Origin of the sequence: Paragemmobacter ruber, assembly GCF_009908315.1 — a bacterium.
Taxonomy (GTDB): domain Bacteria; phylum Pseudomonadota; class Alphaproteobacteria; order Rhodobacterales; family Rhodobacteraceae; genus Paragemmobacter; species Paragemmobacter ruber.
Genome location: NZ_JAAATW010000002.1, coordinates 505,208 through 562,261, shown reverse-complemented (window position 1 = coordinate 562,261; position 57,054 = coordinate 505,208). Strand labels below are relative to the sequence as shown.

The 57,054-nt window shown below is 67.2% G+C and carries 53 protein-coding genes and 1 tRNA gene (2 of these 54 only partly in view); 23 read left to right on the top strand and 31 right to left on the bottom strand.

Features of this window, described 5'->3' with window-relative positions; translation table 11 throughout:
• Positions 1–1,001: the 5' portion of an exodeoxyribonuclease VII large subunit gene (gene xseA, locus GU920_RS11105; RefSeq protein WP_161767073.1), read on the bottom strand. 559 nt of this gene lie to the left of the window's left edge; the window shows 1,001 of its 1,560 coding nt (coding positions 1–1,001); the start codon lies at positions 999–1,001; its stop codon lies beyond the left edge, outside the window.
• A gap of 253 nt (positions 1,002–1,254) precedes the next feature.
• Between xseA and purD the strand changes: the two genes are divergently transcribed.
• Positions 1,255–2,517, top strand: a complete 1,263-nt coding sequence (gene purD, locus GU920_RS11100) for a phosphoribosylamine--glycine ligase (protein ID WP_161767072.1) — start codon at positions 1,255–1,257, stop codon at positions 2,515–2,517.
• Here purD and GU920_RS11095 read toward each other — a convergent pair.
• Positions 2,514–3,596 (bottom strand): PA0069 family radical SAM protein, encoded by a 1,083-nt coding sequence (locus GU920_RS11095; RefSeq protein ID WP_161767071.1) that lies wholly within the window; start codon positions 3,594–3,596, stop codon positions 2,514–2,516. The genes purD and GU920_RS11095 overlap by 4 nt on opposite strands.
• Before the next feature lie 159 nt (positions 3,597–3,755).
• On the opposite strand from GU920_RS11095, the gene GU920_RS11090 reads away from it, so the two are divergent.
• The 4 genes from GU920_RS11090 (at position 3,756) to GU920_RS11075 (ending at position 5,839) form a co-directional block, all read left to right on the top strand.
• Positions 3,756–4,454, top strand: coding sequence for a corrinoid protein (locus GU920_RS11090; protein ID WP_161767070.1), 699 nt, complete (start codon positions 3,756–3,758; stop codon positions 4,452–4,454).
• Between the two features lie 140 nt (positions 4,455–4,594).
• The gene (locus GU920_RS11085; protein ID WP_161767069.1) at positions 4,595–4,753 is read left to right on the top strand and encodes a hypothetical protein; all 159 of its coding nucleotides are present in this window, start codon (positions 4,595–4,597) and stop codon (positions 4,751–4,753) included.
• Positions 4,744–5,412: a DUF1638 domain-containing protein gene (locus GU920_RS11080; RefSeq protein ID WP_161767068.1), complete on the top strand. Its 669-nt coding sequence runs from the start codon at positions 4,744–4,746 to the stop codon at positions 5,410–5,412. The genes GU920_RS11085 and GU920_RS11080 overlap by 10 nt, the downstream gene beginning before the upstream one ends.
• Positions 5,413–5,455: 43 nt before the next feature.
• Entirely contained in the window at positions 5,456–5,839 is a 384-nt protein-coding gene (locus tag GU920_RS11075; RefSeq protein WP_161767067.1) for an SgcJ/EcaC family oxidoreductase, read from the top strand.
• Here the strand turns inward: GU920_RS11075 and GU920_RS11070 are convergent.
• The 13 genes from GU920_RS11070 to GU920_RS11010 all read right to left on the bottom strand — a co-directional run bounded on the left by GU920_RS11070 (position 5,836) and on the right by GU920_RS11010 (position 20,138).
• Positions 5,836–5,991, bottom strand: a complete 156-nt coding sequence (locus GU920_RS11070) for a DUF3563 domain-containing protein (protein ID WP_161767066.1) — start codon at positions 5,989–5,991, stop codon at positions 5,836–5,838. The genes GU920_RS11075 and GU920_RS11070 overlap by 4 nt on opposite strands.
• 136 nt (positions 5,992–6,127) lie before the next feature.
• On the bottom strand, positions 6,128–7,774 hold the full coding sequence (gene recN, locus GU920_RS11065; RefSeq protein ID WP_161767065.1) for a DNA repair protein RecN: 1,647 nt from the start codon (positions 7,772–7,774) through the stop codon (positions 6,128–6,130).
• A gap of 43 nt (positions 7,775–7,817) precedes the next feature.
• Positions 7,818–8,654, bottom strand: coding sequence for an outer membrane protein assembly factor BamD (locus GU920_RS11060; RefSeq protein WP_161767064.1), 837 nt, complete (start codon positions 8,652–8,654; stop codon positions 7,818–7,820).
• 124 nt (positions 8,655–8,778) lie between these two features.
• Positions 8,779–9,699 (bottom strand): UDP-3-O-acyl-N-acetylglucosamine deacetylase, encoded by a 921-nt coding sequence (gene lpxC, locus GU920_RS11055; RefSeq protein WP_161767365.1) that lies wholly within the window; start codon positions 9,697–9,699, stop codon positions 8,779–8,781.
• Positions 9,700–9,943: 244 nt separating this feature from the next.
• Complete coding sequence (ftsZ, locus tag GU920_RS11050; RefSeq protein WP_161767063.1) at positions 9,944–11,590, bottom strand: cell division protein FtsZ; 1,647 nt, start codon at positions 11,588–11,590, stop codon at positions 9,944–9,946.
• 208 nt (positions 11,591–11,798) lie between these two features.
• Positions 11,799–13,133, bottom strand: a complete 1,335-nt coding sequence (gene ftsA / locus GU920_RS11045) for a cell division protein FtsA (protein ID WP_161767062.1) — start codon at positions 13,131–13,133, stop codon at positions 11,799–11,801.
• Positions 13,130–14,113, bottom strand: a complete 984-nt coding sequence (locus GU920_RS11040; RefSeq protein ID WP_161767364.1) for a cell division protein FtsQ/DivIB — start codon at positions 14,111–14,113, stop codon at positions 13,130–13,132. The genes ftsA and GU920_RS11040 overlap by 4 nt, the downstream gene beginning before the upstream one ends.
• 125 nt (positions 14,114–14,238) lie before the next feature.
• Complete coding sequence (locus GU920_RS11035; RefSeq protein ID WP_161767061.1) at positions 14,239–15,159, bottom strand: D-alanine--D-alanine ligase; 921 nt, start codon at positions 15,157–15,159, stop codon at positions 14,239–14,241.
• A 41-nt stretch (positions 15,160–15,200) separates the two neighbouring features.
• Positions 15,201–16,130: a UDP-N-acetylmuramate dehydrogenase gene (gene murB / locus GU920_RS11030; protein WP_161767060.1), complete on the bottom strand. Its 930-nt coding sequence runs from the start codon at positions 16,128–16,130 to the stop codon at positions 15,201–15,203.
• A gap of 66 nt (positions 16,131–16,196) precedes the next feature.
• Entirely contained in the window at positions 16,197–16,454 is a 258-nt protein-coding gene (locus GU920_RS11025) for a DUF2484 family protein (protein ID WP_161767059.1), read from the bottom strand.
• A complete protein-coding gene (gene murC / locus GU920_RS11020; RefSeq protein WP_161767058.1) occupies positions 16,451–17,875 on the bottom strand; it encodes a UDP-N-acetylmuramate--L-alanine ligase in 1,425 nt (474 codons plus the stop codon). The genes GU920_RS11025 and murC overlap by 4 nt, the downstream gene beginning before the upstream one ends.
• The gene (locus GU920_RS11015; RefSeq protein WP_161767057.1) at positions 17,872–18,972 is read right to left on the bottom strand and encodes a UDP-N-acetylglucosamine--N-acetylmuramyl-(pentapeptide) pyrophosphoryl-undecaprenol N-acetylglucosamine transferase; all 1,101 of its coding nucleotides are present in this window, start codon (positions 18,970–18,972) and stop codon (positions 17,872–17,874) included. Before GU920_RS11015 ends, murC begins: the two co-directional genes overlap by 4 nt.
• Positions 18,972–20,138 carry a peptidoglycan glycosyltransferase FtsW gene (locus GU920_RS11010; protein ID WP_161767056.1) on the bottom strand — a complete coding sequence of 389 codons (1,167 nt, stop codon included), beginning with the start codon at positions 20,136–20,138 and terminating at the stop codon, positions 18,972–18,974. Before GU920_RS11010 ends, GU920_RS11015 begins: the two co-directional genes overlap by 1 nt.
• A 388-nt stretch (positions 20,139–20,526) precedes the next feature.
• Here GU920_RS11010 and yghX point away from each other — a divergent pair, with 388 nt between their 5' ends.
• Positions 20,527–21,444: a YghX family hydrolase gene (yghX, locus tag GU920_RS11005; RefSeq protein ID WP_161767055.1), complete on the top strand. Its 918-nt coding sequence runs from the start codon at positions 20,527–20,529 to the stop codon at positions 21,442–21,444.
• Positions 21,445–21,709: 265 nt separating this feature from the next.
• Here yghX and GU920_RS11000 read toward each other — a convergent pair whose 3' ends face one another.
• The 3 genes from GU920_RS11000 to murD all read right to left on the bottom strand — a co-directional run bounded on the left by GU920_RS11000 (position 21,710) and on the right by murD (position 26,060).
• The gene (locus GU920_RS11000) at positions 21,710–22,444 is read right to left on the bottom strand and encodes a 16S rRNA pseudouridine(516) synthase (RefSeq protein ID WP_161767054.1); all 735 of its coding nucleotides are present in this window, start codon (positions 22,442–22,444) and stop codon (positions 21,710–21,712) included.
• Positions 22,445–22,503: 59 nt separating this feature from the next.
• Positions 22,504–24,228, bottom strand: coding sequence for a sensor histidine kinase (locus GU920_RS10995; RefSeq protein ID WP_235933233.1), 1,725 nt, complete (start codon positions 24,226–24,228; stop codon positions 22,504–22,506).
• Between the two features lie 410 nt (positions 24,229–24,638).
• Entirely contained in the window at positions 24,639–26,060 is a 1,422-nt protein-coding gene (murD, locus tag GU920_RS10990) for a UDP-N-acetylmuramoyl-L-alanine--D-glutamate ligase (RefSeq protein WP_161767052.1), read from the bottom strand.
• Between the two features lie 203 nt (positions 26,061–26,263).
• Between murD and GU920_RS10985 the strand changes: the two genes are divergently transcribed.
• Positions 26,264–27,427 (top strand): aminotransferase-like domain-containing protein, encoded by a 1,164-nt coding sequence (locus GU920_RS10985; RefSeq protein WP_161767363.1) that lies wholly within the window; start codon positions 26,264–26,266, stop codon positions 27,425–27,427.
• A gap of 10 nt (positions 27,428–27,437) precedes the next feature.
• Positions 27,438–28,100 (top strand): RraA family protein, encoded by a 663-nt coding sequence (locus GU920_RS10980; RefSeq protein ID WP_161767051.1) that lies wholly within the window; start codon positions 27,438–27,440, stop codon positions 28,098–28,100.
• 6 nt (positions 28,101–28,106) lie between these two features.
• Here the strand turns inward: GU920_RS10980 and GU920_RS10975 are convergent, their stop codons facing one another.
• The 5 genes from GU920_RS10975 to metF all read right to left on the bottom strand — a co-directional run bounded on the left by GU920_RS10975 (position 28,107) and on the right by metF (position 32,955).
• Positions 28,107–29,198, bottom strand: a complete 1,092-nt coding sequence (locus GU920_RS10975; RefSeq protein ID WP_161767050.1) for a thiolase family protein — start codon at positions 29,196–29,198, stop codon at positions 28,107–28,109.
• An 82-nt stretch (positions 29,199–29,280) separates the two neighbouring features.
• Complete coding sequence (locus GU920_RS10970) at positions 29,281–30,537, bottom strand: AMP-binding protein (protein ID WP_161767049.1); 1,257 nt, start codon at positions 30,535–30,537, stop codon at positions 29,281–29,283.
• 4 nt (positions 30,538–30,541) lie between these two features.
• A complete protein-coding gene (locus GU920_RS10965) occupies positions 30,542–31,309 on the bottom strand; it encodes an aldolase/citrate lyase family protein (protein WP_161767048.1) in 768 nt (255 codons plus the stop codon).
• Positions 31,306–31,752 (bottom strand): type II 3-dehydroquinate dehydratase, encoded by a 447-nt coding sequence (gene aroQ / locus GU920_RS10960; RefSeq protein ID WP_161767047.1) that lies wholly within the window; start codon positions 31,750–31,752, stop codon positions 31,306–31,308. The genes GU920_RS10965 and aroQ overlap by 4 nt, the downstream gene beginning before the upstream one ends.
• 336 nt (positions 31,753–32,088) lie before the next feature.
• Entirely contained in the window at positions 32,089–32,955 is an 867-nt protein-coding gene (gene metF / locus GU920_RS10955) for a methylenetetrahydrofolate reductase [NAD(P)H] (RefSeq protein WP_161767046.1), read from the bottom strand.
• Positions 32,956–33,053: 98 nt separating this feature from the next.
• Here metF and GU920_RS10950 point away from each other — a divergent pair, with 98 nt between their 5' ends.
• A complete protein-coding gene (locus GU920_RS10950; protein WP_161767045.1) occupies positions 33,054–33,959 on the top strand; it encodes a LysR family transcriptional regulator in 906 nt (301 codons plus the stop codon).
• 78 nt (positions 33,960–34,037) lie between these two features.
• On the opposite strand, the gene GU920_RS10945 is transcribed toward GU920_RS10950, so the two are convergent.
• The 3 genes from GU920_RS10945 to GU920_RS10935 all read right to left on the bottom strand — a co-directional run bounded on the left by GU920_RS10945 (position 34,038) and on the right by GU920_RS10935 (position 37,189).
• Complete coding sequence (locus GU920_RS10945; protein ID WP_161767044.1) at positions 34,038–34,286, bottom strand: DUF6525 family protein; 249 nt, start codon at positions 34,284–34,286, stop codon at positions 34,038–34,040.
• Positions 34,283–35,488 (bottom strand): GTP-binding protein, encoded by a 1,206-nt coding sequence (locus GU920_RS10940; protein ID WP_161767043.1) that lies wholly within the window; start codon positions 35,486–35,488, stop codon positions 34,283–34,285. Before GU920_RS10940 ends, GU920_RS10945 begins: the two co-directional genes overlap by 4 nt.
• Positions 35,489–35,623: 135 nt before the next feature.
• A complete protein-coding gene (locus GU920_RS10935) occupies positions 35,624–37,189 on the bottom strand; it encodes a calcium-binding protein (protein ID WP_161767042.1) in 1,566 nt (521 codons plus the stop codon).
• A 201-nt stretch (positions 37,190–37,390) separates the two neighbouring features.
• Here GU920_RS10935 and GU920_RS10930 point away from each other — a divergent pair, with 201 nt between their 5' ends.
• On the top strand, positions 37,391–38,179 hold the full coding sequence (locus GU920_RS10930; protein WP_161767041.1) for an inositol monophosphatase family protein: 789 nt from the start codon (positions 37,391–37,393) through the stop codon (positions 38,177–38,179).
• A gap of 3 nt (positions 38,180–38,182) precedes the next feature.
• Here the strand turns inward: GU920_RS10930 and GU920_RS10925 are convergent, their stop codons facing one another.
• Positions 38,183–38,947: a rhomboid family intramembrane serine protease gene (locus tag GU920_RS10925; protein ID WP_161767040.1), complete on the bottom strand. Its 765-nt coding sequence runs from the start codon at positions 38,945–38,947 to the stop codon at positions 38,183–38,185.
• Positions 38,948–39,095: 148 nt separating this feature from the next.
• Positions 39,096–42,542, bottom strand: coding sequence for a bifunctional proline dehydrogenase/L-glutamate gamma-semialdehyde dehydrogenase PutA (putA, locus tag GU920_RS10920; RefSeq protein ID WP_161767039.1), 3,447 nt, complete (start codon positions 42,540–42,542; stop codon positions 39,096–39,098).
• Between the two features lie 104 nt (positions 42,543–42,646).
• Here putA and GU920_RS10915 point away from each other — a divergent pair, with 104 nt between their 5' ends.
• Positions 42,647–43,108, top strand: a complete 462-nt coding sequence (locus GU920_RS10915) for an Lrp/AsnC family transcriptional regulator (RefSeq protein WP_161767038.1) — start codon at positions 42,647–42,649, stop codon at positions 43,106–43,108.
• 10 nt (positions 43,109–43,118) lie between these two features.
• On the opposite strand, the gene GU920_RS10910 is transcribed toward GU920_RS10915, so the two are convergent.
• The gene (locus GU920_RS10910) at positions 43,119–44,063 is read right to left on the bottom strand and encodes a response regulator (RefSeq protein WP_161767037.1); all 945 of its coding nucleotides are present in this window, start codon (positions 44,061–44,063) and stop codon (positions 43,119–43,121) included.
• A 345-nt stretch (positions 44,064–44,408) separates the two neighbouring features.
• Positions 44,409–44,494, bottom strand: a tRNA-Leu gene (locus GU920_RS10905).
• 152 nt (positions 44,495–44,646) lie between these two features.
• Here GU920_RS10905 and GU920_RS10900 point away from each other — a divergent pair.
• From GU920_RS10900 to GU920_RS10880, 5 genes are all read left to right on the top strand, one after another.
• The gene (locus tag GU920_RS10900) at positions 44,647–45,333 is read left to right on the top strand and encodes an META domain-containing protein (protein WP_161767036.1); all 687 of its coding nucleotides are present in this window, start codon (positions 44,647–44,649) and stop codon (positions 45,331–45,333) included.
• 96 nt (positions 45,334–45,429) lie between these two features.
• On the top strand, positions 45,430–46,134 hold the full coding sequence (locus GU920_RS10895) for a CoA transferase subunit A (RefSeq protein ID WP_161767035.1): 705 nt from the start codon (positions 45,430–45,432) through the stop codon (positions 46,132–46,134).
• Entirely contained in the window at positions 46,131–46,760 is a 630-nt protein-coding gene (locus GU920_RS10890) for a 3-oxoacid CoA-transferase subunit B (protein ID WP_161767362.1), read from the top strand. The genes GU920_RS10895 and GU920_RS10890 overlap by 4 nt, the downstream gene beginning before the upstream one ends.
• A gap of 191 nt (positions 46,761–46,951) precedes the next feature.
• Entirely contained in the window at positions 46,952–49,603 is a 2,652-nt protein-coding gene (locus GU920_RS10885) for an AMP-binding protein (protein ID WP_161767034.1), read from the top strand.
• Complete coding sequence (locus tag GU920_RS10880; protein WP_161767033.1) at positions 49,593–49,880, top strand: GNAT family N-acetyltransferase; 288 nt, start codon at positions 49,593–49,595, stop codon at positions 49,878–49,880. The genes GU920_RS10885 and GU920_RS10880 overlap by 11 nt, the downstream gene beginning before the upstream one ends.
• A 30-nt stretch (positions 49,881–49,910) precedes the next feature.
• Here the strand turns inward: GU920_RS10880 and GU920_RS10875 are convergent, their stop codons facing one another.
• Positions 49,911–50,795 carry a lytic transglycosylase domain-containing protein gene (locus GU920_RS10875; RefSeq protein ID WP_161767032.1) on the bottom strand — a complete coding sequence of 295 codons (885 nt, stop codon included), beginning with the start codon at positions 50,793–50,795 and terminating at the stop codon, positions 49,911–49,913.
• Positions 50,796–51,168: 373 nt separating this feature from the next.
• On the opposite strand from GU920_RS10875, the gene GU920_RS10870 reads away from it, so the two are divergent.
• From GU920_RS10870 to GU920_RS10840, 7 genes are all read left to right on the top strand, one after another.
• Entirely contained in the window at positions 51,169–51,354 is a 186-nt protein-coding gene (locus GU920_RS10870; RefSeq protein WP_161767031.1) for a Flp family type IVb pilin, read from the top strand.
• Positions 51,355–51,492: 138 nt separating this feature from the next.
• Positions 51,493–51,696, top strand: a complete 204-nt coding sequence (locus tag GU920_RS10865; protein ID WP_161767030.1) for a hypothetical protein — start codon at positions 51,493–51,495, stop codon at positions 51,694–51,696.
• Positions 51,697–51,780: 84 nt separating this feature from the next.
• Complete coding sequence (cpaB, locus tag GU920_RS10860; protein WP_161767029.1) at positions 51,781–52,620, top strand: Flp pilus assembly protein CpaB; 840 nt, start codon at positions 51,781–51,783, stop codon at positions 52,618–52,620.
• 242 nt (positions 52,621–52,862) lie between these two features.
• The gene (locus GU920_RS10855) at positions 52,863–54,254 is read left to right on the top strand and encodes a type II and III secretion system protein family protein (protein ID WP_161767028.1); all 1,392 of its coding nucleotides are present in this window, start codon (positions 52,863–52,865) and stop codon (positions 54,252–54,254) included.
• A 5-nt stretch (positions 54,255–54,259) separates the two neighbouring features.
• Positions 54,260–54,925 carry an OmpA family protein gene (locus tag GU920_RS10850; RefSeq protein WP_161767027.1) on the top strand — a complete coding sequence of 222 codons (666 nt, stop codon included), beginning with the start codon at positions 54,260–54,262 and terminating at the stop codon, positions 54,923–54,925.
• 304 nt (positions 54,926–55,229) lie between these two features.
• On the top strand, positions 55,230–56,525 hold the full coding sequence (locus tag GU920_RS10845) for an AAA family ATPase (protein WP_161767026.1): 1,296 nt from the start codon (positions 55,230–55,232) through the stop codon (positions 56,523–56,525).
• Positions 56,526–56,567: 42 nt separating this feature from the next.
• On the top strand, positions 56,568–57,054 hold the 5' portion of the coding sequence (locus GU920_RS10840; RefSeq protein ID WP_161767025.1) for a CpaF family protein. Its footprint extends 1,001 nt past the window's final position; 487 of the gene's 1,488 nt are visible here — the first part of the coding sequence; the start codon lies at positions 56,568–56,570; its stop codon lies off the right edge, out of view.

Sequence of the window (57,054 nt, the reverse complement as noted above, 5' to 3'; positions counted from 1 at the left end):
CCCCCCCACAGATCCAGCCGCTGCGCCGCCCCTTGCGTCAAGGCCTCCGCCCGCGGCAGCGCGCGTGCCAGATCGCGCAGCCGCTGCCCGCGCAAACCCACACCCGCCACCGCCGCCCGCACTGCCCGCGCGCCCAACCCATCGACCGCCGCCAGCAGTTCCAGCCGCACCGGCACCGCCATCTCCGCGGCCGCAGTGGGCGTGGGCGCGCGCCGGTCGGCGGCAAAGTCGATCAGCGTCGTATCCGTCTCATGCCCCACGGCAGAGATCAGCGGGATGCGCGACGCCGCCGCCGCGCGCACCACGATCTCCTCGTTGAACCCCCACAGGTCTTCCAGCGACCCGCCGCCGCGCGCCACGATGATCAGGTCCGGGCGCGGCACCGGCCCGCCCGGTTCGATCGCGTTGAACCCCCGGATCGCGGCGGCCACCTGCGGCGCGCAATCCTGCCCCTGCACGGCGACGGGCCAGATCAGCACATGGCGCGGAAAGCGATCGCGCAGGCGGTGCAGGATATCGCGGATCACCGCACCGCTGGGTGATGTGACCACCCCGATCACCCCCGGCAGGAACGGGATCGCCTTCTTGCGCGCGGCATCGAACAGCCCCTCCGCCGCCAGCGCCGCCCGCCGCTTCTCCAGCATCGCCATCAGCGCGCCCGCCCCGGCAGGTGCCACATCCTCGACGATCAGCTGATACTTGGACTGCCCCGGAAAGGTCGTCATCCGCCCTGTGGCGACCACTTCCATCCCTTCTTCCGGGCGCACCTGCATCCGCGCCAACTGCCCCTTCCAGGAGATCGCGGCAATCACGCTGCGGTCATCCTTCAGATCGAAATACAGATGCCCCGAGGCCGGCCGCGACACCCGCCCCACCTCGCCCCGCACGCGCACCAGACCGAATTCCCCCTCGATCACCCGCTTCACCGCGCCGGACAACTCCGACACGGTGTATTCCGGCTGATTGCCCTGCGGGGCCGGGGCGTCCTCAAAGAGGTCCATGCGCATCTCCCTTGCTTGCACGGCAGATTAAGCCGCGCCCCCGACAACGAAAACCCGAAAGCGATTTCTGTCGCAGAAATCGCAGCGGAATTTGGCGTAAATTCCGCCCCCCCACCGCGCGCCCTTCACGCCCGATTTCTGCGTGCAGAAATCGCCGCGAAATCTGCGTCAGATTTCGCCCCCCGCCCACCACCTCGCTTGCGCCCAACGCCCCCCGCCCCTATAGCCCAGCCATCAGCAGGGGTCGCAGCACATGAACATCCTCATCCTCGGCTCCGGTGGCCGCGAACATGCCCTCGCCTGGGCGGTCAAGCAGAACCCCAAGACCGACCGCCTGATCGTGGCCCCCGGCAATGCGGGCATCGCCCAGCTTGCCGAATGTGCCGATATCGACATCCTGTCAGGCCAGGCCGTCGTCACCTTCTGCGAAGAAAACGCCATCGACTTCGTCATCGTCGGCCCCGAGGCCCCCCTCGCCGCAGGCGTGGCCGATGCCACCCGCGCCGCCGGCCTCCTCACCTTCGGCCCCTCGGCGGCAGCAGCAAAGCTCGAAGCGTCCAAGGCCTTCACCAAGGAAATCTGCGACGCCTGCGCCGCCCCGACGGCGGCCTATGCCCGCTTCACCGAGGCCGCCCCCGCCCGCGCCTATGTCACCGCCCAAGGCGCCCCCATCGTCATCAAGGCTGACGGCCTCGCCGCAGGCAAGGGCGTTATCGTCGCCATGACGCTGGACGAGGCCCTCGCCGCCATCGACGACATGTTCGGCGGCGAGTTCGGCGCGGCAGGCGCCGAAGTGGTGATCGAAGAATTCATGCAGGGCGAAGAGGCCTCCTTCTTCATCCTCACCGATGGCACCCACGCCCTGCCCATCGGCACTGCACAGGATCACAAGCGGGTGGGCGATGGCGACACCGGCCCGAATACGGGCGGCATGGGCGCCTATTCCCCCGCCCCCGTCCTGACCGATGCCATCGCCCAGCGCGCAATGGACGAAATCGTCCTGCCCACCATCCGCGAAATGGCCCGGCGCGGCACGCCCTATCAGGGCGTCCTCTATGCCGGGCTGATGATCGAACAGGGCCGCGCCCGGCTGGTGGAATACAACGCCCGCTTCGGCGATCCCGAATGTCAGGTGCTCATGATGCGCCTCGGGGCGCAGGCGCTCGACCTGCTTCTCGCCTGCGCCGAAGGCCGCCTCGATCAGGCGCGCGTGAACTGGGCCGATGATCACGCCCTCACCGTCGTCATGGCCACCAAGGGCTATCCCGGCCGCTACAGCAAAGGCTCCGCCATCCGCGGCCTCGACGCCCTGCCCGAAACCTCGTCCCAGATGGTCTTCCACGCCGGCACCACCGCCCGCGACGGTCAGATCACCGCCACCGGGGGCCGCGTCCTGAACGTCACCGCCCGCGGCGCGACCCTGGCCGAGGCTCAGGCGCGCGCCTATGCCATTGTCGATGCCATCGACTGGCCCGAAGGCTTCTGCCGCCGCGATATCGGCTGGCGCGCGCTCTAGAACAGCCGCAACTGATCCCCCGGCAACACCGGGGGCCGGAACAGATCACAACGCAGCGGAGGCAAAGCCTGCGCCAACCCCAGCCGGGCCACCACCCTGTCGAACCGCTGCGCGATCAGGCGCGCAAACAGCCCCTCGCCCCGCATCCGCTTGCCCCATTCGGCATCGTAATCCTTGCCACCCCGCGCTTCGCGCACCCGCGCCATCACCTTGGCGGCCCGCCCCGGCTCTGCCGCCGCCAGCCATTCGCGCCACAACCCCGCCACCTCCAGCGGCAACCGCAGCATGATCCATGACGCCCCGACCGCCCCCGCATCCCGCGCCGCCGCCAGAATCGCCTCCATCTCGTGATCCGTCAGCCCCGGAATCACCGGCGACACCATCACCCGCACCGGCACCCCCGCCGCCGCCAGCCGCCGGATCACCTCCAGCCGCCGCGCGGGCAGCGCGGCGCGCGGCTCCATCCGCCGCGCGAGACCCGCATCCAGCGTGGTGACCGACACCCCCACCCTGAGCAGCCCCTTCGCCGCCATCGGCGCCAGCAGGTCCAGATCCCGCTCGATCAGCGTCCCCTTTGTGGTGATCGCCAGCGGATGATCGCAGCCCGCCAAGACCTCCACCACCTCGCGCATCACGCGCCACTCGGCCTCGCAGGGCTGGTAGGGATCGGTATTCGTCCCGATCGCCACGGTCGCGCAGCGATACCCCTTCGCCCGCAACTCCCGCGCCAGCACCGCCCCGATGCCGGGCCGCGCGATCAGCTTCGTCTCGAAATCCAGCCCCGGCGACAGGTTCAGATAGGCATGGCTCGGCCGCGCAAAACAATAGACGCAGCCATGCTCGCACCCCCGATAGGGGTTCACCGACCGGTCAAAGGGCAGATCGGGCGAACGGTTCCAACTCAAGGCCGACCGCGCCCGCTCCACCCGCACCTCCGTGCGGACCAGCCGCGCCTCCCCCGGCCCCCACCCATCGTCAAAGCCCGCCACCCCATGCGCCTCGAACCGCCCTGCCGCATTCGACAGCACCCCCCGCGCCCGCACCCGACGCCCCGGCAACACCCCATCGGCCTTTTCCATGCCGCCAAACTAGAACATAACATGAACAAATGTCACGCCCCTTTCACCCGCGACCCCTTGCTGTCGGCTTTCATTCGGGGCATGTCGCTAACCGATAAGTCTGCATGCCGCTTTCGGATCATGCAGAATGCGAACCTCTACCCCAAAGGGACCGCCACCATGGCCGACGAAGACGAGATCATCCTGTCCGAGCTTTCCGATGACGAGCTTGTCCTGCAGATGCATGACGACCTCTACGACGGTCTGAAGGAAGAGATCGAGGAAGGCGTCAACATCCTCATCGAACGCGGCTGGACCCCCTATGACGTGCTCACCAAGGCGCTCGTCGCCGGGATGACCATCGTCGGCGCCGACTTCCGCGACGGGATCCTTTTCGTGCCCGAAGTGCTGCTCGCCGCCAACGCGATGAAGGCCGGCATGGCCATCCTCAAGCCGCTCCTCGTGGAAACCGGCGCCCCGCGCATGGGCAAGATGGTCATCGGCACCGTGAAGGGCGACATCCACGACATAGGCAAGAACCTCGTCGCCATGATGATGGAAGGCGCAGGCTTCGAAGTGCTCGACCTTGGCATCAACAACTCGGTCGAAAAATACATCGAGGCGCTGGAAGCCGAAAAACCCGACATCCTCGGCATGTCCGCGCTGCTGACCACCACCATGCCCTACATGAAAGTCGTCATCGACACGATGAAGGAAAAGGGCCTGCGCGACGATTACATCGTCCTCGTCGGCGGCGCCCCGCTGAACGAAGAATTCGGCCGCGCCATCGGCGCCGATGCCTATTGCCGCGATGCCGCCGTGGCGGTGGAAACCGCCAAGCAGTTCGTCGCCCGCAAGCACAACCAGATCAGCGCCTGACGCTGCCTTCTCCCTCCCCCGGTCACGGGGGAGGGTCGGGGAGGGGGTGACAGGGCTTCTGCCCCCGCATCACCCTTCCGCGACCAACCCTTGGCTTTCCCGCCGCATCGCGCCATCTTGATCGGGAAAGGACGCTGCCCATGATGCCGCTCACCCATTTCCTTGCCCTCATCGCCTTCGTCATCGCCGCCGCGGGTCTGACGATCGGCGTGGCCGTCTGGGCCGATCTGCCCCTCGTCGCGCTGGGTCTTGCCGCCCTCGCCGGCAGCCTGATCCTCGGCGCGCGGCAATGGCGCTAGGCCCCGCCACACTCGACGACGAAACCCTCACCGAACAGGGCCTCGCCCTCACGGCGCAAGACATGGCATCGGGACGCGTGCTGCTCATCGCCTGTGGCGCGCTGGCCCATGAAATCGTGGCGCTGAAGCGGATGAACGGCTGGGATCACCTCGATCTGCAATGCCTGCCCGCCAATCTCCACCTCTGGCCTGACCGCATCCCCGCCGCCGTAGCGGCCGCCGTCACCCAGCACCGCGCGAATTACGACCGTCTCTTCATCGTCTACGCCGATTGCGGCACAGGCGGGCTTTTGCAGGAAAAGTGCAATGAACTGGGCGTCGAGATGATCGAAGGCCCCCATTGTTATTCGTTTTTTGAAGGCAACGCCGCTTTCGCCGCGCTCGCCGAAACCGAATTCACCGCCTTCTACCTGACCGATTTCCTCGTCCGCCAGTTCGATGCCTTCGTCTGGCGGCCCATGGGGCTCGACCGCCATCCCGAACTGCGCGACATGTATTTCGGCCATTACACCAAGCTCGTCTATCAGGCCCAGACCGACGATCCCGCGCTGGATGCCAAGGCGCAGGATTGCGCCGCCCGCCTCGGCCTCGCCTATGAGCGGAGAGTGACCGGTTATGGCGATCTCGCCCCCGCCCTCGCCCGCGTCGCTGGCGCCTGACGCGCGCCTCCCCTATCCTGCCGTCCAAAGCAGGACGCCCCCGATGACCCCCGAAGATTTCCCCCGCGCCTTCGCCTCCGCCTTCGCTGCGCAGGATGCCCCCGCCCTCGCCGCGCTCCTGCATGACGAGGCCGATCTCATCACCCCGACCGGCCAATATGCCGAAGGCCGCACCGCCATCGAGTCCGCGCTCGCGGCCGAATTCGCAGGTGTGTTCCGCGCCGCGCGTCTGGTGAAGGGAAAGCTGCGCCTCCGGCCGCTCGGCCCCGGCGCCGCGCTGGTCACCCAGCGCTATGTGGTGACCGGCGCGCAAAACGAAAGCGGGGCAGAATTGCCCCGCTGTGCCCTTGTGCTGACTGCAACCCTCGCCGCCACGCCCCAAGGCTGGCAGGCGCTGGCCGCCCAGCTGTCGCTTCTGGCCGATTAGCCGTCAAAGCGCCGGAACAGGCCGCGATCAATCTGCCGCTGGCGGAACTCAAGGTCCACGCGGTTGGACGCGCCGTTCAGATATTCCCGCTCCAGCTCAGCCGCCGTGGGGATGTGGAAGGCGCGGATGAACTCTTTCACACGTTCAAACATTTTCGTTTCCTTTCTGCCGATGCCCGGAAGATAGGATGCCGCAGCGCAGCATAGTAGTGCCGCAACTGCGAAAGCAGCCATGCGCTCAGATCATGCCTTGTCGCCTAAAATCATGGCACAGCCTGCCGTCGCCTGCTCAGGCCGACAGCAGCGCCCGCGCCGCCTGCCGCGCCGCATCCGTGACCGTATCCCCGGCCAGCATGCGCGCCACCTCTTCCACCCGGTCCGCCGCCGAAAGCGCCGTCACCGTCGACAGGGTCACATCCCCCGCTACCCGCTTCTCCACCCGCCAATGCGACGCCCCCAGCGCCGCCACCTGCGGCGAATGGGTCACGACCAGCACCTGACAGCCCTCCGCCAGCGCCTTCAACCGCCGCCCCACCGCATCCGCCGTGGCCCCGCCCACGCCCCGGTCGATCTCGTCAAAGATCATGGTCAGCCCCGGCGCATCGCCCGTCAGGCACACCTTCAGCGCCAGCAGGAACCGGCTCAATTCCCCGCCCGAAGCGATCCGGTTCAGCGGCCCCGACGGCGCGCCCGGGTTGGTCGCCACGGTAAAGGTCACCGCATCCACCCCCTCGGGTCCCGGCTCGCCCGGCCCGACCTCGGTCGCAAACACCGCGCGCTCCATCTTCAACGGCGCCAGTTCCGCCGCCATCGCCGCATCCAGCCGCCCCGCCGCCGCGCGCCGCGCCGCCGTCAGCCGCGCCGCTTCCGCCGCGAAGGCCGCCTCCGCCTGGACCACCGCCTTGGCCTTGGCCGCGATCCCCGCGGCACCGCTGTCCAGCGCCGCCAGCCGCACCCGCAAGTCCCCGGCGAACCCGCCCAGATCATCGGGCAAAACCCCATGCTTGCGCGCCAGCGCCCGGATCGCGAAAAGCCGCTCCTCGATGGCCTCCAACTCCGACGGGTTGAAATCCAGCGCCGCGAGGCACTCCTCCACCCCCTGCTGCGCCTCGCCCAACTCGATCAGCGCCCGGTCCAGCGCCGCCAGCGCCCCCTCCAGCCGCCCCTCCGCGCGCTCTGCCGCCCCGTCCAGCCAGCGGGCAGCGTCCCGCATCAACCCTTCCGCCCCCTGATCCGACAGCGCCTGATGCGCCCGCGCGATATCGGCGCGGATCTTCTCCGCGCCCTGCATCATGCGGCGGCGGGCATCCAGGCTCGCCTCCTCGCCCGGGGCGGGGTTCAGCTTGTCCAACTCGGCCACCGCATGGCGCAGGAAATCCTCTTCCTTCCGCGCCGCCGCCAGCGCGGCCTCTGCCTCTGCCAGATCGGCCCGTGCCGCCGCCTGCGCCCGCCACGCCGCACGCGCCGCCGTCCCATCAACCCCCGCAAAGGCATCCAGCAGCGCCCGATGCCCGCGCGGGTTCAACAGCCCACGGTCATCATGCTGTCCGTGCAATTCCACCAGCGTCTCCGACAGGTCCCGCAGCACCTCGCCCGACACGCGCCGATCATTGACCCAGGCCGTCTTGCGCCCGTCCACCGTGTTGACGCGCCGCAGGATGACCTCGCCCTCCTCCACCTCGATCCCGGCCTCTGCCAGAACCGCGCGGCCCGGATGGCCCACCGGCAGATCGAACACCGCCGTCACGCTGCCCTGCGCCGCGCCCTGCCGCACCAGTTCCGCCCGGCCCCGCCAGCCCAGCACGAATCCCAGCGCATCCAGCAGGATCGACTTGCCCGCCCCGGTCTCGCCGGTCAGCACGTTCAGACCCGGCCGGAACTCAAGGTCCAGCCGGTCGATGATCAGAACATCCCGGATTTCCAGCGTCCGCAGCACCGGCCTGCCGTAGGATGGGCCCGCGGCCCATCCCCCCCAAAGGTTACAACCACTCGCCCCGGACCATCTGGCGATAGACCGACCGCAGCCAGCTGTCGCCCACCGCCTCGGGGTTCAGGCCCCGGCCCTTCAGCAGACGGAAGCTGTCATCATAGAAGGGCGACGATTGATAGTTGTAGCCAAGGATCGCCCCGGCCGTCTGCGCCTCTTGGGTGAAGCCCAGCGCCAGATAGGCCTCCACCAGACGGTGCAGCGCCTCGGCCGTATGCGTCGTGGTCTGGAAATCCTGCACCACGGTGCGGAATCGGTTGATCGCCGCCGTGTAATTGCCGCGCTTCAGGTAATAGCGCCCGATCTCCATCTCCTTGCCGGCCAGATGGTCAAAGGCCAGCTCGAATTTCAGCATCGCCGACCGCGCATAGTCGCTGTCGGGATATTGCTCGATCACGTCGCGCATCCCCGTCAACGCCTGGAAGGTCACGCCCTGATCCCGGCCCACATCGTCGATCTGGTCGTAATAGCTCAGCGCCATCAGATAGAGCGCATAGGGCGCATCCTCGTCGCCCGGGTAGAAATCAAGGAAACGCTGCGCCGCCGCCCGCGCCTCTTCGTATTTCTTGGCCTTGTGCAGGGCAAAGGCCTGCATGATCAGCGCGCGCTTGGCGAATTCCGAATAGGGATAAAGCCGCTCCACTTCCTGGAAATAGCGGATCGCCTCATCCGGCCGCCGCTCCGACGCCAGCCGCAATTCGCCCTGCTTGTAGATTTCCTCGGCCGTAAAGCTATCGAGAGGGGGCTCCCGCGTCCCGCCGCATGCCACCAGTGCCGAGGCAAGCAACGCCACGCCCAGGAACCGCGCGCCCGACTTAACGACTGCCATCTTCCGCCTACCCCACGTCATTCCTAGCACGCGGCAAGACATGCCCGCCGCGCCCGTGTTCTTGCAGTCGTCCTAGCACAGAAAAATCCGGGGCGCAAAACGGCTTTCGCGCCTCACGCAACCGTCAGGCGCGGTTCGGCAAATCCGCCGCATGGACACCCACACCCGGCAGCTTGCACCCGGTCTGTTCGCCCACTTCCACCATCGTCCAGGCATCGGGGGCGGCAAACAGCGCACGCAACAGCTTGTTCGTCAGCGAATGGCCCGCGCGGATGCCTGTATAACGCCCAAGGATCGGCGCCCCGGCCAGGAACAGATCCCCCATCGCGTCCAGCATCTTGTGACGCACGGGTTCATCCTCATGCCGCAGCCCGCCCGGGCTCAGCACCCGGTCACCATCGAACACGACCGCATTCTCCAGCGTGCCACCCAGCGCAAGGCCATTCGCCCGCATCGCATCCACATCGGCCTGACGGCAGAAGGTCCGGCTGTCCGACAATTCCCGCACAAAGGCACCATTGGCCAGACTCAGGCGCTTTTCCTGCCGCCCGATCGCCGCTTCGTCGAATTCGATGGCAAAGGCCATTTCCAGATTGTCCGCAGGCTCCAGCCGCGCCACCGCCGCACCGTCGCGCACCTCGATCGGGCGCAGCACGCGGATCGCGCGCACCACCGCATCCTGCCCCGTGATCCCCGCCTGCAGGAACCCCTCGACAAAGGGCATGGACGATCCGTCAAGGATCGGCACTTCCGGCCCGTCAATCTCGATCAGCGCGTTATGCACCGCACAGCCCGACAGCGCCGCCATCACATGTTCGATGGTCGAGACAGAGACGCCATCCGCATTGGCCACCAGCGTGCACAGCTTGGACGGGATCACCTGATCCCACAGCGCCGCCACGCGCGCCTCGCCCTGCGTCACATCCGTGCGCAGGAACACGATCCCATGACCCGCCGGCGCAGGCCGCACCGTCATGCGCACGGGCTTGCCGCCATGCAGGCCAAGGCCGGTAAAGGTCACTGCGGTTTTCAACGTCCGTTGCAAGATCGGTTCGTCCCGTATCATTTCTTCTTGGCCTGCCGGGCCCCACCCGTCCGCCGCGCGACCCGCCATGCTCACGGCCCGTCAACGCATGGTTTACCTAAGTTGCTGCACCTGCAAACTCAACTCACTCTTTGTGACGGAGTATGACAGAGGCCAGACCCACCCAATCCCCTGATTTTCAACGAAAAAACCCGGCCTCTCGGGGCCGGGTTTCCGCGATTGTTACAGGCTGCGTGAAGCGGCCTCAGTTCGCCTGACGGCGCAGGAAGGCCGGAATCTCGATCCGCTCCTGATCCGCGCTCATCTCCGGCTCGTCGTCATAGCCCTGCACCTGCGGCTGCTGGCGCACGGCATTGCCCTGCGTCTCGCCATGGCCACCGGCCATCCGGTTGATCAGCGACCCAATGCCAAAGCGCGGGCGCGGGGCCTCGGGCTGCTTGGCGGCCGGGGCCTGCACACGCGGCGCGGGCGCGGCGGGGCGGGCCTGCCCCTGCATCGCGGGGGCCTTGCTGACAGCAGCCTGCAGGCGGGCCAGCGCTTCGGGCGTGGGGGTTCCGGGCGCGCGCGGGCGCGGCGCGACAAAGCTGCCCGCATCCTGATCGAGCGGCGCCGTCGTCCGCGCGGCCACCGGCGCCGTGGCCGGGGTCGGTGCGGGCTGCGGGCGATAGGCGGGCGGGGGCAGATCGTCGGACATGTCCAGATCCGCCGCCGCCTCGAAGGACGGCGCAGGATCAAACAGCGACGGCTCCGGCGCGGCCTGCATCACCGGCTCAGGCTGCGGCATCGGGGCGGGGATCGGGGCGGGCTGCGGTGCGGGCGCCATCTGCTGCATGGTCAGCGGCACCTCGCGGCGCTGTTCCACCTGCGGCAGCGGCGCGGCCATGCTACGGCGCGCCACCGGCGCCTCCTGCTTGGCGGCCCGGCTGACATCAATGCCCGTCGCCACGACCGACACGCGGATCGCGCCTCCCATCGTGTCATCCAGCGTGGACCCCACGATGATGTTCGCCTCGGGATCCACCTTCTCGCGGATGATGTTCGCGGCCTCGTCCAGTTCGAACAGCGTCAGGTCGTAGCCGCCGGTGATGTTGATCAGCACGCCTTTGGCGCCGTTCAGCGAAATCTCGTCCAGAAGCGGGTTGGCAATCGCCTTCTCGGCCGCCTGCACCGCGCGATCCTCGCCCGTCGCCTCGCCCGTGCCCATCATGGCCTTGCCCATCTCGTCCATCACCGCGCGCACGTCGGCAAAGTCGAGGTTGATCAGGCCAGGGCGCACCATCAGGTCGGTCACACCCTTCACGCCTTGATAGAGCACGTCATCGGCCATCGCGAAGGCCTCGGTAAAGGTCGTGCGCTCATTCGCCAGCCGGAACAGGTTCTGGTTCGGGATGATGATCAGCGTGTCCACCACCTTCTGCAGCGCCTCGATGCCCTCTTCGGCCTGCTTCATCCGCTTGGCGCCTTCGAACTGGAAGGGCTTGGTCACCACGCCCACCGTCAGCACGCCCAATTCCCGCGCCGCCTGCGCGATGATCGGCGCCGCACCCGTCCCGGTGCCGCCGCCCATGCCCGCGGTGATGAAACACATATGCGCCCCGGCCAGATGATCGACGATCTCCTCGATCGTCTCTTCCGCCGCCGCAGCACCCACGGTCGGCCGCGCGCCCGCGCCCAGCCCTTCCGTGACCTTCAACCCCATCTGGATGCGCGCATGCGCCCGGCTGTGCTTCAGCGCCTGCGCATCCGTGTTGGCCACCACGAACTCGACGCCTTCAAGGTTCTTGTCGATCATGTTGTTGACGGCGTTGCCACCGGCCCCGCCAACGCCAAAGACGGTGATGCGCGGCTTCAGCTCTTCCTGCTGCGAGGTCATCATCAGATTAAGGGTCATTGCCACTCCGCCTGCTGTTCGTTGCGCCGCCGCTTTTTGCCGCCCGGCTGTTAATCGCGCCTGTCCCGGGCGCAAGAATCCGAATTTATCCACGATTCTATCCACAAAGGGGGTGTCAGGTCACGCGAAAAACACCAAAACGCCACAAAATATGGGCGGCAGCTGCCTCCAACCAGCGGGATTTCGCCGTCACCACAGGATATGGTCGTTACCAGTTGTCCTTGAACCATTTGAAGGCCCTCTTCAGCGACCGCGCGGGATACCGCTCACTCGGGATCTCGAAATCCCACCACTCATCCTGCGGATGTGCCGCGAACAGGCACAGCCCCACCGCGCTGGCAAAAGGCGCGCCCGTGGCCGCCTGCGGCAGGCCCTGCACGCGCAAGGGACGGCCCAGCCGCACCTGCTGGCCCAGAATCCGCGCCGCCAGCCCGTCCAGCCCGGGGATCTGGCTCGCCCCCCCGGTCAGCACGATCTGCTGGCTCGGCAGGTATTCGAACCCCGCCGCATCCAGCCGCGACCGCGCCTCTTCCAGAATTTCCTCGACCCGGGGCCGCATGATCCCGATCAGCTCCGTCCGGCTGATCTGGCGGCGGTCCTTCTCCCAGTCGCCGCTCTCGCCGCCCATCTCGATCATCTCGCGGTCATCCATGCTGGTGGCATAAATGCCGCCATGCTTGGTCTTGATCTTCTCGGCCACCGCAAACGGGATCTGCAAGCCCTTGGAGATGTCGGATGTCACATGATCCCCGCCCATCCGAACGCTGTCGGCATAGATCATGTGCTTTTTCATGAAGATCGAGATGCCGGTCGATCCGCCGCCCATGTCGATGCAGGCCGCGCCCAGTTCCTGCTCGTCCTCCACCAGCGACGAAATCCCCGACACATAGGCCGAAGACGCGATCCCCGCCAACTCCAGGTCGCAGCGCTTGATGCAGTAAAGCAGGTTCTGCACCACCGACCCCTCGACCGACAGAAGATGCATGTCGCAAGCCAGCCGATTGCCGATCTGCCCGCGCGGATCGCCCAGCCCCGTTCGGTGATCCAGCGCGAAATTCACCGGCTGCGCATGCAGCACCTCGCGCCCCGGCCCAAGGTCCGGCACATCGCAGGCCGCCAGCACCCGCGCCACGTCCTGCTCCGTCACCACCGAATCCTGCAGGTCCCACTCCCCCGCCAGCCCATAGCTGCGCGGCTCGGCACCCGAGAAACAGGCGATCACATGATCCACTCGCACATTGGCCATCTTCTGCGCCGCCTGCACCGCCGTGCGGATCGCGCGCTCGGTCTCGTTCATCACGGCGATCTCGCCGAACTTCACCCCGCGCGACCGCGTGGTGGCCGCCCCGATCACCCGAAACGACGACTGCCCCGCCATCGGCCCCACGCCATCGGCCTCGCGCAGGCGTTCGGGTCCGTCAAAACGCAGGATCAGACAGGCAATCTTCGATGTCCCCACATCCAGCACGGCCACCACGCCGCGCTGCATGGCCGCCCGCCGCATATGCCGCATCGCCCGCTGGGATTCGTAAAGCCCGGTCATAATTCGCTCCCGCTCACATCAATGCCCTGCGCCTTGCGGTGTTCGTTCAGCGCAAAAGGCGCCAACCGCAGCGTGGGTCTGTTGTCATTTCTCAGATCGACGCTCAGAACGTCGCGCGCCAGAATGTCCTCGGCCTTGTCCAGCGCCATCAGCCGCTCCAGCGCCGCCACCGCATCCGCCTCGGGCAAAAGGATGCGCTGGTTGCGGTCAAGGATCAGATCCCAGCGCCGCTCGCCCATCCGCACCAGCCCGCGCACGCGCGGCAGGATCGGCGCCGCCACGGCGAACAGCTCCAACGCCTCCGCCGTCGCGCGATCCGCGCCCTCGCCCGCGATCAGGGGCAGATCGGGCCGGTCCGTCCGCGCCGCAAGCCCCGCCACGCGGAACCCGCCCTCGTCCAGCATCTCCAGCCGGTCACCCAGCCGCCACAGGACGACCGGCACCCGCTCGGTGATCGCCACCTGCAGCACGCCGCCCGACCGCACGCGCAATTCCGCCTGCGCCACCGCGTCCAGCTCCTCGATCCGCGCGCGCACCGCATCCAGATCAATGTCGAACGATGACATCGGCAATTGCAGATCCACCCGCGCCCGGATCGCCTCGGCCAGTTCGGGCGACGCCCCCTCCACCGACATCAGCCCCACCCGGAACTCGGGCCGCGCCTGAAACTTGTCCTTCAGATCCTCATAGACCCCGACCACCGCAGCGCGCCGGTCCGCATTGCCAGCATAAAGCCCCACCGCCATCGCCAGCAGAAAGACCGGCACCCCCACCCGGGCCAGGATGCGGAAATAGGGCGTCAGCCACAGCCGCTGCATCCGGTATTGCCAGCGCGACGGCGCCGGATCGCGGCGCGGAGCGCGATGATAGACACGCGCGCCTCCCTGCTGCGCTCCCTGCGGCTCTGGGCGCGGCTCTGGGCGCGGCTCACCCCGCGACTCCGGGCGCGGCTCGCCGCGCGGCTCGCCTCTCGCCTCCATCCGGGGCTCGGTCCAGGCCTCGGCCCAGCGTTCCATGCGGGGCGCGCCCTGCCCCGCCGCCGAAAGGCGCGGCTCGGTCCGCAACGGTTGCCCAAAGGCCGCCTGCCCCTTCACAGGGCGCCCGTTCAGCGGTTGCATGACGCATCCTCCACGATCCAGCGGCACAGATCGGCAAAGCTCATCCCCACCTGCGCGGCATGTTCCGGGCTCAGCGAGGTGGGCGTCATCCCCGGCTGCGTGTTCGTCTCCAGCAGGATCAGCCCCGACAGACCCCGCGCCTCGTCCCAGCGGAAATCGGTCCGGCTCAGCCCCCGGCACCCCAGCGCCCGATGCGCCCGCAGCGCATAATCCCGACAGGCCGCCTCGATCTCGGCCGGGATGTTCGCGGGCACCTCATGGCGGCTGCCGCCGGGCTTGTACTTGGCATCATAATCATACCAGCCATCGGTGATGATGTCGGTCACGCACAGCGCCCGATCCCCCAGCACCGACACCGTCAACTCCCGCCCCGGCGCATAGGTCTCCACCATCACCGTGGCAGGCATCTCGGCGGCCAGTCGCGGCGCGTTCGATCCCTCCCGCACGATATAGACCCCGACCGAAGACCCCTCGTTCACCGGTTTCACGACATAGGGCGCAGGCATCACATGCCCCGCCTCCACCGCCTCGCGCGGCACGACCACGCTTTCCACGATGGGCAGGCCCGCCACGCGGTAAGCCTCCTTCGCGCGCTGCTTGTCCATCGCCAAGGCCGAAGCCAGAACCCCCGAATGGGTATAGGGAATGCGCAGCCATTCCAGCATCCCCTGCACACAGCCATCCTCGCCCCAGCGGCCATGCAGGGCATTGAAACACACATCAGGGGAAATCTCGGCCAGTCGCGCAGCCAGATCGAGGCCGCAATCGACCTCCACCACCTCATATCCCGCCTCGCGCAATGCCCGGGCACATTCGCGCCCTGAAACCAGAGAGACCTCCCGCTCTGCGGAAAGCCCACCCTTCAACACCGCCACAAGGGGGACGCTTCTGCCCGAACCGCCCGCCATTTTCGCCTCGAACCCCGGGTCTTGCGCCCGGATTTTTCTTGTTATTCAGCCGTCGCTTCGCCGACGCGCATGATTTCCCATTCTAGCGTGATCCCGCTGTGTTGGAAAACCCTTTTTCGCACCTCTTCGCCCAATCCTTCCAGATCGGCCGCCGTCGCGCCGCCCGCATTGATCAGGAAATTAGAATGCATCTCGCTCATCTGCGCGCCGCCCCGCCGCGCGCCGCGCATGCCCGCGTCGTCGATCACCTTCCAGGCCTTCAATTCATGCGTATCATCCGCCCGCCCCGTGGACGACCGCCCCAACGGGTTGCGGAAGGTGGACCCCGCGCTGCGTTCCTTGGTGGGCTGGCTCGCATCACGCTTGGCGATCTGCTCGGCCATCTTCGCCTCCAGCGCGGCAGGCTCGCCCGGCCCGGCGCGGAAGCTGGCCTCGATGATCACCCAGCCCTCGGGCAGCGTCGATTGCCGATAGCGCAGATCCAGATCCGCCGCAGGGATCACCACCACATCCCCCGCCCCCGTCACCGCCCGGACCGAGATCAGGTGATCGGCCACATAAGACCCGTAACAGCCCGCATTCATCCGCACCGCCCCGCCGATGCTGCCGGGAATAGTGCGCAAAAACGTCAGGTCCAGCCCGGCTTCGGCCGCCTTCCGAGCCACATGCGCATCCAGCGCCGCCGCCCCCGCCGTGACCCGGTCCGCTTCAACCGAAATCCCGTTGAACCCCCGCCCCAGCCGGATCACCACCGCCCGGATGCCGCCATCCCGCACGATCAGGTTCGACCCGACCCCCATCGGAAACACCGTCACCGCAGGGTCAAGGTCGCGCAGGAAGGCCGCCAGATCGGCCTCGTCCGCTGGCTGGAACAGCGCATCCGCCGGCCCGCCCACGCGTAGCCATGTCAGATCGGCCAGCGGGCGATGCAGGGTCAGGGTGCCACGGGGATGGGGAAGGTCGCGCAACATGCACGCTTCGTAGCCGCCCGCACCCCCCCCCCAGCACATCCGATACAGCCCGTGGCGGCCCTGCCCCTATTCCGCCGGTTCCATCACCTTGCGCCGCAACCAGCGCACGAAATAGATCACCGGCCAGCGCAGCACGCTCGCCCCTGCCGCCAAAAGCACCATACCCCAGATCGGCCCGGCCTCCCACGTCACCCAGCCAAGGATCGGGATCCCCACCGCGATCAGCACGAAGGCCCGCCGCCAGTGATGATCCCGGCTCGGGATCATCGCCGCCACATTGGCCGCGATCAGCCAGAGGCAGGCGCTGATCAGCGCCCCGCTCACGCCGCCGCCCCCATCAGCCGACCGGGCAGGTTGTTCGCCCAGGCGCTGATCGTGCCAGCCCCCAGACAGACCACCATGTCGCCGGGCCGCGCCTGTTCCTTCACCAGCCGCGCCAGATCACCTTCATCCGTGATCCCCCGGGCATGGCGATGGCCATGCGCGATCAGCCCCGAAATCAGATCATCCCGGCTTGCCCCCGGAATGGGATCCTCGCCCGCCGCATAGACATCGGCAATCGCCACCACATCCGCCTCGTTGAAGCAGGTGCAGAACTCCTCGAACAGGTTCGACAGCCGCGTGTAGCGATGCGGCTGATGCACCGCGATGATCCGCGCGCCGGGCGTCCCCGCCACCGCTTGCCGCGCCGCCTTCAGCACCGCCGCAATCTCCACCGGGTGATGGCCGTAATCGTCGATGATGGTCACGCCATTCACCTCACCCACCCGGGTGAACCGCCGGTTCACCCCGCCAAAGCCCGCCAGCGCCTCGCGGATCTCGTCCTTCTTCATCCCCAGATGCCGCGCCACTGCAATCGCCGACAGCGCATTCGATACGTTGTGATCCCCCGGCATCGGCAGCGTGCAGCCCTCGATCATCACGCCCTCCCCTTCATTCTGAAGGAGAACGTCGAACATCGCCGTTCCATTCCGATAAGTCAGATTGACCGCCCGCACATCCGCCTGCGCGTTGAACCCGAAGGTCACGATCCGCCGATCCGTGACGCGCCCCACCAAGGCCTGCACCTCCGGGTGATCCGTGCAGCAGACGGCCAGCCCGTAGAACGGGATGTTCGACACGAAATCGAGAAACCCCTTCCGCAGCGCATCGAACGATCCCCAATGCTCCATATGCTCGGGGTCGATATTCGTCACGATGGCAATCGTCGCGGGCAGCTTGTTGAAGGACCCGTCGCTTTCATCGGCCTCCACAACCATCCACTCGCCCGCCCCGGCCCGGGCGTTGGATCCATAGGCATGGATCACGCCCCCGTTGATCACCGTCGGATCGAACCCGCCCTTGTCCAGAAGCGTCGCCACCATCGTCGTGGTGGTCGTCTTCCCATGCGTCCCGGCAATCGCGATATTCGACTTCAGCCGCATCAACTCGGCCAGCATCTCGGCCCGCCGCACCACCGGCAGCTTGCGCCGCCGCGCCTCTTCCAGCTCCGGGTTGCCCTTCTTGATGGCGGAAGAAATCACCACCACCGCCGCCTCGCCGATATTCTCGGCCCGCTGCCCCTCGAAGAACACCGCCCCCAGCGATACCAGCCGGTCGGTGATCTTGCTGGCCTTGGCATCCGATCCCTGCACCGGATAGCCCAGCGTCATCAGCACCTCGGCAATCCCCGACATCCCGATCCCGCCGATCCCCACGAAATGGATGGGGCCCAGCTCCCCCGGAAGCTTCGTCGCCGCGTTCATGCTGTTTTCCCCTTCGCCAGTTCCTCGACCAGCGCCACCAGCCGCTCGGTCGCATCGGGGCGCCCCTGCCCCAGCGCATGCTGCGCCATCGCCACGGCCCGGTCGGGCTGCGTCAGTACGGCCCCCAATTGCGCGGCCAGCCCGTCGGGGTCAAGCAGGTTTTCCGGCATCACCACGGCGGCCCCGGCGTCAACCAGCCCCCGCGCGTTGGCCGTCTGGTGATCCCCCGTCGCCGCGGCAAAGGGGATCAGGATGGCAGGCCGCCCGATCACGCTGATATCGGCAACCGACGACGCACCCGACCGGCTGACCACCAGCTGCGCCTCCGCCAGCCGCGCGGGAATGTCCCGAAAGAAGGGTTGCACCTCCGCCACGATCCCCGCCGCCTCATAGGCCGCAACCACCCGCGCCATATCCTCCTCGCGCGCCTGATGCGCCACCCGCAGATGGCGCCGCACCCCCTCGGGCAACCGCGCCACCGCATCGGGCACCACATCCGACAGAACCCGCGCCCCCTGCGACCCGCCGATCACCAAAAGGCTCATGGGATAATCCCCCGGCGGGATGTACCCCGCCGCCGCCCGCTCCAGCACCGCCGCCCGCACCGGATTTCCCGTATGGAGGCCCGCCACACCCTCAGGCAGCGCGGTGGGCCATGTCCCGCAGGCCACCCGGTCCACCCGCCGCGCAAAGACGCGGTTCACCCGCCCCAGCACCCCGTTCTGCTCATGGATCATCCGCGGCCGCCGCAGCAGCCAGGCCGCCGCCAACGCGGGGATCGTGGGATAGCCGCCAAAGCCCACCACCACCGCCGGCCGGTCGCGCAACATGCCCGCCACCGCCGACAGCACACCGCCCAAGATCCGGAACGGCACCATGGCCTTCGCCGCCGCGCCCCCACGGGCAAAGGTGGCGCTCGCCACCTCCTCCACCTGCACGACATGGGGGAACCCGCCCGCATAGCGCGCGCCCCGCGCATCCGTGGACAGCTTCACCCGCCAGCCCCGCCGCACCATCGCCTCGGCCAGCGCCTGCGCGGGGAACATGTGCCCCCCCGTCCCCCCCGCAGCGATCAGAAGCAGCGGCTTGCCCCCCATCAGCGCCCCCCGCGCCCGAAGATATCGCCCATCTGCCCCTGCGGCCGCGCCCGCGTCATCGCCAACAGCGCCCCTACCGTGATCCCCGCCGCGATGACCGAAGACCCACCATAGCTGACGAAAGGCAGCGTCATCCCCTTCGCGGGCAGCAGCCGCACCGCCACCCCCATGTTGATCATCGCCTGCACGCCGAAGATGCAGGCCAGCCCCGTCCCCGCCAGCCGGATGAACGGGTCGCGCTCCTTCGTCAGCCGCATCAGCGACCGCACGACGACCGTGGTATAAAGCGCAATGATCACAAGGACGAGGATCAGCCCATATTCCTCTGCCGCGACCGCGATGATGAAATCGGTATGCGCATCGGGCAGCGACCATTTCACCTGCCCCGCACCCACGCCCACGCCGAAGAACCCGCCCTCCTGGATGGCGTTGGTGGCGTATCCCAGCTGCGTGCGCGGGTCGATGTCCGGCGTCAGGAACCCGTCGATCCGGCGCGCGAAATGCTCGCTGCTCTCATAGGCGGCAAAGCCCCCCACCGCGACCATCCCCACCACCACGGCAATCAGCGTCATTGGCGCGCCCGCCACGAAATAGATCACGCCCCAGCCAAACAGCACCAGCGCCGCCTGCCCGAAATCCGGCTGCAGGGCCAGAAGCCCCACCACCACCAGCGCGATGGCAAAGCTCACCGTCTTGCCCGGCGGTCCGTTCAGATCGAAACTCGCCGCCATCAGCCAGGCCACGACAACCACGAAACCGGGTTTGAGGAATTCCGAAGGCTGGAAGGATGCAAAGCCAAGGCTGAACCACCGCACCGCCCCCTTGCCGAAATCCGTCCCGAAAAACGGCAAGAGCAGCATCGCGACAAAGGCCAGCCCAAAGCCCAGCACCCCGATCCGCCGCACCATCGCGGGCGTCATCATCGACACGCCCACCATCGCCGCCAGCGCCAGCCCGCCAAAGAAGGCCTGCCGCTGCACATAGTGAAACGGCTCAAGGCCATTGCGGCTCGCCAGCGGCACACTCGCCGCCAATCCCAAGAGAAGCCCGATGCCGAACAGCACCATGATACAGGTCATCGACCACTTGTCGATCGTTCGCCACCAACGCGGAAGAACCGGCTCCGTCACCCGTGAGGGCATGGAACCATAGACCATCTCAGTCATGGATATTCGCCTGTCGCCTGCACTGCTCATGCCCGTTTCCCGGGCTTGGGGGTGAGTCTAGCCCAACTCCCCGAATCAATCCAGCGCAAACCTCGCCGCGCGACTCACCCGATGTGCGTCCGATTCGGCCCAGATCCCTCCCCTAACCCCCCCTTCATCTTGGCAAAAAATACCCTGGGGGAAGCCGCCACCGGCGGCGTGGGGGCAAGGCCCCCAAGGGCTTTTCGCCCCCCGCCCCTCCCCCGCGCCCAGCGCCGCAGCCGGGCGCGCGGCACGCGCGGCCGACCTGCGGCGCGCCCCTTCCCTCACGCATAGGTGAACGCCCCGCCGCGCCCGCCGCCACGGACCCGGACTATTCTCATTCTGAAACCGCCAGAGGAGCCCCCCGATGACCGCACCCACCCCCACACCCCGCCTGACCGCCCGCGACTTCTCCCCCGAACTTCTCGAACTCTACGATTTCTACGCCCATGGCCGGATCACCAAGCGCGAGTTCCTCGACCGCGCGGGCAAGTTCGCCGTAGGCGGGCTCACCGCCGCCGCCCTCCTGTCGGTCCTGTCGCCCGATTACGCGCTGGCCTCCCAGATCGACTTCACCGATCCCGATATCCTGCCCGAATACATCACCTATCCCTCGCCCGATGGCCATGGCACGGTGCGCGGCTACCTCGTCCGCCCCGCCGTGGAAGGTGTCGCCCTCACCGATCCCCGCCCCGCCGTCGTGGTCGTGCACGAAAACCGCGGCCTCAACCCCTATATCGAGGATGTCGCCCGCCGCGTCGCCAAGGCAGGCTACATCGCGCTCGCCCCCGATGGGCTCACCTCCATGGGCGGCTATCCGGGGAACGACGAGAAGGGCCGCGAACTGCAAGCGCAGGTCGATCCCGAAAAGCTGATGAACGATTTCTTCGCCGCGATCGACTTTCTCAAGACCGACAGCCGCACCACGGGCAAGGTGGGCATCACCGGCTTCTGCTACGGCGGCGGGGTCTCCAACGCCGCCGCCGTCGCCTTCCCCGATCTCGCCTGCGCCGTCCCCTTCTACGGGCGGCAGGCGGCGGCCGAAGACGTGGCCCGCATCACTGCGCCCATCCTTCTGCATTACGCCGAGCTTGACACCCGCATCAACGAAGGCTGGCCCGCCTACGAGGCCGCGCTGAAAGCCGCCGGAAAAACCTACGAGGCGCATATCTACCCCGGCGTGAACCACGGCTTCCACAATGACAGCACCCCCCGCTACGACGAGGCCGCCGCCAAGCTGGCCTGGGATCGCACGCTGGCCTGGTTCGCGAAATACCTCGCCTGACCGGCCCATCCTTGCCGCGCGCCACCGCATCCCCTGCGGCGGCGCGCGCCATCACCGGCACCCCCGCCAAAGAACCGTCCCGCCCCGCGTGACAAGGACCGAAACCACCTGCCGCGGGTTCTGCCGCGCCATCCGGGTTCCGCCGCCGATCCGCCGGGCAAGGACCCCGCGCCCCTCCCGCACCGCCCCCCCGCAGACACCGCGCCCCCGCAGTCACAACGCGATCAACACACCCGCGCCGCGCCCGCCCGCACGCGCCCCTGACTCAGTCAAAGATCGCGCCGATCTCCGCCTCGCTCAGCACCCGCCACGCGCCGGGCGCCATCCCCTCGGGCAGGCGCAGCCCGCCCAAAGCCTCGCGGTGCAGGGCCTCCACATGGTTGCCCACCGCCGCAAACATACGGCGCACCTGATGATACCGCCCCTCCGTCACCGTCAGCAGCGCCTCCGTCGCCGACACTACCTCCAGTTGCGCGGGGGCAAGCGGCTTCTCCTCCCCCTCCAGCATCAACCGGCCCGAGGCGAACACCTCCCCCTCCCGCCCCGTCAGGGGCCGCGCCAGCCGCGCGCTATAGACCTTCCGCACATGGCGCTTGGGGCTGATGATGCGATGCAACAGCGCCCCGTCATCGGTCATCAAGAGCAGCCCCGATGTCTGCTTGTCCAGCCGCCCCACCGTCGAAATCGCCGGATCCCGCCGCCGCCAGCGCGCAGGCAGGATGTCGTAGACCAGCGGCCCGGCCTCCTTGTGCGAACAGGTCATCCCCAGCGGCTTGTTCAGCAGGATCACCATCCCCGCCACCGGATCAAGCGCCTCATCCTCGACCCGCATCCGTTGCGGCAGGTCCGGCGTCACCGCGATGCGCAGGCTCACATCCGCCAGCACCGCACCATCCAGCACGATCCCGCCCGCCTTGGCCAGCCGCGCCATCTCGGTGCGCGACCCATAACCCATCGACGACAGCAGCCGATCCACCCGCATGGTCTGCACCTTGCCCATCTCACAGCCCTTTCCCAACCGCCCGACACTTGGCCGCAGAAACGCGGCAAGGCAAGCGATCAGGACCGCGCCGACAAGCCCGCCGCCGCATCATCGACCACAAGGCGCAGGCTCACCACGATCAGCGTGCCCCGTCCGGGCTCGCTGTCCACCGTGATCTCGCCCTGCATCAGATCGACCAGCCGCCGCACGATCGTCATGCCCAGCCCGCTGCCGCCAAACCGGCGCGCCGTGCTCGCATCGGCCTGCTCGAAGGACGCAAAGATGCGCGCAACCTGCGCCTCTGTCATCCCGATCCCCGTATCCGACACCTCGAACACCACACGATCCGGCAGGTTGGCCCGCACCTTCAGCCGCACCGATCCGCTTTCGGTGAACTTGATCGCATTGCCGACAAGGTTATGCAGCACCTGCACGACGCGCGTTTCATCCCCGACCCGCGCGTAAATCCCGTTGGAAGAATGGAAAATGTCAAAGGATATGCCCTTCGCCGCCGCAGCCGGGCCGTGCAGGGCCTCCAGCCGGTCCGTCGCGGTCCTGAGGTCAAAACTCCGGCTTTCCAGTTCCATCTTGCCGGATTCGACGCGCGACAGATCAAGGATGTCGTTCAGCAGCGTCAACAAGCTCCAGCCAGAGTTGCGGATGACCGTCAGCATGGACCGCTGCTGATCGTCGAGGTTGCTCTGCGCCAGAAGGTCCGCCATGCCGAGAACCCCGTTCAGCGGCGTGCGGATCTCATGGCTCATATTGGCGAGGAACTCGGATTTGGCGCGGCTGGCGGCTTCGGCAGCCTCGCGCGCCTGGGTGATCTCCGTCACATCCACGCGCAGGCCCACGCGCCCCCCATCCGAGGTGCGCCGTTCCATGACCTGCAACACGGTGCCATCGCAAAGCGTCTGCCGCACCACCTTGCGGGATGCCGGAACACTCATCTGTTCTTCCAGCCAGGCCTCCTCGCGCCCGATCGCATCGGGAAACTGCCGCTTGGCCAGCCCATCGCGCAGGATGTCCTCGAACCGCGCGCCGGTCACGATCGCATCGGCACTCAGATGATAAAGCTCGCGAAACCTGCGATTTGCCAGAACCAGACGATCCTCGCTGTCGAAATAGACAAACCCGTCATTCAACCCTTCCACCGCATTGATCAGCTGCGCCCGCGCTGCCTCAAGGTCCCGCAACCGGCCCTTCGATTCCTCCAGCGCCGCAGACAGGGCGGCATCGGCGCGCGACTGTTTGAATAGGTTTTCCGCGATGTTGTAGCTGTACAGAACAAAGGCGATGACCAGCAGGATCAGCCCGCTTGGCCCCGCCGGCTCAACCTCGTTATGGGCGATCGACCAGATCACGATTCCTGTGGCAATCAGAACGGGGATCGACAGCGTCGCCACGAAAAGCGGCATCTTCGCGAAAGCATTGGCGATGTGGATGAAAACCCCGCAGGTCCAGATCAGGCCAAGCGCGACGACGGCCAGATCGGGATGTCGTGTCATCACCATGGCCGGGATCATGTAATTGAACGTGCTCAAGGCATTCACGCCCCAGTGCAGCACGATCACCCAAAGCGGCACCTGCACCGGCCAGATCAATTCCTTACGGTGCAGAAAGGCGGAGATCGTCTCAAAAACGACAATCGCAATCAGACAGCCAATCGCGGCCTCAACATGACCGACAAGAAAGATGACGGCCAGAAAGAACCCCGACATGCCCAGACGTTTGGGCATGTCGCGCAGGTCGATGGGGCGAAGAAGCTCCGTTTCCTTCCTGATGCGGCTCTCAAAGTCCATCGTGATCCCTCTGGTCACGGTCCGGCGCGTTTCCTTCGGCTGCGTCGCAGGTCTTTTAACGACCGGAGTCGGCCCGATCTTCGCGAACCCACCCGATCGCCACCAAGGTTAATCCGAATGTCGTCCTAAGAAAGGCACGGGCTACCGCGCCCGACGGCCACCGATGCACAGTCGGGCGGCGGTCATCCGGGGCGGAAAGGGATCGCAACGCGGCGTCCGGCCCTCACCGCCGCAGGACGGCTTTCCCCATCATGCCACCGCCCGGCAGCCTCCCCCCAAAGCGACTCACGCCACCCCTTACCACCCCGTTAACCTTAACGGCGCGTAAGGCCCCCGCGCGTATGCACGCCTGTCTGCACGCGATCCTGCACCCGGTCCTGCACACCCCAAAAACCGGTCATTCCAATGATTTATCCAGCGTCCGCAGCCACTTGGCCAAGAACTTCCCGAACCCGCGCGGTGAAATCCTCACCCCGTTTCTCAAAGTTCGGATACTGGTCAAAACTCGCCGCCGCCGGCGCCAAAAGCACCACCTCACCGGGCTCCGCCTCTTCTGCCGCGCGCGCCACCGCGCGCTCCATCGTCTCGCAGATCTCGTGCGGCAAGTCGCCGATCTGCAAGGCGAATTCCCGCGCCGAATGGCCGATCAGATAGGCCTTCACCACCGATCCCAGATGCGGCGCCAGCGCGGCGATGCCGCCCTCCTTGCCCATGCCGCCCGCGATCCAGCGTATCTTTTCAAAGGCTTGCAGCGCCTTGGCCGCCGAATCCACATTCGTGGCCTTGCTGTCATTCACAAACCGCACCCCGCCCCGCTCCGCCACCAATTGGCTGCGATGCGGCAACCCGGCAAAAGACCGCAGCGCCCCCTCGATCTCCCGCGGCCCCAGCCCCAGCGTGCGGCAGGCCGCATAGGCGCAGCAGGCGTTCTGATGGTTGTGCGCACCGGGCAAGCCACTGATTTCCCTCAGGTCTATGCTTGCCACCTGCCGCCCCTTGCGCCATTCGGCCAAGAACCCCTTGCGCGCGAACACGGCCCAGCCGAACCCTTCCAGCTTCGTTCCCGAAGACACCCGGATCACCCGGTCATCCTCCGGCCCGCCGCTCAGCTGATCGGCCAGATAGCGGCCCTCCCCCTCGTCCACCCCGATCACCGCCCGGTCCGGCCCACCTTCGGCAAACAGCCGCCGCTTGGCCGCGAAATAGCCGCCCATGCCGCCGTGACGGTCCAGATGATCGGGGGAAAGGTTCGTGAAAACAGCAACATCCGGGGTCAGCGCACGGGCAAGCTCCGTCTGGTATGACGACAGTTCCAGCACCACCACCTGCCCATCCTGCGCGGGGTCAAGGTCCAGAACCCCCCGCCCGATATTGCCCGCCATCTGCACCGGCCGCCCGGCCTCGGCCAGAATGTGGCGGATCAGCGCGGTCGTCGTGGACTTGCCGTTCGATCCCGTCACCGCCACCACCCGCGGCGTGCTGTCGAACCCGTCCCAATCCTTCGTGGCAAAGCTGCGGAAGAACAGCCCGATGTCATTGTCAACCGGGATACCCAACCCATAGGCCCGCGCGATGATCCGATGCGGCGCGGGGTAAAGGCTTGGAATCCCAGGGGAAACCACCAGCACCGCCACGCCTTCCAACGCGCCGTGGCGCGTCAGGTCAACTGTGGGGAACCCCTCCGCCTCGGCCTTGGCGCGCGCCTCGGGGCTGTCATCCCACAACAGCGCCTCCGCCCCTCCGGCCTGCAAGGCCCGCGCCGTGGCCAGCCCAGACCGGCCCAAACCCAGCACCGCCACCTTCCGGCCCGCATATCCGACCACCGGGATCATCCGCCGCCTCCCAACCCTAACCTTCGGCAGCAAGGGATAGGGGACGCACGGCAAAAGGAAAAGGCCCACATTCCTGGCAGCGCGGGGGGGGCCACCGCCCCCCCCGCACCCCCCCGCACCCCGCGCAAACCCTTGCACCCGCTGACATTCCGGTGTCACCTGTCATCATGACCCCGCCCGCACCCCCCCGCTTTGCCCAACGGATGAACACCGTCCAGCCTTCTGCCATCCGCGATCTGCTCGCGCTCGGGGCCGATCCCGCCATCACCTCCTTCGGCGGCGGCTATCCCGACGCCACCCTCTTCCCCCGCGCCGCGCTTGAGGGCATCTTCCGCGACCTGCTGCGTGATCCGTCGGGCGATCCCCTGCAATACGCCCCGTCAGACGGCCTGCCCCGCCTGCGCGCCCAGATCGCCGCCCTGATGACGCAGGACGGCACCCCCTGCGCCGCCGAGGATGTGCTGATCCTGCAAGGATCCCAGCAAGGGCTTGATTTCGCAGCCCGAATGTTCGTGAACCCCGGCGATGTGATCATCGTCGAAGACCCCACCTTCCTCGGCGCGCTGATCGCCTTCGCCCCCAGCCAGCCGCGCTATGCCGCCATCCCCGTGGACGGCGACGGGATGGATATCGACGCGCTCGAGGCCACCCTCGCCGCCACGCCGCAGGCGCGGATGCTCTACACCGTGCCTGATTTCCAGAACCCCACCGGCGTCACCCTGTCGCTGCCCCGGCGGCACCGGCTGATCGACCTCGCCAACCGCCACGATCTGATCGTGATCGAGGATACGCCCTACCGCCACATCCGCTTCGCAGGTGACACCCTGCCCACACTCAAGAGCCTCGACACCCAAGGCCGCGTCATCCATCTGGGCAGTTTCTCCAAGATCCTCGTTCCCGCCCTGCGCCTTGGCTGGGCCGTTGCCGCGCCGCACCTCTTGGAAAAGATGGGGCTTCTGAAGGTTGCGGCCGATACCCAAACCTCCACCCTGAACATGGCCGCAGCCAGCCTGTTTTTGGACCGCCATGACCTTGCCGCCCACATCGCCACCCTGCGCACCGCCTATCGCCACAAGAAAGAGGTCATGCTCGACGCCATCCGCCACCACTTCCCGCAAGAGGTGACGGTGACCGATCCCGAAGGCGGCCTCTTCACCTGGGCGCGCTTTCCCGAAGGCTTCGACGCCACCGCCTTCATGCGCGATCACGCCCTGCCCGAGGCGCGCGTCGCCTATGTTCCGGGCGGCACCTTCTTTGCCACCACGCCGCGCCCCAACCACGCGCGCATCAATTTCTCCGCCCCGTCCGAAGACCGTATCCGCGCCGGGATCAAGGCGCTCGGCCACTGCCTCAAGACCCATCTGTAAAGGCCAGATCATGCCCGTCACCCTGCACCGCCCCGGCCTCCCTCCTGCGCCCGACCTGTCAGGTTGGGCCGATATCCCTGTCGCCATCGCCGTGGATACCGTGCCGGGCGCGCAGCAGATCGACCCCGCCATCCGCCCCCTGCGCCCGGCAGGCCAGCAGCCGCGCCTGATGGGCCGCGCCGTCACGGTGGAGTGCGCCGCCCCCGATTTCGGCGCGGTGCTGCACGCGCTTGATCTGATCGGGCCGGGCGAGGTGCTGGTGATCGCCGCCGCGGGCCATGCCGACCATGCCATGATCGGCGACATCCTGTCGGGCCATCTGCGGGCCAAGGGTGTGGCGGGCGTGATCGTGGATGGCGCCGTGCGCGATACCGGCACACTTGGCCGATGGGATGATTTTGCAGTGTTTTCCCGCCACATCACACCACGCGGACCGAAGGGCGCCGACCTTGGCGCCGTCCTTGGCCCGGTCCGCTTCGGCGGGGTCACGATCCAACCCGGCGATCTGATCCTTGGCGATGATGACGGGCTCGTCTGCCTGCCGCCCGAGATATGGGAGGCCGGCCTCACCCCCGCCCGCGCGAAACTGGCGCTGGAGGAACGCTGGATCCACGCCCTGCGCAACGGCAGCGCCGCCGCGGCCTTTGGCCTGCCCGCCCCCTTCCGCCGCTGACGGCGGTCACGCCTCCAGCAGCAGCGCCGTCCCGATCCCGCCCGCCGCCGCGATCGCGGCAAGGCCCGCGCCCCTGTCCAGATCGGCAAAAAGCCGCACCGCCAGCACCGCGCCCGAGGCCCCCACGGGGTGCCCACGCGCCAAGGCCCCGCCGCCAAGGTTCACCCGCGCCGGATCCAGCCCCGCCCCCTCCACGCAGGCGATGGCCTGCACCGCATAGGCCTCCATCACCTCGGCCCGCGCCAGATCGGCCGCCCGTCGCCCGGCCCCCGCCAGAACCCGCCCGATGGCCGCCACCGGGGCCAGCCCCGGCTCCCACGGCACGCCGCCCAGCGTCACCCCACCCGCGATCCGCAGCGCGCGCCCCGCCACCCGCCCCGCCACCCGCTCGGACACCACCAGCACCAGCGCCGCTCCATCCGCCGCCACCGCGGCATTGGCCGCCGTCACGCTGCCTGCCACCACGGGCGCCCGTGCCGCCAGCGCGGGCGTCAGATCGCGGGTGAACCCGTCGCGCATGGCCCCCGCCACCGGCACGATCTCGCCCGCCAGATTGCCCGCGAGATCGGCCGCCCGCGCCTTGGCATGGCTCTGCACCGCCCAGGCGTCCTGCCGGTCCCGCCCGATCCCCAACCGCACCGCCAGCGCCGCTGCCGCTTCGGCCATGCCGGGGTCGCGGTCGGGCCAGGGCGTGAAGGGCGCCTCGTCATAAGGCGCGGCTGCCCCGGGCATCCGCCGCTCGGGCCGCTGCGAATAACTCTCCGCCCCGCCCGCCACCACCACCTCGGCCAGCCCCGCCATCACCATGGCCCGCGCCAGCAGGATCGCATCAAGGCCGCCCGCGCATTGGCGGTCGATGCTCAGGCCTGCCACACGCTCGGGCAGGCCTGCCGCCAGCGCCACGCGCCGCGCCGGATTGCCGCCCGGCCCAAGCACGTTGGATAGGATGACCTCATCCACCGCCTCCGGCGCCAGCCCCGCATCGGCCAGAAGCGCACCCACCACCGGCGCCGCCAGCGCCTCCAGCGACAGGGCGCGAAACGCACCCCCGCGCGGCATCACCGCCGTCCGCCGCGCCGCGATCACGAAGGCCTGCATCCGCCTGCCCCCATCCCTGACCAAGCCGCTTCATCTTGGCCCAAATACCCAAAAGACGGCACCAGTCCGCGCCCCCGCCGCGTCACAGCCCCGCCTCCGACGCGATCCGCACAAGATCGGCCTTGCCCGAAGCCGTCTCGGGCCAGTCATCGCGCCAGATCAGCGCGCGCGGCGCCTTGAGCGGCCCAAGCCGCGCCCGCGCCGCCCGCAGGATCGCCGCCTCTTGCGCCGGATCCCCCTGAACCACCGCCACCAGAACATGCCCCCGCAACGCATCCGCCCGCGGCACCACCGCCACCCGCCGCACGCCGGGACATTCCAGCAGTATCCGCTCGATCTCTTCGGGAAAGACGTTCTGATCGGCCACCGTGACCATCCGGCCCAGACGGCCCGCCAGATGCAACTCCCCCCCCTCCATCCAGCCCATCTCGCCCACCGACAGCCAGCCCCGCCGTTTCAGCGGCGCCGTCCCCCTGCGGTCACCATAGCGGTCGCAGAGATAGGGCGACTTCACCCAGATCTCGCCCACGCCCCCCGGCCCCAACACCGTGCCATCCGCGGCCCGCACCTCCAGCCGCACGCCGGGATAGGGCCGCCCCACCCCATCGGGCCGCGATGCAGGATCGGCCAGCGTCACGAAACTCGCCTCCGCCGCGCCGTAGAACTCGCGCACCTCCGCTTGGGGGGCCAGCACAGCCAGCGCCGCCCGCAGCGCCGTGTCCAGCTTCGCCCCGCCCACCAGCACCAGACGCAAGCCGGGCAAGGCACCCCCCCCCGCCTCGACCACAAGCCGCAACTGCGCGGGCGTGGCATACAGCACCTCCACCCCCCGCGCGGCCAGCGCGGCGCGCTGCCCATCCGGGCGCAGCCCCGCCAGCAGATGCACCTCCGCCCCCAGACAGGCGCCCTCCAGCGCCCCGTAGAGCGACAGCGAATGAACCATCCGCCCCAGCACGGCCACTCGCTGCCCCGGCCCGATCCCGAACAGCCCCGCATTGACCGCGAAACTCGCGCACCAGGATCGCTGCGTCCGCCGGATGCGCCGCGGCACCCCCGTCGTGCCCGAGGTCAGCGCCTCGAACACCGGGCGCCGCCCCGGCGCGGGCGCGGGCAGGTCAAGGGCCCCCACCCGGAACGGCAGACCGGCCGCCCCTTGCGCCAGCGCCGCCCGCACCGCATCGGCGCACCGGGCAGGGTCGATAAGCGCGGCCCCCCCGTCCGGCACCTGGACGATGGGCCCCGCTGCTCCGCCTGCCCCTTCACCCAGCGCTCCATCCGGTCCGATCAGACGCGCGGCGGGATGCGCCTGAAACCGGTCTGGAACACGCCCCCGCGCCACCGCGCTACTCCGGCCGAAACCGCGCCGACAGCGCCCGCGCCCCCTGCGCCAGCAGCGCCACATCCATGCCGACCGCGGTAAAGGTGGTCCCCCAGCCGATGCAGGTCTGCGCGAAAGCAGGGTCCAGCGTCAGGATACCCGCCGGCCTGCCCGCCGCCACGATGGCGCGGATGCCCGCCTCGATGGCCGCCACCACATCCGGGTGTCGCAGGTCGCCCGCATGGCCCATGCTGGCGGCAAGGTCGGCCGGCCCGATGAACAGCCCGTCCACCCCGTCCACGGCGGCGATCTCGGGGATGCGCGCCATGGCCTCGGCGGTTTCCACCTGCAGGATCAGGCACAATTCCTCTTCCGCGCGCTGGTGATAGCCCGCCACCTGCCCGAAGATGCTGGCCCGCGTCAGGCCAGCCACCCCCCGTATGCCGCGCGGCGCATAGCGGATGGCCGCCACCGCCGCCCGTGCCTCGTCGGCGTTCTGGACATAAGGAATGATCAGCGTCTGCGCCCCCAGATCAAGCAGCCGCTTGATCAGCACCGGGTCATTCGATGCAGGCCGCACCACCGCCTGCGTGCGATAGGGCGCCATGGCCTGCATCATCGGCAGCGTGTCGGGAACATCCGTCACGGCATGTTCGGTGTCGATCACCACCCAGTCAAAGCCGCAGGTCGCCAGAAGTTCCGACACCAGCGAACCGGGAATGGAATTCCACAGCCCGATCTGCTGCCGCCCCTCTTTCAACGCCCGCTTGAAGCGATTCGGGGGCAGCATCATGCGCCGACCATCGTCTTCATCCGGCGCAGCGCCAGAAGATAGCCCTCAGTCCCGCACCCCGCGATCACCCCATCCGCCCGGGCCGACACATAGGAATGATGCCGGAACGCCTCGCGTTTGTGGATGTTGGAGATATGCACCTCGATCACCGGTCCTTCGAAGGCGTTCAGCGCGTCGATGATCGCCACCGAGGTGTGGCTATAGGCGGCCGGGTTGATGATGATGCCCGCCCCTTCGCTGCGCGCCGACTGGATCCAGTCGACCAGTTGCCCTTCGTGGTTCGATTGGTGGAAGCGGATCGTCAGACCCAGTTCCTCGGCCAGGGTGGCGCAATCCTCGGCCACATCCTCCAGCGTCGCGCGGCCATAGATTTCCGGCTGCCGCAACCCCAAAAGGTTCAGGTTCGGTCCGTTCAAAATGAAGATGGGCTTGGCCACGGGCATGTTCCTTGGGTCATTTGCCCGCGACGTTAATCCCGCCGTGCCCGCCCCGCAACCACCGCGCGCCGCCCCATCCCTGCCCAGCCGAGGGCGGGAAAGGCTGGACCGGGGGCCAGCCCCCGGACCCCAGGGGTATTTCCGGCCAAGATGAAGACAAGGCGAAAATAGGGGCGATGATCGGGGCGAAGATCAGGCGGGCAAAGACCACCTCCCCCGGCAAAAATGGGCGCCCGCCCCGCCGAAGACCCCTGCCCCCGCCTGCGGGAGCCGTGCAGGCCGGGGGTCGGGGTCGGGTGCGGGCGCCCAGTCTGCCACTTCCCTGGGGACAGGGAAGTTCCGTTAGGCCACCTTTTCCAGCGCGACATCCGGGCTGATGCCCAGCGCCCGCACCACGGCCTGTGTCAGATGGGGGCGGTTCAGGGTGTAGAAATGCAGATCCTCCACCCCGCCCTCGATCAGCCGGGCGCAGAGCGTGGTGCATTGCGTCAGCGCCAGCAACTCCTCGCGCCCGTCGCGGGCAGCGATGCGGAAGGCATCGTCCAGCGCGCCCGGCACCTGCGTCCCGCAGCGCGCAGCGAACTTCTTCGCCCCCTCCCATGATGTGATGGGCAGGATGCCCGGGATGATCGGCGCGTGGATACCCGCCCGGGCGCAGGCGTCGCGAAAGCGGAAGAACGTATCCGCGTTGAAGAAGAACTGGGTGATCGCGCTCGATGCACCCGCGTCGATCTTGCGCTTGAGCCAATCCACATCGGCAAAGCTGTCCTTGGCATCGGGATGCGGCTCGGGATAGGCGCCCACGCGGAGGGTGAACTTGCCCGTCCGCGCCAGCGCCTCGACGAGTTCGACGCTGGAGGCAAAGCCCTCGGGATGCGGGGTGAAGCGCGCGGCCCCTTTCGGCGCATCGCCGCGCAGGGCGACGATCTCCGTCACACCAGCTGCTGCATAGGCCTCTGCGATTTCGAGCGTCTCTGCCTTCGTCGCATCCACGCAAGTCAGATGGGCCGCCACCTTCAGCCCGTAGTTGCGGTGGATCGTTCCCACCGCCTCATGCGTCAGCTTGCGGGTGGTGCCACCCGCCCCATAGGTCACCGACACGAAATTCGGCCGCAGCGGGGCCAAGGCCTGCACCGTTTCCCACAGCCGAAAAGACGCATCCAGCGTCTGCGGCGGGAAGAATTCAAAGCTGATACGCGGTGCGGTCATGGCAAGCGGCTCCTGTTCACGGACACCCTTGTCTCAGGAATCGGGATGTGAGACAAATTCATAATACTCATCATCAACATGAAAACGGCGCATCATAAATGCATCTCGAGTTTCGCCATCTCCGCACCATCCGCGCCATCCATCAGGCGGGCGGCCTCGCCCGGGCGGCGGAAATCCTGAACATGACGCAATCCGCCCTGTCGCATCAGGTGAAAGGGCTTGAGGATCAGGCCGGGATGGAACTGTTCGTCCGCCGGTCCAAGCCCATGCGCCTTTCCGCGGCCGGGCTCAGGATGCTGAAACTCGCCGAACGCATCCTGCCCGAGATCGACGCGCTGGAAGAGGAATTCCGCGCCCTGAAATCCGGCAAGACCGGGCGGCTTCACATCGCCATCGAATGTCATGCCTGTTTCGACTGGCTCTTCCCGGTGCTCGAACAGTTCCGCCACGCCTGGCCCGAGGTGGACGTGGACATCCGCGCGGGCCTTGCCTTCGACGCCATCCCCGCGCTTTTGCGCGAAGAGGTGGATCTCGTCATCTCCTCCGATCCCGTGCGGCTCGATGGCGTGGTCTACAACCCGCTTTTTGATTATCACCCTACCTTCGTGGCCTCCAAGGACCACCCGCTGGCAGCGAAGGATTGGGTCGGGGCCGAGGATTTCCGCGATGAGGTGCTGATCACCTATCCGGTTGCCCGCGACAAGCTCGACATCTTCACCGAACTTCTGACACCCGCCCGGATCGAACCGCGCGGTCAGCGCCCGGTGGAGCTGACCGCCGTCATCCTGATGCTGGTGGGATCGAACCGGGGCGTCGCTGTCCTGCCCGACTGGGTGCTGCGCGATGTGCGCAGCCATGCCGATTACATCACACGCCCGCTCGGCCCCAAGACGATCACCCGCCGCCTCTATGCCGCGACGCGGGAAGAGGATGCTGCCAAGCCCTTCATGGCGCATTTCCTGCGCCTCGGCCGCAGCGAACCGGTCAAGCTGCAACGCTCCTGAGCCGCGGCCCCGGCTGTGCGCGTCCCGGTAGGATGGGCAGTCCTGCCCATCCTACGCCCGGCCCATCCTACGCCCGACTCAAGCGCGCCAGACCTCATCCCGCTCCCGGGCCAGCGTGGCCGCTTCCACCTCGGCGAGCCGCCGCAGCGCGCCCTCGACGCCGGACCGCCGCACCTCACGCTCCCAGACCCGCCGCGCGCTCTGGGCCGACCAGGGCAGCGCGGCCTCCTTCAGCCACAGCCGCAGCGGCGCGGGCAGCGCATCATGCGCCCGCATGGGGCAGCCCCGCCGCCACTGCGCCCGGGGCGAGCGCAGGTTCCCGCTCATGCCGCCCGCCACTGCGGGAAGGGATCGGCCATCCCGGCCCATGCCTCGGGCGCGAAGGACGCGCCCGGCACCAGCGCCGCCTCGAGTGCCGCCGTGATCGCGGCACGGTCCATGCCATGGCCGATGAAGACGATTTCCTGCCGACGGTCGCCCCAGGGCTCTGCCCACAGTGCCTGCACCTCCTCCAGCCCCGCCCCGCTGCGGGGCCAGCGCGTCGCAGGCACCGCCGCCCACCACCGCCCCAGCGGCGAGACGGATGACACCGCCCCCGCCAGCGAGAATTCCGCCGCCCAGTCGGGGCGCGTGGCCAGCCAGAAATGCCCCTTCGCCCGGATCACACCGGGCAGATCACCGTTCAGAACCGCATGGATGCGCGCCGGATCAAAGGGCCGCCGCGCCCGGAAGACAAAGCTTTCGATCCCGTATTCCTCGCTCTCCGGCACATGGGACGCAAAGCCATACAACTCCTTCGCCCAGAGCGGATGCTCCGCCGCCCGGTCGAAATCGAACAGCCCCGTCCCCATCACCGCGCCCAGATCGACGCGCCCGTGATCGGCTTCGATCACCCGCGCATCCGGGTTCAGCGCTGCGATGATCTTGCGCGCCGCATCCACCCGCCCGGGCCCCGCATCCGACACCTTGTTCAGCACCACGACGTTGGAAAACTCGATCTGCTCTGTCAGCAGGTTGACCAGCGCCCGCCCGTCGCCCTCGGGCGTCTCCACCCGCGCGGCCAGAAAATCATGGCTGGAGAAATCCTTCAGCAGGTTGATCGCATCGACCACCGTCACCATCGTATCCAGCCGCGCCACATCCGACAGGCTGACGCCTTCCGCATCGCGGAAATCAAAGGTCGCGGCCACCGGCAGGGGTTCCGAAATCCCGCTCGATTCGATCAGCAGATGGTCGAACCGCCCAGCCTCGGCCAGTTTGCGCACCTCGCTCAGCAGGTCATCGCGCAGGGTGCAGCAGATGCAGCCATTGGTCATCTCGACCAGCTTCTCCTCCGCCTGATGCAGTTCCGCCCCCGCCCGGATCAGATCGGCGTCGATGTTCACCTCGGCCATGTCATTGACGATCACCGCCACCCGCAACCCCTGGCGGTTGTTGAGGACATGGCTCAGAAGCGTGGTCTTCCCGGCCCCGAGAAACCCCGACAGAACGGTGACGGGCAGGCGAGGATCAGGGGCTACGTGCGACATTGGCGTATCTCCGTATGTTATACTATAACACACATGCCGCAGCCTGTCGGCCCTGTCCAGCCCCCCCACCCGCACGGCCAAGGAAAAGGGCGGCCGCGAGGGCCGCCCTTCCCCTTCCTGCCTGACCTGCCCGAGCTAAAGCAGCTCGAAGTCAAACGCCTGCAGGCTGTTCACCCCGGTCAGCGTGGCGATCAGCACCGCCGCCTCCCCGCCGATCCCGTCACGATCCCAGAACAGGCGATCCGTCGCCGTGTCGAAATAGAACCACGACGCACCGCTTCCCCCGGCCTGCGTGCCGTTGACGAAGCGCAACGTGGTATCCATCCCGGCGAAATCCGCGGTATCAAAGACCAGATCATCCACGCCCGTGACGAAATCCGTGATACGATCCGCCCCAAAAGGGTTGCCGTCCCATGTGTTGAAGCGGAAATCATCCGCACCGCCCCCGCCAGTCAGCCGATCCGATCCGCCGCCCCCGACCAGCGTATCCGCCCCGCCCCCGCCCGACAGCGTATCCGCACCGTCATCGCCTTCCAGAAAGTTCGCACCGCTGCTGCCCGTCAGGCTGTCATTGCGGAAGGTGCCATACAGATTCTCGATGCTGACCAGCGTCTCGACATTGCCAAAGCCATCGTTGCGCACCTGCCCAGAGGCCCGCGACAGATCCACCACCGCGCCCGATGTGACGAAGTCGCTCCAGAATTCCACCGTATCGGAACCGCCGCGCCCGTCGATCACGTCCACGCCGTCATCGGCGATGATGTAATTGTTGGCCGCATTGCAGGTGATCGTGTCCGCCCGCCGCGTGCCATAGACATTCTCGATCCCGCTCAGCGTGTCCAACTGCCCCCAGCCGTCCCGCGCCTGCCCGGTCGTCAGGTTCACGGTGACGCCGCGCAGGCCGCCATATTCGGCATCCCGGTCATAGCGCGCCATGTCGTTGCCCGCGCCCCCCACGATGGTGTCGCGCCCTTTCAGACCCGAAAACTGCTCATCCGCCGCCGATCCCGTGAACTGATCCGAAAGCCGCGACCCCTGCACCCGCTCGATGTTGGTCAGCGTATCCGTCCCGCCCCAACTGTCGATGGCGGTGCCCGTGGCAAGATTGATCACCGCCCCGCGAAAGGCCGAAATGTCAAAGAAACTTTCGGTCATCGCATAAGTGTCGCGGTCATCACCCCCGTCGATCACATCGTTCCCAGCATCGGCCTTGATGAAATCCCGCCCGCCGCCGCCAAAGATCGTGTCATTGCCCGCATTGCGCCCGGCGATGATGTCATCGCCGGCGTCGCTGCCGTTGATCCGGTCATTGCCATTCAGAAGCAGGGTCCACAGGTCGAAGGTATCGCCCTCGCGATACTGGCCCCGCCGCTCCCAGCCCAGCCAGATGTGATCGACATCCTCGGCCGACTTGTCGAGCTGTGTCGCCGTCAGCCAGACCGTGCCACCCACCCGCACGGTCAACCCCGCCATGGTGCCGCCGATCAGCCGGCCGCCTTCCGGGAAAGCGCCGGATGAATACTCAAGCCCGCTCCCGGTGAACACGATCTCCACCACCCCGTACTCGGGTGACGTCCATGTCACCGCAAACCGGGTGGCCTCTCGGGTGACCGCAGGGCTTCCCTCCAGAAAATCCACCTCGAACAGATCGGGCCACCACTGATACTGCGGCGCGGCATTCGCAATCGTTACAACAGCCATCGTTACTCCTCCGGCACTGGTAAGGGTCGACATACAGGAAAACGGCGCCGCTCACGGCGACGTGATGATGGGACCTGCCGCATGAGTCGCGCAAATGATCTTTTCGACGCCAGACCTGCGCGCCGCGCCGCACCCCCTTCCCTTCCGCGCCTCCCCCGTGTAATGCCCCTGCCCTGATCCCACCCACCCCGGAGCCCGCCCATGCAAGGCAGCGCGAACCTCAACCTGATGATCAAGGCTGCCCGCAAGGCGGGCCGCACGCTCGTCAAGGATTTCCGCGAGGTCGAGAACCTTCAGGTCTCCGCCAAGGGACCGGGCGATTTCGTCAGCCGGGCCGATCGCGAATCCGAACGCCTGATCAAGGAAGAACTCCTCGGCGCGCGCCCCACCTATGGCTGGCTGGGCGAAGAGACCGGCGCGCAGGACGGGCAGGATCCGACCCGCCGCTGGATCGTCGATCCGCTGGATGGCACCACGAATTTCCTGCATGGGATGCCGCACTGGGCCATCTCCATCGCGCTGGAACACAAGGGCGAGATCGTCTCGGCCGTCGTCTATGACGCGGCCAAGGACGAATTGTTCTGGGCCGAAAAGGGCGCGGGCGCCTGGATGAACGACCGCCGCATGCGCGTGTCGGGCCGGCGCGAGATGCATGAAGCCGTCTTCGCCACGGGCGTGCCCTTCGGCGCGAAATCCACACTGCCTGCGATGCTGCAGGATCTCGCCCGCCTGATGCCCGCCTGCGCGGGCGTGCGCCGCTGGGGGGCGGCCTCGCTCGACCTCGCCTATGTCGCGGCGGGCCGGTTCGACGGCTACTGGGAACGCGAGTTGAACGAATGGGACATCGCGGCGGGTCTCCTCCTCGTGCGCGAGGCGGGCGGTTTCGTCTCGGCCATCCGCGACGGAGACGATCCGCTGCAGAAAGGCGCCGTCATCTGCGGCAACGAGGCCCTTTTCGAACCCTTCCGCAAGATCATCCGCGGCGCCTGACCCCTATCCCCACGGTCCTGGCCCGCCGCCGCGCCGGATGCGCGGCACCCGCGTCCGCACCAGAGGGTACGCCACCTCGGGATGCGGCGGCGCCCCCTGCGTGCGGCTCCAGAAGGCCGGCCCGCCCCGCCGCAGCCACAGGGGCAAGGCCAGCACCAGCCCCGCCACGAACCCGCCCGCATGCGCCCAATAGGCCACGCCCCCCACATCGGCGGGCGCCATCGCGCCATTGATCACCTGAAAGCCGAACCACAGGCCCAGCATGATCCAGGCCGGGATGGGCAGGATGCGGAAAAAGACGATGAAGATGAACAGCACATCCACCTTCGCCTTGGGGAACAGCAGAAGATACCCCCCCATCACCCCTGCAATCGCGCCCGAGGCCCCCACCATCGGGATCATCGACGCAGGCTCCGCCGCGAATTGCAGCCCCGCCGCCGCCAGCCCGGACAGAAGATAGAACAGCGCAAAGCGCAGATGCCCCATCTCATCTTCCAGATTGTCCCCGAAGATGAAAAGAAACAGCATGTTGCCCGCCAGGTGCATCCACCCCCCGTGCAGGAACATCGAGGTGACGAAGGTCTCATAGCCATCGCCGAACCCGATCCGCGCGGGCACCAGCCCCCAGGTCAGGAAAAACCGCCCCAGCGCCACCTCGCCCGGCAGCGTCAGCCAGTAGGACAGAAAGACGATCACATTCACCGCGATCAGGGTGAAGGTGACAAAGGGCGTCCGCCCCGACGGGTTGTGATCGCGGATGGGAAACATGATGCCTTAGGCTGGCCTGCCGCGCGGCCCCCCGTCAAGGGTGACCACCGCCCCCGCCCCTTCCCCGTTGTTCAAATATCCTCGGGGGTGAATGGGCGCCGCGCGCCCAGAGGGGGCAGACAGCCCCCTTCTCCTGCCACCGCAAAGCTCATGCCCCGGCCACCTCCACCAGTAATTGCGCATTCCCGCCCGACGCCGTGGTGTCGATACAGACATGCCGCTCCAGCCGCGCATGGCCCCGATCCGGCATCCCCCCGATCAAGGGCAGGATCGGCCCCGACCGGCCCGCCAGCGCCTGCGCGTAAGGCCGCCCCGCCTCTGCCCCGCCCCACCAGACCGCCCCGGCAAAGCCCGCCAGCCGCCCCAGCGCCGCAGGCTCCAGCCCCGCCGCCTCCACCGCAACCCCGCCCTGACCACGCAGCGCCGCCGCCTGCTCGGCCGCCGCCGTGCGCCCCGGGCCCAGACACAGCACCGCCTCACGCGCCACCGATGTCAGGCGGTTCGATTCCCCCGTGGGCCCCGGCAGATCGTGGCTCACCGGCCCCGCCCCCGCCCCCGCTGCGCGCAAGGCCGCCGCCACATCGGCCTCTGATGCCGCCTGCCCGTCTGCGGCCACCTGCGCCACCTCTGCCCGCGTGAAGCGCGTCAGGTAATCCGGCCCCCCCGCCTTCGGCCCCGTCCCCGACAGGCCCTCGCCGCCAAAGGGCTGGCTTCCCACCACCGCGCCGATCTGGTTGCGGTTCACGTAGGTATTGCCCACCCGCAGCCGCTCCACGATCCGCTGCACCCGGTCGTCGATCCGTGTGTGCAGCCCGAAGGTCAGGCCATAGCCCGTCGCATTCACCGCATCGACCACGCGGTCGATCTCATCGGCGCGGAAGGTGGCCACATGCAGCACCGGCCCGAAAATCTCGCGCGTCATCGCCGCGATGCCGTCCACCCGGATCACTGCAGGCCCGACGAAGGTTCCCGCCACGGGCGCCGCCATCTCCTTCACCACGCGCCCCGCCGCCCGCGCCGCCGCCACATGGTCGCGGATCGTGCCAGCCGCCTCGGCATCAATCACCGGCCCCACATCGGTGGTCAGATCCCACGGATCGCCCAAGGCCAGTTCATCCATCGCGCCCGACAGCATCTCCAGCACCGTCTCGGCCACATCCTCCTGCACATAAAGGCAGCGCAGCGCCGAACAGCGCTGCCCCGCCGACTGGAAGGACGACGCAAGGATATCCCGCACCGCCTGTTCGGGCAGGGCGGTCGAATCCACCAGCATCGCATTCAACCCGCCCGTTTCCGCGATCAAGGGCGCGGTCGGGTCCAGATGCGCGGCCATCGCGCGGCGGATCATCAGCGCCGTCTCGGTGGACCCCGTGAAACAGACCCCGCCCACGCGCGGGTCAGAGGTCAGCATCCGCCCCACCACCGGCCCCTCCCCGGGCAGAAGTTGCAGCGCCGTCACCGGCACCCCCGCCTTGTGCATCAGACCCACCGCAAGGCCCGCGATCAGCGGCGTCTGTTCCGCAGGCTTGGCCAGAACCGCATTCCCCGCAGCCAGGGCCGCAGCGATCTGCCCCGTGAAAATCGCGAGGGGGAAGTTCCAGGGCGAAATACAGGCAAACACCCCCCGCGCGGGCGCCGTCAGCCCCGCCGCCCCATCGGCATAGTAGCGCAGGAAATCCACCGCCTCGCGCAACTCCGCAACCGCATCGGCCAGCGTCTTGCCCGCCTCGCGCGCCAGCAGGGCAAAGATCGCCCCGAACTCCGCCTCGTACAGATCCGCCACCCGGCGCAACACTTCCGCCCGCTCCGGCACAGCCGCCGCCCAGGGTTCGGCCAGCCGCAGCGCGGTTTCCACATCCGGCGCGCCCGCCTGCACCACATGCCCCACCAGATCGCCCGTCGCAGGGTTGCGCACCTCGACCCGCAGCCCCCCCGCAGGCCGCCCCGCGATCATCGGCCCCGCCTCGAAGCGCTGCGTGGCAAAAGGCGCGCGCGCCGCCTCGATCGCTGCCAGATGCCCCGCATCCGTCAGATCGAAGCCGCGCGAATTCACCCGCGCGCCAAACAGCGCAGGCCCCGTTTTCAGCGCCGGATTGGCCACCGCCGCCATCCCCTCCATCGCTGTCAGAGGGCAGGCCGCCACCACCTCGGGCGGGACCTCGTCATTCACGATCTGGTTCACGAAGGACGAATTCGCCCCATTCTCCAGCAGCCGCCGCACGAGATAGGCCAGCAGGTCCCGATGCGCGCCCACCGGCGCATAGATGCGGCAGCGCGTCCCCTCATCCGTCAGCACCAGATCATGCAGCCGCTCGCCCATCCCATGCAGCCGCTGGAATTCAAACGCCCGCTTGTCCGTGGCCATCTCAAGGATCGCCGCCACCGTATGCGCGTTATGCGTGGCGAATTGCGGATAGATGCGGTCGGTCATCCCCAGCAATTTCCGCGCGTTGGCGATATAGCTCACATCCGTCGCCTGCTTGCGCGTGAAGACGGGAAAGCTGTCCAACCCCAACACCTGCGCCCGCTTCACCTCGGCATCCCAATAGGCGCCCTTCACCAGCCGGACCATGATCTTCCGGTCCAGCCGCTCGGCCAGCGCATAAAGCCAGTCGATCACCGCCCCAGCCCGCCGCCCATAGGCCTGCACGACGACCCCGAACCCGTCCCAGCCCGCCAGAGACGCATCCGACAACACCGCCTCGATCACCTCAAGCGACAGCGCCAGACGATCCGCCTCCTCGGCATCGATGTTGAAGCCCAGCCCCGCCGCCTTGGCCAGCCCTGCCAAGGCCCGCACACGCGGCACCAGTTCCGCCATGACCCGCGCGCGCTTCGCCACCTCATAGCGCGGATGCAGCGCCGACAGCTTCACCGAAATCCCCGGATTGGCGCGGATATCCGCGCCCTTCGCCGCCGCCGCAATCGCGGTGATCGCCTTGGAATAGGCCAGATGATAGCGCCGCGCATCCCCTTCGGTGCGCGCCGCCTCGCCCAGCATGTCGTAGCTGTAGGTGTATCCCCGCGCCTCCAGCTCGCTCGCCCGCTTCATCGCGGCCTCGATCGTCTCGCCCAGAACGAACTGCCGCCCCATCTCCTTCATCGCCTGCGCCACCGCGCGCCGGATCACAGGCTCGCCCAGCCGCTTCACGGCGGCGCGCAGATGCCCCACCACCCCCGGCTCGCGATCTTCCAGCACCTTGCCGGTCAGCATCAGCGCCCAGGTGGACGCATTCACCAGGGACGAGGCCGATTTCCCCAGATGCCGCCCCCAATCGGACGGCGCGATCTTGTCTTCGATCAGCGCATCCATCGTCTCGGCATCCGGCACACGCAGCAGCGCCTCGGCCAGACACATCAGCGCCACGCCCTCTTCGGTGGACAGCCCGTATTCGGCCAGAAACACCTCCATCAACCCCGGCTTCACACTGTCCCGGATCCGGCGCACCAGCCCCGCCCCGGCCGCGGTGATCCGCGCCCGCGCAGCCGCGTCCAGCCCCGCCTCTTCGATCAGGCGACGGACCAGCGCCGCCTCATCGGAAAGGCTGTCCATCTCGATCCGGGTCCACGGGGTATCGGCATGATCGCGGGGCATAGGCAAAATCCTCCATTTCGCCTATCATACCGCAGAGAAGGCGGCATTTCCTCCCGAAGATCGCCCGATCGCTATCCGTTTCGCCTGCATTTCCGGTGCCAAACATGCCAATCGACCGCATCCCGCTTGACCGCTTCGACGAAGCGATCCTCCGCATCCTCGCCACCGATGGCCGCATCAGCGCCACCGAACTGGCCCGCCGCATCGGCCTGTCGAAATCCCCCACCCAAGCGCGCCTGAAACGGCTGGAAGAAACCGGCGTCATCACCGGCTATCGCGCCCTTCTGGACCCGATCCGCATGGGACAGGCCCACGTCGCCTTTGTCGAGGTGAAGCTCTCCGATACCCGCGAAGCTGCGCTGCAGGCCTTCAACCGCGCCGTGTTGGCCGTCCCCGAGGTGGAGCAATGCCACATGATCGCCTCGCGCTTTGACTATCTGCTCAAGGTCCGCACGGGCGACATACAGGAATACCGCCGCGTGCTGGCCGAACGCATCAGCGCCCTGCCCCATGTCGCCTCCACCTCCACCTATGTCGCGATGGAGGCGATCAAGGAATTTACCTGATCCCCGCCCGTCAGGCGATCCCCATCCTTGGCAGGCCGCTCCGGCTTCCCGCCGCCACGATGGCGCGGTCCAGAACCTGCGATGGCCGCGCCAGCGACAAAAGCGAATTGCTCACCATCGGCCCCACCCGGATGCGCGGCAGGGGCAGGCGTTCCGACACATAGATCGGACTGAACTCTTCCATCTTGGCGTTCATCTCGAACTCCAGATCGGCAGGCACCCAATCCGCAGTGCCGGTCACGATGCCCACAAAGTTCCCGCTGCCCGCATAGGCAATCAACAGGCTTTCGGTTTTCAGGCAATCCTCGATCACCGATCCCACATCAGCCAGCATGTTGCGAAACGCCACGCGCGACGCGATGCGATAGGTCAGCACCGCATTCTCGATGCAGATCGCCACAGCCGAGACGGAGTAAAGCCCCTTCAGCCCAAGCGTCAGCAGATAGTTCTGCAAGGCATGAAACTCGATCCCGCGGTCAAACTCGGGCACAAGGATCGGCTGGTCGAAAGCAAAGTCCAGAGGCACCACATCGGTCTGCAGGCTGATCTGATATTCCAGCATCTGCAGGCGCTTGCGCTCGTCCAGCAGGCGTTCCACACCGTGCAGCCGCGCCTTCAGCTCCAGCGTGTCGATGGGTTTGGTGATGTAATCCGTAGCCCCATTCTGAAAGGCCATGTCGATGCTCTGCCGCCCGGCGAGCGAGGTGATCATGATGATCGGCGTGTGGCGATAGGCGGGCAGCGCGCGGATACGCCCGCACAACTCCACCCCGTTCAGGCCCGGCATCTCGATATCCAGAAGGATGCAGTCAAACGCTTCGGCAGCCTCGGCCAGAACCTGCTGCGCCGCAAGCGGATCCTGCAGGCAGGTGACATCGCCATATCCGATCAGGCGCAGCTTCTGTCGAAGGATTTCACTGAAAACATCGTCGTCATCAACGGCAAAGATCTTCATGATCACCCCGCCTGCCTTGGAAACCCGTCTTTCGCCGCGCGCGTTCCACGCGCGGCCCGCCAGACCGCCTAACGTGCGTGACTATCAATACAAACAACCCTACCGTGTATAGCCGCCAGACGATACCACAAACCTTAAGTATCATTAAGATAATTTTGTGGCAGAGACACAGACGCGAAGCCCAGAGGCAGGCCCCCGCAACAAAGGCCCCGCCGCACCGGCGACCACAGGGAGCCATGGCCAGTCACGGCCAGTCAGGGCCAGTCATTGCCGGTCAAGGAACACCCAGACGCCACTCCGCCGTCACGCCGCCCCGTCCCGACTTGGCCCAACCTGACCCGGATCTGGTGCCCGCGGCCGGACTCGAACCGGCACGGCCTTCCGGCCTAGGGATTTTAAGTCCCCTGTGTCTACCATTCCACCACGCGGGCAGGCGCGATCCTTGGCTTGCCTAGCAACTCGCCGCACCAAGGGAAAGCCCGTCCCGACCCTGCAACCCGCTTTGCGCGTGGCGCCAACTGGGCTAACCTGACGCATGTCGCATTTGCCCCAAAGTCCTTGCCCCACCAGACCGGAGCGCGCCATGCCCCCCCGCCGTACCGCCATGATCGCCGCCGCCTTCGCCGCGACCACCACAGCCGGCGCCCACGCGCAGGACAGCGCCGACCTTCTGCCCTTCACTGCCCGCGGCAACGAACCCTTCTGGTCGCTCACCGTCACGCCCGAGGGCAGCACCTACACCGATATGGAAGGCCTCACCCTCACCGCCCCCTTCACCGAACCCAGCGTCGCGGATGGCGCGCGCCTCTACCCCACGGCGGCAGGCCCCCTGCGCCTGACCGAAACCCTCTGCCGCGACAGCATGAGCGGGATGCCCTACCCTTTCACCGTCACCCTCAACCGTGACGGGGCCGACCTGCCCGGATGCGCGGGCGATCCGGCCCGGCTTTTGGCGGGCGAATGGGTGGTGACCACGCTTGACGGGGCGGCGCTCGCGAAAGGGGCCGATGTCACCCTTGCCTTCGATGCAGGCCGCATCGCGGGCCTTGCCGCCTGCAACCGATACGCGGGCAGTTACACGCTGACCGGCGAAGGCCTCACCTTCGGCCCGATGGCAGGCACCCGCATGGCCTGCCCCGAGCCGCTCATGGCCACCGAAGCCGCCGTCTACGCCGCCTTCGCCCGCGTCACGCAATTCGACATCGCCCCCGACGGCAGCCTCCTTCTGAAGGCTGACGAGGCGACCACGCTCTTCACCGCCACCCGCTAGGCGCCCCCCCGTCACGCGCCACGCCGCAGCGCGGCAATTGACAGGGCAATCGCCCCGGTTCCATATGGCGGGCGTCAGTTTGTGGGAGCCAAACGCATGAAGAAAGTCTATCCCAGCGCCGAAGCCGCGCTGGACGGCGCGCTGTTCGACGGAATGACCATCGCCGCAGGCGGCTTTGGCCTCTGCGGCATCCCCGAACTTCTGATCGCCGCGATCCGCAAAGCGGGGACAAAGAACCTCACCGTCGCCTCCAACAATGCGGGCGTCGATGGTTTCGGCCTCGGCATCCTGTTGGAAAGCCGTCAGGTGAAGAAGATGATCTCGTCCTATGTGGGCGAGAATGCCGAATTCATGCGCCAGTACCTGTCGGGCGAGCTGGAGCTGGAATTCAACCCCCAAGGCACGCTGGCCGAACGCATGCGCGCAGGCGGCGCGGGCATCCCCGGCTTCTACACCCGTACCGGCGTGGGCACCGTCATCGCCGAAGGCAAGGAACACAAGGATTTCGGCGGCAAGACCTACATCCTCGAACGCGCCATCGTCGCGGACCTGTCGATCGTCAAAGCGTGGAAGGCCGATCCCAGCGGAAACCTCGTCTTCCGCAAGACCGCCCGCAACTTCAACCCCCCCGCCGCCACCTGCGGCGAGCTCTGCGTGGCCGAGGTGGAAGAGATCGTCCCGCTCGGCTCCCTCGACCCCGATCACATCCACCTGCCGGGCATCTATGTCCACCGCCTGATCCAGGGCGAACACGAAAAGCGCATCGAGCAGCGCACCGTGCGCAAGAAGGAGCAAGCATAATGTGGGACCGCAACCAGATGGCCGCCCGCGCGGCGCAGGAACTGCAGGATGGCTGGTATGTGAACCTCGGCATCGGCATCCCGACCTTGGTGTCGAACTACATCCCCGACGGCGTGAACGTCACGCTGCAGTCTGAAAACGGGATGCTGGGCATGGGCCCCTTCCCGTTTGAGGGCGAGGAAGACCCCGACCTGATCAACGCCGGCAAGCAGACGATCACAGAACTGCCGCAGACTGCCTTTTTCGACAGCGCCCAGTCCTTCGCTATGATCCGCGGCGGCAAGATCGCCATGGCCATCCTCGGCGCGATGGAGGTTGCCGAAAACGGCGATCTCGCGAACTGGATGATCCCCGGCAAGCTGGTCAAGGGGATGGGCGGCGCGATGGACCTCGTGGCCGGCGTGGGCCGGGTGGTTGTGGTGATGGACCACACCTCGAAACATGGTGAAAGCAAGGTGCTCAAGCGCTGCACGCTGCCGCTCACCGGGCAGGGCGTCGTCAACCGCATCATCACGAATCTGGGCGTGCTGGATGTGGTGCCGGGTGGGCTGCGGCTGGTGGAACTGGCCGATGGCGTGACCGAGGCAGACCTGCGCGCCGCGACCGAGGCGACCATCGTCGCCTGACGGCGCAACCCTTCGGTGCAGGCCGGGCGGGCAATTCCCCCCAGGCCTGCACCCACCGCGACCCTGCCACAATGACCCTCGCGGAAACCGCGGCCGCACCAGCCTTTTCTCTCTTTTGCCTCGCTTCCGCCCAGCTTGATCAGTATTAATGAACCTGCCGCGGGGCGGGCTACGGTCGGAGCAGGCAAGGCATGGAAACGCACGTCGGCCCGTTCTGGTCGGCCTTGGAACGATACGGCGACATGCCCGCCCTGACCGGCGAAGGCGTCACCCTGTCCTACGCCGCCTTGGCCCACGCTGCCGATGACTGGGCCGCCCGCGCCCGCACCTGCCTTCCCCGCGCCGTGACCCGCCCGCTTGTGGCGCTGGAACTGGGGCGCAGCCTGCCTGCGATCACCGCCTATCTGGGCTGCCTGCGCGCAGGCTGGCCGGTGATCCTGCTGGCCGAGGGCGAGGCACGGCCAGACCATGCGATCCGCGCCACCTATGCCCCCAACCTGATCGTCACCGGCCCCATGGCCCACCCCGCCGCAGGCGACCCCGGCCCAGCTGCCTTTTGCGACGATCTCGCCGTCCTTCTGTCCACCTCCGGCACCACCGGCGCCAGCAAACTGGTCAAGCTGTCAGGGGCCAATCTGCAGGCCAATGCCGCATCCATCATCGAATACCTCGGCATCCGCCCCGACGACCGTACGATCACCACCCTGCCCCTGCACTATTCCTATGGCATGTCGGTGCTGCACACGCATCTGTCTGTGGGCGCGCGCCTTGCCGTGACCGAGGCCCCGCTCACCGATCCCTCCTTCTGGGCGCTGGCCCGCGCGCAGTCCATCACCTCCCTCGCCCTTGTTCCCACCCAGTTCGACCTGCTCGAAAAGGTGGGGCTCGACACCGCCACTCTGCCCCACCTGCGCACCATCACACAGGCAGGCGGCCGCCTCGATCCGGCGACGGCACAGCGCTTCGCCCGCCGCGCACAGGCCGAAGGCTGGCAGCTGTTCCTGATGTATGGCCAGACCGAGGCAGCCCCCCGCATGGCCTATCTGCCCCCCGCGCTGGCCCTGTCGCACAGCGATACGATCGGCAAGCCCATCCCCGGCGGCCGCCTCTGGATCATGGGCGAGGACGGGCAAGAGATCACCACCCCCGGCCAGCCCGGCGAACTGCTCTATCAGGGCCCGAACGTGATGATCGGCTACGCGCTTGCCCGGGCCGATCTGGCCACAGCCCGCAAGACCGATATCCTGCACACCGGCGACGTCGCCCAGCGCACGCCCGAAGGCCTGTTCCAGATCGTCGGGCGGCGCAGCCGTTTCGTGAAGCTCAATGGCCTGCGCATCGGGCTTGATGAGGTGGAGGCCACGCTGCGCCGCGAAGGCCACCGCCTGCGCGTCGCGGGCGATGATCGCGGCCTCGTCCTGTTCACCGAAACCGACACCGGCACGCTGGCCCGGGACACGGCCGCGCGCTACGGCCTCTTGCGCGATATGGTCCGTGCGCAGCACCTGCCTGCGCCACCGCTCCTGCCCTCAGGCAAGGTGGACTATGCCGAACTCCACCGCCGCGCCGATCGGATCCTGTCCACCGATCCCGAACCAGAGCCCGCCCCCACCAGCCCCACCGCAGCGGGCGACCTGATCGCAACGCTGCAGGGCATCCTCGCCCTTCCCGACATCGACCCCGCACGCAGCTTCCGTGATCTCGGCGGTGGCAGCCTTGCCTATCTCGAGGTGGAACTGCACCTGATGAAGACCCGCGGCACCGTCCCCGAGGGATGGGATCGCCTCCCCCTGCGCGATCTGGCACGGCCCCCCGCCGCGGATCGCCCCGCAGATCGCCTTGCCGATCGTCTACGCTGGCAAACCATCGGCAGCGATGTGGTGATCCGCGTCATCGCCATCTTCTGGGTGATCCTGCTGCACACGACCGACCTGGTCACCGGCGGCGGTGTGTTCGCGCTGACCATCCTGATGGGCTATTCGCTCGCCCGTCACCAGGTCCACGCCCTGACCGAGGGCCGCGTCCTGCGCACGCTCGATGCCATGCTGCGCCCCCTGCTTCTGGCCTATTTTACCATACTCGCCCTCCTCGCCCTGCGGGTCGAGGTGGACTGGCAGTGGATCGCGCTCGTGGCAAATCTTCCCGCGGCCTTCGGTCCTGCCCCCCCCGCATCCCTACTCGAACCCTATTGGTTCGTCGCGGCCTATGCCCAGTCCATCCTCTTGATCTGCCTCGCCTTCACGCTGTCGCCGGTCCGCCGCTGGGTCGCGGCCTCTGCGTTCCGGGCGGGCAGCCTCGTCACGGCGGCACTGACCGCCGTCATCGCGGTTGCCCCCTTTGGCGATCTGGATGCAGCCATGATCCGCCTGCCGCTCGGGATGATCCAGTTGGCCGCCCTCGGCTGGTGCGCCGCCTTTGCCGACACGCGGGCGCGCAAGCTGATCGTCATCGCGCTGGCCACGGCCTCCTGCCTTGTAGACTGGCACGAATCCGGCCTCAGCGTGCAAGAGGCGATCCTGATCCCGACGATCCTGCTCGTCGTCATCCCGCGCCTGCGACTGCCCGGCCTCTTGGCACGGGCCTTCCTCGAACTGGGGAAACTGTCGCTCTACATCTATCTTCTGCACGTCCCGGCGATCTACATCGACTATCACTTCGTCCAGACGACAACAGGCCTCTTCCTGTCAACCGCCGTGGTCAGCACGGTTGGCGCGATCATCGCCCGCAGCCTGCTGCGCCGCCTTGACCGCCGCGTGGCGCCTGTGCTGCAAAGGTGGCTCTCTGGCACGCAGGGCGCGCGCCCGTCGCACGCCCCCGAAGAAAGGCTTCCCGATGACGCATGAGATCACACGCGAACACGGGACGACCAAGGGTCGCTATGTCATCCGCCACAACGGGGAAGAGGCAGAGCTGACCTATTCCATCACCTCGCCCACGCTGATCATCGCCGATCACACGGGTGTCCCCGACAGCTTTCGCGGCACCGGCGCCGGCCTCGCCCTCGTCACCCGGCTGGTTCAGGATGCCCGCGCCGAAGGGGTAAAGATCATGCCCCTCTGCCCCTTCGTGAACGCCCAGCGCAAGAAGCACCCCGAATGGGCGGATGTCTTCGCCGTCTGACCCGCGCCCAAAGGTCCGGCGTCACGCCCGTCAGTTGCTGGCCGAAATCACCCGGAACACGCAGGGATCGCTCACCACCTCGGGCGGGGTGAGGCACAGCCCCTGTGCCACCTGCCACGCGGCCAGAACCTTGGGCACATAATCCCGCGTCTCGGCATAGGGCGGCACCCCGCCATTGGCGCGCACCGCCCCCTCGCCCGCATTATAGGCCGCGATCACCATGATCGGGTCGCGGTCGAAATGCTTCATCAGCCAGTCGAGATAGGCCACACCGCCCTTTATGTTCTCCACCGGGTCCATCGCATCGGCCACACCAAACCGTTCCGCCGTCGCGGGGATCAGCTGCATCAACCCCTGCGCCCCGGCATGGCTGACCGCATCCGCGCGCCCCGCGCTTTCCGCCGCCATCACCGCCAGCGCCAGCGCGGGCGACACCTCGGTTCCCACCGTGGCCTTCAGCAGCTCCACCCCATAGCTGTCGGCCAACTGCTGCATGTCCTGCAGGCGCGGCGCGGCGACCTTCGCGCCATCCGGCCCCTGCGTCAGCGCAGCCAGCGCCAGCGGGAACCGGCCCGACAGATCCTCGATCCCCGCAGGCACCGCATCCCAGAACCACGCATAGCGCGCCTCGGCCGGGGCGGGGGCAGCAGGGGCGGGGCTTGCCCCCGGCGCACCGGCCTCGACCGGCGGCAAGGCGGGCTCGGCATGCGGGGCGCTCGTCTTGGGCAGCGCCGCCAGAAGCCGCGCCTGCTCGGCCGGGTCGATCTGCACCAGCCCGCGCGCGCCCGGTGGCCGCTCGCCCACCTTCACCCGCTTGAACGTGAAATCCCGTGCCGGATCCAGCCCCTCGGCAGGGGCGGAATCACCCGACGATATCGCGATCGCCGCGATCAGAACTGCTGCCCGGAATCGCATCTCTGCCGGATGCCTTTCCTGTCTGTGCCTGCCTCTTGCAACCCTAAGTATCCGCGAAAACAGGGTTTCGCGCCACTCCCACCCGGAAAAAACGTGGCAAAATCGCCAAATTTGCCAGCCGAAAGCATAAAAACCCAAACGAAAGTATGGGCGCCCTGACTTTGTTTTGTGTGTTTTCAATCGGTTAGGCGGCCATACCCTAAAAATCTACATGTGGCGGAAAATGCCCACCTCACACCCAACTGCCGCCACGATTCGGGGGCCATATGCACCCATACCGAACGGAAGACGGAACGAACGAAACGGACCGACAGACCCCGGCGCGGTTGTGAGCAAGACCTGAAACCTGAACCTGAACCAAGGGAATACGACCATGAAACTGCTGAACATCTTCAAATCCTTCAAGAACGACGAGTCGGGCGCTGTGACGGTTGACTGGGTTGTGCTGACCGGCGCGGTTGTCGCTCTGGGCATCATCATCGCCAGCACCATGGGTTCGTCGATCCGCACCGCCGCCGGCAACGTCGGCGCTGACGTGATCACCAACTCGAACAACTGATCGCTCCTCGCAAGGCGACGATCTCAGCGCGGCCAGGCCAAAAGCCTGGCCGCAGCCACAAAAAGGCCCAGAACGAGTGACAGCATAGCCGCGCGGGCCAGATGGCCCACAGAACGGCGCGCGAACCGGAGTTCGGACATGACCGACACCAAGGAAGACAAAGACCGCCTCACCACCTTCCGCACCGAAGAAGATGGGGCCGTGACCGCCGATTGGGTGGTCCTCGCTGCAGCCGTGGTCCTTCTCGCGATCCCGCTGATGGTCACGATCCGCGCCTCCACGCAGACCGCGACGAACGGCATCGCCGAAGACGTCGTGGCGTCCAGCAACCGCGACAACTGATCCATTTCCGCCGCACCCCCACCGGGGCGCGGCTTCATCTTCAACCCGCCCGCAGTGGCGCGGAACACATCGAGGCAACAGACAATGCGTATGATCTTCGGATTGGTCCTGCTCGTCGGCGTGGCGCTGGCGGGCTTTGCCGTTTACATGGCACAGGGCTACATCAACCAGACGGCGTCACAGCTGGATCGCGAACGCGCCTTCCGCGCGCAGGTCGGCGAACTGGTCGAGGTCTACGTCGTCACCAAGCCGCTGCGCTACGGCGATCCGCTGCTGGCCGAAGATGTGAAAAAGATCTTCTGGCAGAAGAACGCCCTGCCCGAAGGCACCTTCAGCGACGAGGCCTTGCTCTTCCCGCCGGATGAGGAACGCCCCCGCTACGTCCTGCGCCCGATGGAAACCCACGAACCCATCCTTGCGGTCAAGATCACCGAACCCGGTCAGCCTGCAGGCCTGACCGGCGCGCTGGAAGATGGCAAGCGCGCCTTCGCCATCAGCGTGAACGCCTCCTCGGGCGTGTCGGGCTTCGTCTATCCGGGCAACTATGTCGATGTGTACTGGACCGGCAGCGACGGCAGCCGCGAAATCACCCGCCTGATCGAAAGCAGCGTCAACGTCATCGCGATTGACCAGACCGCCGCAGGCGCCACCACCGGCGGGGCCATCGTCGCCCAGACGGTGACGGTGCAGGCCACCCCCGAACAGGTGGCCCGCCTTGCCCAGGCCCAGGCCACCGGCAGGCTCGCGCTCTCGCTCGTCGGGGCCGATACCGCAGGCATCGACGACAAGATCGAGGTGGACAGCGCCTCCCTCCTCGGCATCACCCCTGAAGAGGTGATCGAGGTCGAGGCCGAACGCGTCTGCACCATCCGCAACCGCAAGGGCGGCGAGGTGGTGGAAATCCCGATCCCCTGCACGAACTGATCCGGCGACCCTCGCCCCACGGCGAGTGCTGCGACAGGGGCGCAACCACCGGATATGGTGGCTGCGCCTTCCCATCTCCGCCATGCCTTGCGCCACCTTAACACCTGTTGCCAGTTATCCACATAAGGTTTGGCGTCTAAGGCAATGATTCTTGCAATAAATCCCCACCTCAGGCATGTTGGGCAACGGAGCGGGCAACAAAGACCCGCGATCAGAGGTGTGATCGAAAGGGCAGGTCACCGATGCAGATGCGACAGCTGATGGCAGCGGGCGTGATGGGCTTTGCCCTCGCCGCCGCCACCCCCATGACCGCGGGCGCCGAGGTGCTGCGCGTCGTCAAGGGAACGGCGGCTCAGGCACTCGAAGTGCCGATGAACCGCGCCGTGGTCCTTGAAAGCGATGTTCCCTTCGCGGAACTTTCCATCGCCAACCCCGGCATTGCCGATATCTCCACCCTGTCCGACAGGTCGATCTACGTGCTGGGCAAGACGCCCGGCCGCACCACGCTGACGCTATTCACGGCGGAAGGCGAATTGATCACCAATGTCGAAGTGCAGGTCATCACCGACATCGCCGAATTCAAGGAACGGCTCAACCAGATCCTGCCCGGCGAAAAGATCGAGGTGCGCACCGCCAATGACGGCATCGTCATGTCAGGCACCGTATCTTCCACCCAGAAACTCGCCCGCGCGCTGGATCTGGCCGAACGCTACGCCCCCGGCCGCGTGTCGAACCTGATGTCCGTGGGCGGCACCCAGCAGGTGATGCTCAAGGTCCGCTTCGCAGAAATGCAGCGCACGGTGGCCAAGAACCTGTCTTCCTCGCTGGCCATCACCGGCACCAATGACGCCGTCGAAACCGGCACCTGGCTCAACCCTGGCAACACGCTGAACGGCCCCGATGGCGTGACACCGCGCCAGAACGTCTCGTCGGCCGGTATTCTGGGCTTCACCACCGGCTCGCTCCAGATCGGCATCCTGCTCGAGGCGCTGGAATCCAAGGGCGTCGTCCGCACGCTGGCCGAACCGAACCTCACCGCCCTGTCGGGGCAAGAGGCGAAATTCCTCGCCGGGGGCGAATACCCGATCCCGGTATCGGATGACGGCACCATCACCGTGGCCTACAAACCCTTCGGGGTTGAGATGAACTTCATCCCCACCGTGGTGGATGGCGATCTCATCAACCTGCAGATCAACGCTTCCGTCTCCTCGATCGACGGCACGATCACCACGCAGTCGAACGGCATCACGCTCGCGGCCTTCAAGCGTCGCGAAACCTCCACCACGGTGGAAATGCGCGACGGCGAAAGCTTCGCCATCGCGGGCCTGCTGCAGGACGACTTCCGCGATCTGAACGGTCAGGTCCCGTGGCTGGGCGACATCCCGATCCTCGGCACGCTCTTCCGCTCTGTCGAATACCAGCAGTCGCAATCCGAACTGGTGATCATCGTCACGCCCCACCTCGTATCGCCCACGCGGGGCGAGGCGCTGGCCCTGCCCACCGACCGCGTCCGCCTTCCCACGGAACGCGAGCTGTTCCTGTTCGGCGAGGTCGGCAAAGCCGCCACCAACGGTCCCGCGGGCGAAGTGGCCCGGCAGGATTTCACCGGCTCCTACGGCTATGTGATGGAGTGACGGGAATGGCCAAGAACAGCACCCCCCTCGTCCTTGCCACCACGGCCCTGCTTGCGCTGGCCGCCTGCGACGGCAAGATCATCGGTGAAGGCGTCGATGAAGGCGGCTTCGGCAACCCGACGATGACCAACCTCCTCGTCCAGACCGGCCAGATCAACCCGGTGCAGGCGCTGGGCGAACGCTTCGCCCGCGAAGTGCCCACCACCATCACCTTCCCCTTCAACAGCGCCCAGCTCACGCCCGAGGCGCGCGCCACCCTCGACCGGCAGGCGAACTTCATCCGCCAGTTCCCCGAGGTGCGCTTCCGTGTCTACGGCCATGCCGATCTGGTGGGATCCGACGGCTACAACTATTCCCTCGGCAAGCGCCGGGCCGAGGCCGTGGTGGGCTACTTCGCCGCGCGCGGCCTGTCGCGCTCGCGGCTTGAGGCGCTGGTGTCTTACGGTGAAACCCGCCCCGTGATCCAGACGCCCGGCCCGGAAGAGGCCAACCGCCGCACCGTGACCGAAGTGTCGGGCTTTGTCGCCCGCCATCCCACCGTGCTGGACGGAAAATACGCCGATATCATCTACCGCACCTACATCGAAGGGGCCGTATCGGTGCCGACGACCACGACCGGCGCAGCCGGCGCCGGTGATCCCGGGGCGTCAGCGCCGCCCGCTGGCGGCTGACCCCGCCCCCCGATCGCGGCGCAATCCAGAATACGGGCGGGGATCATTCCCGCCCGTTACCTTTTCCCCCCACGGTTCACGCGACAACCCCCGTCCTCGCCCGGTTAAAGTCGCCAGATTTCAAACAATCACGCGTTTCTAGCCCAAGAATCGCCACCATTCCCCCCCAGCTTTCCCTCGACTGGGAACAATCTCACGGCTCCGTTGCCGTGCGGGGGTGACCGGTGGTGCTGCACCCTTGCCCGCTTCGGGGCACGGGCCTTGCCGCCCATCGCCGCGCCCCCGGCCAAGAAGGACAAAGGCGATGAGCACTGCTGCCAACATGATGCCGGATCCCGCGCCGATTCTGGCCTGCACCATCTCGCGGGATATCCAGAATTTCGATCTCCTGATCGACGACATGGAACTGGAGCTTGGCGAAAACTGGGGCGACCTGACCTTCGAGGACGCCCGCGATTTCCTCGTGCAGCCGGATGCCGACAGCCTTGAATTCGTGGCCATCGCCGTAAACGCGGAAGATGAGGGCGACCTCACCCGCATCACCGAGATCATCAAATCCGCCACTGAACGGCAGATCAAGGTCATCCTCATCGCCGACCAGATCAGCCCCGCAGGCCTGCATCAGCTGCTGCGTCTGGGCGCCGATGACTTCGTTCCATACCCCCTTCCCGATGGCGCGCTGAAAGAGGCGATCGAACGCATCCGCAAGCCCGCCCCCGCCGCGCCCGTCCTGCCCGCTGCCGCAGGCGCCTCCGTCACCCATCTGCACGCCGTCCCCGATGCTGCCCCCCACACCCCCGCCTTCAAGGCCAAGGGCGACCGCGATGGCGTGGTCCTGCCCGTGCATGGCCTGTCGGGCGGCTCGGGCGCCTCCACCTTCGCGGCCAACCTTGCCTGGGAACTGGCCACCATCGACAAGGCCGCCCCGCCGCGGGTCTGCCTGTTGGATTTCGATTTCCAGTATGGCTCCGTCGCCACCTATCTCGACCTGCCCCGCAAGGAAGCGGTGTTCGAACTCTTGTCCGACACCGCCGCCGCCGACAGCGACGCCTTCCTCGAGGCGATGCTGACCTACAACGACAAGCTTCACATCCTCACCGCGCCGGCCGACATGCTGCCGCTCGATATCGTCGCCCCCGATGATATCGCCCGCATCATCGACATGGCCCAGACCAATTTCGATTTCGTCATCATCGACATGCCGAAAACCATCGTGGCCTGGACCGAAACCGTCCTCAGCCGCGCCCATGTCTATTTCGCGATGATGGATCTCGATCTCCGCTCGGCCCAGAACGTGCTGCGCCTTGTCCGCGCGCTCAAGGCCGAAACGCTGCCGCACGAGAAACTCCGCTACGTGCTCAACCGCGCGCCAAAATTCACCGACCTCGCTGCCAAGAGCCGGGTGAAGCGCATGTCCGAAAGCCTCGACATCCGGCTCGAGGTGCAGATCCCGGACGGCGGCGCACAGGTAACGCAGGCCAATGACCACGGCCATCCGCTTGCGGCCAGCGCGCCAAAGAATCCGGTCCGCAAGGAAATCCAGAAGCTTGCCAAATCCTTGTTCGACCTGAACCGCGCCGTCGAAACCGGCCGCAAGTAACCCTAACCCGATCAGACTGCCTTGGCCTGGGGGGCCTATCTGATGTTCTCGCGATTCAAGAAACCTGACGGATCCGATGCCAAACCCGCCCTGCGTCCCGTGACGCAGGGCACGCCTGCGCCGACCGCCGCCGCACCAGCCGCACCCGCCGCCGCCGCGCCGCCCAAGGCGGCTGTCGTGCCGCCCAAGCCCGGCCTCGGCGCGCGCCCTGCCACCGTTCCCGCCACCCCCGAAGCGGCTGCCGCCGACAAGGAGAAGAAGCGCAAGGAACGGCTGATGGAGCTGAAGGTGGAGCTGCACAAGCGGCTTCTCGAAAGCCTCAACCTCAGCGCGCTCGAACACGCGACCGAGGCGAACCTGCGCGCCGAAATCGCTGATATCACCTCCGAGGCGCTGTCAGAGATGTCCGTCGCCCTGAACAAGGACGACCGCGCCACCCTCAACCAAGAACTCTATGACGAAGTCATGGGTCTCGGCCCGCTGGAGCCGCTCCTGAAGGATGAAACCGTCTCCGACATCCTCGTGAACG

Coding starts and splice junctions, on each gene's coding strand:
- GU920_RS10885 (WP_161767034.1), top strand. CDS start 46,952: ATGGAAACGCACGTCGGCCCGTTCTGGTCGGCCTTGGAACGATACGGC.
- GU920_RS11080 (WP_161767068.1), top strand. CDS start 4,744: ATGGCGCTAGGCCCCGCCACACTCGACGACGAAACCCTCACCGAACAG.
- GU920_RS10940 (WP_161767043.1), bottom strand. CDS start 35,488: ATGTCGCACGTAGCCCCTGATCCTCGCCTGCCCGTCACCGTTCTGTCG.
- aroQ (WP_161767047.1), bottom strand. CDS start 31,752: ATGCCCGTGGCCAAGCCCATCTTCATTTTGAACGGACCGAACCTGAAC.
- ftsZ (WP_161767063.1), bottom strand. CDS start 11,590: ATGACCCTTAATCTGATGATGACCTCGCAGCAGGAAGAGCTGAAGCCG.
- GU920_RS10915 (WP_161767038.1), top strand. CDS start 42,647: ATGCCAATCGACCGCATCCCGCTTGACCGCTTCGACGAAGCGATCCTC.
- GU920_RS10935 (WP_161767042.1), bottom strand. CDS start 37,189: ATGGCTGTTGTAACGATTGCGAATGCCGCGCCGCAGTATCAGTGGTGG.
- GU920_RS10850 (WP_161767027.1), top strand. CDS start 54,260: ATGGCCAAGAACAGCACCCCCCTCGTCCTTGCCACCACGGCCCTGCTT.
- GU920_RS11070 (WP_161767066.1), bottom strand. CDS start 5,991: ATGTTTGAACGTGTGAAAGAGTTCATCCGCGCCTTCCACATCCCCACG.
- GU920_RS10875 (WP_161767032.1), bottom strand. CDS start 50,795: ATGCGATTCCGGGCAGCAGTTCTGATCGCGGCGATCGCGATATCGTCG.
- purD (WP_161767072.1), top strand. CDS start 1,255: ATGAACATCCTCATCCTCGGCTCCGGTGGCCGCGAACATGCCCTCGCC.
- GU920_RS10945 (WP_161767044.1), bottom strand. CDS start 34,286: ATGAGCGGGAACCTGCGCTCGCCCCGGGCGCAGTGGCGGCGGGGCTGC.
- GU920_RS10925 (WP_161767040.1), bottom strand. CDS start 38,947: ATGTTTCCCATCCGCGATCACAACCCGTCGGGGCGGACGCCCTTTGTC.
- GU920_RS11095 (WP_161767071.1), bottom strand. CDS start 3,596: ATGGAAAAGGCCGATGGGGTGTTGCCGGGGCGTCGGGTGCGGGCGCGG.
- yghX (WP_161767055.1), top strand. CDS start 20,527: ATGACCGCACCCACCCCCACACCCCGCCTGACCGCCCGCGACTTCTCC.
- GU920_RS10900 (WP_161767036.1), top strand. CDS start 44,647: ATGCCCCCCCGCCGTACCGCCATGATCGCCGCCGCCTTCGCCGCGACC.
- murD (WP_161767052.1), bottom strand. CDS start 26,060: ATGATCCCGGTGGTCGGATATGCGGGCCGGAAGGTGGCGGTGCTGGGT.
- GU920_RS10865 (WP_161767030.1), top strand. CDS start 51,493: ATGACCGACACCAAGGAAGACAAAGACCGCCTCACCACCTTCCGCACC.
- GU920_RS11085 (WP_161767069.1), top strand. CDS start 4,595: ATGATGCCGCTCACCCATTTCCTTGCCCTCATCGCCTTCGTCATCGCC.
- GU920_RS10950 (WP_161767045.1), top strand. CDS start 33,054: ATGCATCTCGAGTTTCGCCATCTCCGCACCATCCGCGCCATCCATCAG.
- GU920_RS11060 (WP_161767064.1), bottom strand. CDS start 8,654: ATGGCAGTCGTTAAGTCGGGCGCGCGGTTCCTGGGCGTGGCGTTGCTT.
- GU920_RS10930 (WP_161767041.1), top strand. CDS start 37,391: ATGCAAGGCAGCGCGAACCTCAACCTGATGATCAAGGCTGCCCGCAAG.
- GU920_RS11075 (WP_161767067.1), top strand. CDS start 5,456: ATGACCCCCGAAGATTTCCCCCGCGCCTTCGCCTCCGCCTTCGCTGCG.
- cpaB (WP_161767029.1), top strand. CDS start 51,781: ATGCGTATGATCTTCGGATTGGTCCTGCTCGTCGGCGTGGCGCTGGCG.
- GU920_RS10870 (WP_161767031.1), top strand. CDS start 51,169: ATGAAACTGCTGAACATCTTCAAATCCTTCAAGAACGACGAGTCGGGC.
- GU920_RS11000 (WP_161767054.1), bottom strand. CDS start 22,444: ATGGGCAAGGTGCAGACCATGCGGGTGGATCGGCTGCTGTCGTCGATG.
- GU920_RS11090 (WP_161767070.1), top strand. CDS start 3,756: ATGGCCGACGAAGACGAGATCATCCTGTCCGAGCTTTCCGATGACGAG.
- metF (WP_161767046.1), bottom strand. CDS start 32,955: ATGACCGCACCGCGTATCAGCTTTGAATTCTTCCCGCCGCAGACGCTG.
- GU920_RS11035 (WP_161767061.1), bottom strand. CDS start 15,159: ATGGCGGGCGGTTCGGGCAGAAGCGTCCCCCTTGTGGCGGTGTTGAAG.
- GU920_RS11040 (WP_161767364.1), bottom strand. CDS start 14,113: ATGGAGGCGAGAGGCGAGCCGCGCGGCGAGCCGCGCCCGGAGTCGCGG.
- murC (WP_161767058.1), bottom strand. CDS start 17,875: ATGAACGCGGCGACGAAGCTTCCGGGGGAGCTGGGCCCCATCCATTTC.
- GU920_RS10855 (WP_161767028.1), top strand. CDS start 52,863: ATGCAGATGCGACAGCTGATGGCAGCGGGCGTGATGGGCTTTGCCCTC.
- GU920_RS10985 (WP_161767363.1), top strand. CDS start 26,264: ATGAACACCGTCCAGCCTTCTGCCATCCGCGATCTGCTCGCGCTCGGG.
- GU920_RS11015 (WP_161767057.1), bottom strand. CDS start 18,972: ATGGGGGGCAAGCCGCTGCTTCTGATCGCTGCGGGGGGGACGGGGGGG.
- GU920_RS10910 (WP_161767037.1), bottom strand. CDS start 44,063: ATGAAGATCTTTGCCGTTGATGACGACGATGTTTTCAGTGAAATCCTT.
- GU920_RS10845 (WP_161767026.1), top strand. CDS start 55,230: ATGAGCACTGCTGCCAACATGATGCCGGATCCCGCGCCGATTCTGGCC.
- ftsA (WP_161767062.1), bottom strand. CDS start 13,133: ATGACCGGGCTTTACGAATCCCAGCGGGCGATGCGGCATATGCGGCGG.
- GU920_RS10965 (WP_161767048.1), bottom strand. CDS start 31,309: ATGATGCTGCCCCCGAATCGCTTCAAGCGGGCGTTGAAAGAGGGGCGG.
- GU920_RS11010 (WP_161767056.1), bottom strand. CDS start 20,138: ATGACTGAGATGGTCTATGGTTCCATGCCCTCACGGGTGACGGAGCCG.
- GU920_RS10895 (WP_161767035.1), top strand. CDS start 45,430: ATGAAGAAAGTCTATCCCAGCGCCGAAGCCGCGCTGGACGGCGCGCTG.
- GU920_RS10995 (WP_235933233.1), bottom strand. CDS start 24,228: ATGGACTTTGAGAGCCGCATCAGGAAGGAAACGGAGCTTCTTCGCCCC.
- putA (WP_161767039.1), bottom strand. CDS start 42,542: ATGCCCCGCGATCATGCCGATACCCCGTGGACCCGGATCGAGATGGAC.
- GU920_RS10980 (WP_161767051.1), top strand. CDS start 27,438: ATGCCCGTCACCCTGCACCGCCCCGGCCTCCCTCCTGCGCCCGACCTG.
- murB (WP_161767060.1), bottom strand. CDS start 16,130: ATGTTGCGCGACCTTCCCCATCCCCGTGGCACCCTGACCCTGCATCGC.
- GU920_RS10880 (WP_161767033.1), top strand. CDS start 49,593: ATGACGCATGAGATCACACGCGAACACGGGACGACCAAGGGTCGCTAT.
- GU920_RS10975 (WP_161767050.1), bottom strand. CDS start 29,198: ATGCAGGCCTTCGTGATCGCGGCGCGGCGGACGGCGGTGATGCCGCGC.